Source organism: Niveispirillum sp. FG148 (assembly GCF_057809655.1).
The window spans coordinates 278,536-333,971 of sequence record NZ_JBMDKJ010000004.1; the positions used below are offsets into that span (position 1 = coordinate 278,536).

At 66.2% G+C, this 55,436-nt stretch carries 52 protein-coding genes (2 of these 52 only partly in view); 20 read left to right on the top strand and 32 right to left on the bottom strand.

What is annotated here, in order from left to right; translation table 11 throughout:
• Together purC and ACODTW_RS06700 are read right to left on the bottom strand one after the other, a co-directional pair.
• Positions 1-258 carry the 5' portion of a phosphoribosylaminoimidazolesuccinocarboxamide synthase gene (gene purC / locus ACODTW_RS06695; protein WP_292910787.1) on the bottom strand. 507 nt of this gene lie to the left of the window's left edge, so only the first 258 of its 765 coding nucleotides appear in the window; it begins with the start codon at positions 256-258; the stop codon falls past the left edge of the window.
• A 147-nt stretch (positions 259-405) separates the two neighbouring features.
• Positions 406-1,158: an NRDE family protein gene (locus tag ACODTW_RS06700; protein WP_488945181.1), complete on the bottom strand. Its 753-nt coding sequence runs from the start codon at positions 1,156-1,158 to the stop codon at positions 406-408.
• A 139-nt stretch (positions 1,159-1,297) separates the two neighbouring features.
• Between ACODTW_RS06700 and ACODTW_RS06705 the strand changes: the two genes are divergently transcribed.
• Positions 1,298-1,618, top strand: coding sequence for a DUF1476 domain-containing protein (locus tag ACODTW_RS06705; protein ID WP_488945182.1), 321 nt, complete (start codon positions 1,298-1,300; stop codon positions 1,616-1,618).
• A 172-nt stretch (positions 1,619-1,790) separates the two neighbouring features.
• Here ACODTW_RS06705 and rpmG read toward each other — a convergent pair whose 3' ends face one another.
• From rpmG to ACODTW_RS06730, 5 genes are all read right to left on the bottom strand, one after another.
• On the bottom strand, positions 1,791-1,958 hold the full coding sequence (gene rpmG, locus ACODTW_RS06710) for a 50S ribosomal protein L33 (RefSeq protein ID WP_029012212.1): 168 nt from the start codon (positions 1,956-1,958) through the stop codon (positions 1,791-1,793).
• Positions 1,959-2,102: 144 nt separating this feature from the next.
• Positions 2,103-3,653 carry a S41 family peptidase gene (locus tag ACODTW_RS06715; RefSeq protein WP_488945183.1) on the bottom strand — a complete coding sequence of 517 codons (1,551 nt, stop codon included), beginning with the start codon at positions 3,651-3,653 and terminating at the stop codon, positions 2,103-2,105.
• Positions 3,654-3,786: 133 nt separating this feature from the next.
• A complete protein-coding gene (rnr, locus tag ACODTW_RS06720; RefSeq protein WP_488945184.1) occupies positions 3,787-6,081 on the bottom strand; it encodes a ribonuclease R in 2,295 nt (764 codons plus the stop codon).
• Positions 6,082-6,417: 336 nt separating this feature from the next.
• A complete protein-coding gene (locus ACODTW_RS06725; protein WP_488945185.1) occupies positions 6,418-7,080 on the bottom strand; it encodes a sulfite oxidase-like oxidoreductase in 663 nt (220 codons plus the stop codon).
• A 91-nt stretch (positions 7,081-7,171) separates the two neighbouring features.
• Entirely contained in the window at positions 7,172-7,543 is a 372-nt protein-coding gene (locus ACODTW_RS06730; protein WP_488945186.1) for a hypothetical protein, read from the bottom strand.
• 205 nt (positions 7,544-7,748) lie between these two features.
• Here ACODTW_RS06730 and ACODTW_RS06735 point away from each other — a divergent pair, with 205 nt between their 5' ends.
• From ACODTW_RS06735 to ACODTW_RS06760, 6 genes are all read left to right on the top strand, one after another.
• On the top strand, positions 7,749-10,025 hold the full coding sequence (locus ACODTW_RS06735; RefSeq protein WP_488945187.1) for a mechanosensitive ion channel domain-containing protein: 2,277 nt from the start codon (positions 7,749-7,751) through the stop codon (positions 10,023-10,025).
• A gap of 11 nt (positions 10,026-10,036) precedes the next feature.
• Positions 10,037-10,678 (top strand): LysE family translocator, encoded by a 642-nt coding sequence (locus tag ACODTW_RS06740; RefSeq protein WP_488945188.1) that lies wholly within the window; start codon positions 10,037-10,039, stop codon positions 10,676-10,678.
• A 179-nt stretch (positions 10,679-10,857) separates the two neighbouring features.
• Positions 10,858-13,872, top strand: a complete 3,015-nt coding sequence (locus ACODTW_RS06745) for a ligand-binding sensor domain-containing diguanylate cyclase (RefSeq protein ID WP_488945189.1) — start codon at positions 10,858-10,860, stop codon at positions 13,870-13,872.
• A gap of 129 nt (positions 13,873-14,001) precedes the next feature.
• Positions 14,002-14,709, top strand: coding sequence for a carbonic anhydrase (locus ACODTW_RS06750; RefSeq protein ID WP_488945190.1), 708 nt, complete (start codon positions 14,002-14,004; stop codon positions 14,707-14,709).
• Between the two features lie 32 nt (positions 14,710-14,741).
• Entirely contained in the window at positions 14,742-15,383 is a 642-nt protein-coding gene (locus ACODTW_RS06755) for a LolA family protein (protein WP_488945191.1), read from the top strand.
• Between the two features lie 14 nt (positions 15,384-15,397).
• Positions 15,398-16,174, top strand: a complete 777-nt coding sequence (locus ACODTW_RS06760; RefSeq protein ID WP_488945192.1) for a gamma-glutamyl-gamma-aminobutyrate hydrolase family protein — start codon at positions 15,398-15,400, stop codon at positions 16,172-16,174.
• Between the two features lie 78 nt (positions 16,175-16,252).
• Here ACODTW_RS06760 and ACODTW_RS06765 read toward each other — a convergent pair whose 3' ends face one another.
• Positions 16,253-17,644, bottom strand: coding sequence for a PAS domain-containing sensor histidine kinase (locus ACODTW_RS06765; RefSeq protein WP_488945193.1), 1,392 nt, complete (start codon positions 17,642-17,644; stop codon positions 16,253-16,255).
• Positions 17,645-17,901: 257 nt separating this feature from the next.
• Here ACODTW_RS06765 and ACODTW_RS06770 point away from each other — a divergent pair, with 257 nt between their 5' ends.
• The gene (locus ACODTW_RS06770; protein ID WP_488945194.1) at positions 17,902-18,939 is read left to right on the top strand and encodes an NAD(P)/FAD-dependent oxidoreductase; all 1,038 of its coding nucleotides are present in this window, start codon (positions 17,902-17,904) and stop codon (positions 18,937-18,939) included.
• Positions 18,939-19,157, top strand: coding sequence for a DUF1289 domain-containing protein (locus tag ACODTW_RS06775; RefSeq protein WP_488945195.1), 219 nt, complete (start codon positions 18,939-18,941; stop codon positions 19,155-19,157). The genes ACODTW_RS06770 and ACODTW_RS06775 overlap by 1 nt, the downstream gene beginning before the upstream one ends.
• Before the next feature lie 7 nt (positions 19,158-19,164).
• On the opposite strand, the gene ACODTW_RS06780 is transcribed toward ACODTW_RS06775, so the two are convergent.
• Positions 19,165-19,842: an HAD family hydrolase gene (locus ACODTW_RS06780; protein WP_488945196.1), complete on the bottom strand. Its 678-nt coding sequence runs from the start codon at positions 19,840-19,842 to the stop codon at positions 19,165-19,167.
• A 10-nt stretch (positions 19,843-19,852) separates the two neighbouring features.
• Positions 19,853-21,424, bottom strand: coding sequence for a diguanylate cyclase (locus ACODTW_RS06785; RefSeq protein WP_488945197.1), 1,572 nt, complete (start codon positions 21,422-21,424; stop codon positions 19,853-19,855).
• Between the two features lie 288 nt (positions 21,425-21,712).
• On the opposite strand from ACODTW_RS06785, the gene ACODTW_RS06790 reads away from it, so the two are divergent.
• A complete protein-coding gene (locus ACODTW_RS06790; RefSeq protein WP_488945198.1) occupies positions 21,713-23,950 on the top strand; it encodes a S9 family peptidase in 2,238 nt (745 codons plus the stop codon).
• Positions 23,947-24,441 carry a PH domain-containing protein gene (locus tag ACODTW_RS06795; RefSeq protein WP_488945199.1) on the top strand — a complete coding sequence of 165 codons (495 nt, stop codon included), beginning with the start codon at positions 23,947-23,949 and terminating at the stop codon, positions 24,439-24,441. Before ACODTW_RS06790 ends, ACODTW_RS06795 begins: the two co-directional genes overlap by 4 nt.
• Positions 24,442-24,445: 4 nt before the next feature.
• Here ACODTW_RS06795 and ACODTW_RS06800 read toward each other — a convergent pair whose 3' ends face one another.
• Positions 24,446-24,886, bottom strand: a complete 441-nt coding sequence (locus ACODTW_RS06800; protein ID WP_488945200.1) for a VOC family protein — start codon at positions 24,884-24,886, stop codon at positions 24,446-24,448.
• A 173-nt stretch (positions 24,887-25,059) separates the two neighbouring features.
• On the opposite strand from ACODTW_RS06800, the gene ACODTW_RS06805 reads away from it, so the two are divergent.
• Positions 25,060-26,457 carry an NAD(P)H-dependent flavin oxidoreductase gene (locus ACODTW_RS06805; protein WP_488945201.1) on the top strand — a complete coding sequence of 466 codons (1,398 nt, stop codon included), beginning with the start codon at positions 25,060-25,062 and terminating at the stop codon, positions 26,455-26,457.
• Positions 26,458-26,499: 42 nt separating this feature from the next.
• Here the strand turns inward: ACODTW_RS06805 and ACODTW_RS06810 are convergent, their stop codons facing one another.
• The 4 genes from ACODTW_RS06810 to ACODTW_RS06825 are packed head-to-tail and all read right to left on the bottom strand — an operon-like array spanning position 26,500 to position 29,874.
• Positions 26,500-27,369, bottom strand: a complete 870-nt coding sequence (locus ACODTW_RS06810; RefSeq protein WP_488945202.1) for a hypothetical protein — start codon at positions 27,367-27,369, stop codon at positions 26,500-26,502.
• Positions 27,369-28,451 (bottom strand): glycosyltransferase family 4 protein, encoded by a 1,083-nt coding sequence (locus ACODTW_RS06815; RefSeq protein WP_488945203.1) that lies wholly within the window; start codon positions 28,449-28,451, stop codon positions 27,369-27,371. The genes ACODTW_RS06810 and ACODTW_RS06815 overlap by 1 nt, the downstream gene beginning before the upstream one ends.
• Complete coding sequence (locus tag ACODTW_RS06820; RefSeq protein ID WP_488945204.1) at positions 28,448-28,861, bottom strand: 6-pyruvoyl trahydropterin synthase family protein; 414 nt, start codon at positions 28,859-28,861, stop codon at positions 28,448-28,450. The genes ACODTW_RS06815 and ACODTW_RS06820 overlap by 4 nt, the downstream gene beginning before the upstream one ends.
• A complete protein-coding gene (locus tag ACODTW_RS06825; RefSeq protein ID WP_488945205.1) occupies positions 28,849-29,874 on the bottom strand; it encodes a zinc-dependent alcohol dehydrogenase in 1,026 nt (341 codons plus the stop codon). The genes ACODTW_RS06820 and ACODTW_RS06825 overlap by 13 nt, the downstream gene beginning before the upstream one ends.
• Before the next feature lie 137 nt (positions 29,875-30,011).
• On the opposite strand from ACODTW_RS06825, the gene ACODTW_RS06830 reads away from it, so the two are divergent.
• The 3 genes from ACODTW_RS06830 (at position 30,012) to ACODTW_RS06840 (ending at position 33,260) form a co-directional block, all read left to right on the top strand.
• Complete coding sequence (locus tag ACODTW_RS06830) at positions 30,012-30,779, top strand: CDP-alcohol phosphatidyltransferase family protein (RefSeq protein ID WP_488945206.1); 768 nt, start codon at positions 30,012-30,014, stop codon at positions 30,777-30,779.
• 1 nt (position 30,780) lies between these two features.
• Positions 30,781-31,923: a GTP cyclohydrolase II gene (gene ribA / locus ACODTW_RS06835; protein ID WP_488945241.1), complete on the top strand. Its 1,143-nt coding sequence runs from the start codon at positions 30,781-30,783 to the stop codon at positions 31,921-31,923.
• 89 nt (positions 31,924-32,012) lie between these two features.
• Positions 32,013-33,260 (top strand): hypothetical protein, encoded by a 1,248-nt coding sequence (locus ACODTW_RS06840; protein WP_488945207.1) that lies wholly within the window; start codon positions 32,013-32,015, stop codon positions 33,258-33,260.
• 216 nt (positions 33,261-33,476) lie between these two features.
• On the opposite strand, the gene ACODTW_RS06845 is transcribed toward ACODTW_RS06840, so the two are convergent.
• The 3 genes from ACODTW_RS06845 to ACODTW_RS06855 form a co-directional block, all read right to left on the bottom strand.
• Positions 33,477-33,923, bottom strand: coding sequence for a PilZ domain-containing protein (locus ACODTW_RS06845; RefSeq protein ID WP_488945208.1), 447 nt, complete (start codon positions 33,921-33,923; stop codon positions 33,477-33,479).
• A 96-nt stretch (positions 33,924-34,019) separates the two neighbouring features.
• Positions 34,020-36,620: an ABC transporter permease gene (locus ACODTW_RS06850; protein WP_488945209.1), complete on the bottom strand. Its 2,601-nt coding sequence runs from the start codon at positions 36,618-36,620 to the stop codon at positions 34,020-34,022.
• Positions 36,621-36,622: 2 nt separating this feature from the next.
• Positions 36,623-37,351, bottom strand: coding sequence for an ABC transporter ATP-binding protein (locus tag ACODTW_RS06855; protein WP_488945210.1), 729 nt, complete (start codon positions 37,349-37,351; stop codon positions 36,623-36,625).
• Between ACODTW_RS06855 and ACODTW_RS06860 the strand changes: the two genes are divergently transcribed.
• Entirely contained in the window at positions 37,350-38,054 is a 705-nt protein-coding gene (locus tag ACODTW_RS06860; RefSeq protein WP_488945211.1) for an arylesterase, read from the top strand. The genes ACODTW_RS06855 and ACODTW_RS06860 overlap by 2 nt on opposite strands.
• 2 nt (positions 38,055-38,056) lie before the next feature.
• Positions 38,057-39,187: an FIST signal transduction protein gene (locus ACODTW_RS06865; RefSeq protein ID WP_488945212.1), complete on the top strand. Its 1,131-nt coding sequence runs from the start codon at positions 38,057-38,059 to the stop codon at positions 39,185-39,187.
• 9 nt (positions 39,188-39,196) lie between these two features.
• Here ACODTW_RS06865 and ACODTW_RS06870 read toward each other — a convergent pair whose 3' ends face one another.
• From ACODTW_RS06870 to ACODTW_RS06880, 3 genes are all read right to left on the bottom strand, one after another.
• Complete coding sequence (locus tag ACODTW_RS06870) at positions 39,197-39,952, bottom strand: SDR family NAD(P)-dependent oxidoreductase (RefSeq protein WP_488945213.1); 756 nt, start codon at positions 39,950-39,952, stop codon at positions 39,197-39,199.
• Between the two features lie 92 nt (positions 39,953-40,044).
• The gene (locus ACODTW_RS06875; RefSeq protein ID WP_488945214.1) at positions 40,045-41,025 is read right to left on the bottom strand and encodes a GNAT family N-acetyltransferase; all 981 of its coding nucleotides are present in this window, start codon (positions 41,023-41,025) and stop codon (positions 40,045-40,047) included.
• A gap of 10 nt (positions 41,026-41,035) precedes the next feature.
• Complete coding sequence (locus ACODTW_RS06880; protein WP_488945215.1) at positions 41,036-41,605, bottom strand: helix-turn-helix domain-containing protein; 570 nt, start codon at positions 41,603-41,605, stop codon at positions 41,036-41,038.
• Between the two features lie 106 nt (positions 41,606-41,711).
• Between ACODTW_RS06880 and ACODTW_RS06885 the strand changes: the two genes are divergently transcribed.
• On the top strand, positions 41,712-42,362 hold the full coding sequence (locus ACODTW_RS06885; RefSeq protein WP_488945216.1) for an AraC family transcriptional regulator: 651 nt from the start codon (positions 41,712-41,714) through the stop codon (positions 42,360-42,362).
• On the opposite strand, the gene ACODTW_RS06890 is transcribed toward ACODTW_RS06885, so the two are convergent.
• The 5 genes from ACODTW_RS06890 to aceA form a co-directional block, all read right to left on the bottom strand.
• Positions 42,314-42,709, bottom strand: a complete 396-nt coding sequence (locus tag ACODTW_RS06890; RefSeq protein WP_488945217.1) for a VOC family protein — start codon at positions 42,707-42,709, stop codon at positions 42,314-42,316. The two genes, ACODTW_RS06885 and ACODTW_RS06890, sit on opposite strands and share 49 nt — an antisense overlap.
• A 92-nt stretch (positions 42,710-42,801) precedes the next feature.
• The gene (locus tag ACODTW_RS06895) at positions 42,802-43,128 is read right to left on the bottom strand and encodes a type II toxin-antitoxin system RelE/ParE family toxin (protein ID WP_488945218.1); all 327 of its coding nucleotides are present in this window, start codon (positions 43,126-43,128) and stop codon (positions 42,802-42,804) included.
• Positions 43,125-43,385 carry a type II toxin-antitoxin system ParD family antitoxin gene (locus ACODTW_RS06900; protein WP_488945219.1) on the bottom strand — a complete coding sequence of 87 codons (261 nt, stop codon included), beginning with the start codon at positions 43,383-43,385 and terminating at the stop codon, positions 43,125-43,127. The genes ACODTW_RS06895 and ACODTW_RS06900 overlap by 4 nt, the downstream gene beginning before the upstream one ends.
• 64 nt (positions 43,386-43,449) lie before the next feature.
• Positions 43,450-43,599 (bottom strand): hypothetical protein, encoded by a 150-nt coding sequence (locus ACODTW_RS06905; RefSeq protein ID WP_488945220.1) that lies wholly within the window; start codon positions 43,597-43,599, stop codon positions 43,450-43,452.
• Positions 43,600-44,068: 469 nt separating this feature from the next.
• Positions 44,069-45,355, bottom strand: a complete 1,287-nt coding sequence (gene aceA / locus ACODTW_RS06910) for an isocitrate lyase (protein WP_488945221.1) — start codon at positions 45,353-45,355, stop codon at positions 44,069-44,071.
• Positions 45,356-45,607: 252 nt separating this feature from the next.
• Here aceA and ACODTW_RS06915 point away from each other — a divergent pair, with 252 nt between their 5' ends.
• Complete coding sequence (locus ACODTW_RS06915; protein WP_488945222.1) at positions 45,608-46,006, top strand: hypothetical protein; 399 nt, start codon at positions 45,608-45,610, stop codon at positions 46,004-46,006.
• Entirely contained in the window at positions 46,007-47,449 is a 1,443-nt protein-coding gene (locus tag ACODTW_RS06920) for a helix-turn-helix domain-containing protein (RefSeq protein ID WP_488945223.1), read from the top strand. It begins immediately after the preceding gene.
• Between the two features lie 115 nt (positions 47,450-47,564).
• On the opposite strand, the gene ispG is transcribed toward ACODTW_RS06920, so the two are convergent.
• From ispG to ACODTW_RS06950, 6 genes are all read right to left on the bottom strand, one after another.
• Positions 47,565-48,686, bottom strand: coding sequence for a flavodoxin-dependent (E)-4-hydroxy-3-methylbut-2-enyl-diphosphate synthase (gene ispG, locus ACODTW_RS06925; protein ID WP_488945224.1), 1,122 nt, complete (start codon positions 48,684-48,686; stop codon positions 47,565-47,567).
• Between the two features lie 27 nt (positions 48,687-48,713).
• Positions 48,714-49,925, bottom strand: coding sequence for a helix-turn-helix domain-containing protein (locus ACODTW_RS06930; protein WP_488945225.1), 1,212 nt, complete (start codon positions 49,923-49,925; stop codon positions 48,714-48,716).
• A 177-nt stretch (positions 49,926-50,102) separates the two neighbouring features.
• Positions 50,103-51,518, bottom strand: a complete 1,416-nt coding sequence (locus ACODTW_RS06935) for a hypothetical protein (RefSeq protein ID WP_488945226.1) — start codon at positions 51,516-51,518, stop codon at positions 50,103-50,105.
• A gap of 275 nt (positions 51,519-51,793) precedes the next feature.
• A complete protein-coding gene (gene ptsP / locus ACODTW_RS06940) occupies positions 51,794-54,097 on the bottom strand; it encodes a phosphoenolpyruvate--protein phosphotransferase (protein WP_488945242.1) in 2,304 nt (767 codons plus the stop codon).
• 153 nt (positions 54,098-54,250) lie between these two features.
• Entirely contained in the window at positions 54,251-54,940 is a 690-nt protein-coding gene (locus ACODTW_RS06945) for a hypothetical protein (protein WP_488945227.1), read from the bottom strand.
• Positions 54,937-55,436, bottom strand: the 3' portion of a protein-coding gene (locus ACODTW_RS06950; protein WP_488945228.1) for a YcbK family protein. 79 nt of this gene lie beyond the right edge of the window; 500 of the gene's 579 nt are visible here — the last part of the coding sequence; the start codon falls outside the window, past its right edge — the gene reads right to left on this strand; it ends in the stop codon at positions 54,937-54,939. The genes ACODTW_RS06945 and ACODTW_RS06950 overlap by 4 nt, the downstream gene beginning before the upstream one ends.

Consider the following 55,436-nt stretch of genomic DNA (forward strand, 5'->3'; position numbering starts at 1 on the left):
GATCTCCACTTCGCGCACCAGCTGCTCACGCATGTTCAGGCGGCGCACGAAATGGTTGGGGATGCCGATCTCGCCCAGCTTCTGCATCAGATATTCGCTGATGCGGTTGTTCAGGACGCCCTTGCCCGTGATCGTGCCCTTCTTCTGGGCGTTGAACGCGGTAGCATCGTCCTTGAAATACTGGACCAGGGTGCCAGGCTCGGGGCCTTCATACAGAATCTTGGCCTTGCCTTCGTAGATGCGCCGGCGTCGCGTCATGGGTCTGGTGTCCAGCAATCGTTCCAGCCAAAGGGAGACGGACCCGCGTGACAGATGTCAGCGGGTCCGATGCCACCCTATAGCAAGCAACGCCGTTCGGCACAATGAAACCAGCGATGCGGGCGGGTCAGTGCTGGGTGGCAGGGATCAGAGGGCGACGGGATGCCATTGCGTCTGGTCCGGCCGGCCATCGGCAAACAGGAAGACGGGCGGGGTGCCATGCCGTGCCATCGACGGCAGGGCCACTAGGGCGGAACTGCCCGTGCCATAGCCCCAGTCGGTGACAATGCACATGGCCCCGCGCGGGCCGGCATCCCCGTCCCAGATGCGACAGCCCAGCAATTCCTGCCAGCCCTTCCAGTCGCCTTGGTCCGGGTCGGGCACCGCGGCTGCCTGGAACAGCGGACGGAAGAAGTGGGTGCGCGGATGGTCGGTGGCGTTCAGGTCGGTGCTGGCCATGATCGACAGGCCCACGGGCACGGGCGTGGTGCGGATGCGCCCGCCCTCCCCGTCCAGGGACAGGACGAAGGCGTCGCGATTGTCGGCCAGCAGCAGGTTGAAGGGACGGTAGGCGCGCCCGTCCAGATGCGACAGGGTTTCGGCCGCATCGGCCGCGTCGGCATGGTCCAGCGCGTCCAGCACCAGCTCGCCCCGCGTTCGCTTGCCGTCGGCCGGGCCCAATGTGCCTTCGCGGTTCAGAATGGTGGCGACGACGCCATGATCGTTGATCCCGAACCAGGAACCGCCGGCCGCATCATCCAGTCCGGCCACGATCTCCGGCCGGTCGGGCCAGTGACGGGCCGGCGCTTTCCATGGCCGCCCCAGCATCTCGTCGCGATTGCCGGCCAGCAGCAGGGGCCAGTCATGGCCCGGCCGGCGCAGGATGATCACAGTGCACATGCAGGCTCTACCCTTCAAATCCGGTCTTTTGATACCATACCTTAGACATGGGATTGCGCCGGGTGATGGCGGATGTCACATAGCGGGTATATAGTTGCTGCCCCAAGAGTGAATAAGCCCCGCTTGCAGAGGATAAGAAATGACCACGTTCGACGAACGCGAACAGGCATTCGAGAACAAGTTCAAGCATGACGAGGAACTGCTGTTCAGGATTAATGCCCGTCGCGCCAAGCTGATCGGCCTGTGGGCCGCGGAGCAGCTGGGGCTCTCCGGTGAAGATGCGGCCGCCTATGCCAAACAGGTCGTCTCTGCCGATTTCGAAGAGCCGGGCCACAAGGACATTGTCCGCAAGATTCTGGGTGATTTCGCCACGCGCGGCCTTGGCATCTCCGAACATCGGGTAGCGAAGGAAATGGACTCCATGCTGGACGTCGCCCGTCAGCAGCTCATGGCCGAATAGGAACCAGGCCACCGGGCGGCGGCGGCCTGTATGGTCCCCGCCCGGCCTCCTGTGTGCCCCTAACGGCCAAGACACAAGAAAAACCCCGCCGGTCGGAACCGGCGGGGTTTTTCTTTGCTTCAATCCACCCCGGATGGGGGCGGAACCAGAGAGGATCATCCCGGACGGGAGATCACTTCATCTTGGATTCCTTGAAGGCGACGTGCTTGCGAGCAACCGGATCATACTTGTTGAATTCCAGCTTCTCGGTCGTCTTACGGGGGTTCTTCTTCTTGACGTAGAAATAACCCGTGTCGGCGGTGCTCACCAACTTGATCAGCACGGTGTTCTGCTTAGCCATGATAAATCCTACCTGCGTCTAACTTGCGGCCACCGCAAGGACGCGCGGCCGATCCATAAAACTCACCCCCGACGGAAGAGGTCCCCCCCGTCGGCACAGCGGCGGAATCTACGCATCCGCCCCCGTCTGTCAAGGATAAAGACCCTACCTCTCCGCAACGTTGATGTGACGGGAAGCGAGGGCTTGCCGATACAGCACGGGATCGTCCAGCAGGGCGCGGGCCAGCTTTTCGGTATTGGCCGTCGCCTGGGCCGGGTCGGCGGCCTTTGCGGGACAGATGGCGCGCAGTTGCGCCAGCGAATCCGCGTCATCCGGCGCGGTCATGCGATAGCGGGCCAGCGCTGTCTGCTGCCCGCTGTCGGCGCGCACAGCCTCGGCCAGCAGACCGGTGACATTGCTGCCGGGCTTGCCCGTGCACAGGCTGGGCTGCACGCCCTGGCCGTCGAAACTGTATCCGCTGGGCGCATAGATGCGACTCCAGGTGATGAACAGCTCCGCCCCGTTGGGCAGTTGCGTCACATGCTGGACGCTGCCCTTGCCATAGGAAGAGGTGCCGACCAGCAGGGCGCGACCGGCATCCTGCAGCGCGGCCGCCACGATCTCTCCGGAAGAGGCCGTCTGACCATCGATCATCACCACCAGCGGCAGATCGGGGAAAGCGGTCGCCGGCTTCTGCGCCTCGAACCACTGGACAGAGCTGGGATTGCGGCCGCGTGTGGTGATGATGCGGCCCTGCGGCACGAAAAGGTTCACCACGCCCACGGCCTGGACCATGACCCCGCCGGGATTGCCGCGCAGGTCCAGGACGGCGCCGCGCACCGGCCCCTTGTCCAGATAGCGCTGGATGGCCTGACGGACATTGTCCTGGGTGGCGTTGTTGAACCGCTCGATCTTCAGGGTGACGATGCCGTCGGCAAAAGCGGACTGGACCGAATTGGGCACCAGATGACGGCGGCGTACGGAGACGATTCGCGCCTGCGGCTCGCTGGTGCCCAGCCGCATTTCCACCCAGCTGCCCTCCGGCCCCTGGATCAGCGCCGACAGCTTCTCATAAGGCAAGCCGGTGGCGCGGATTCCCGCCACTTCAAAGATTCGATCGCCAGCCTTCACCCCGGCCGCGGCGGCGGGACCATCGGGTACCAGGTCGGCCACTTCGAAATGCCCGTCGCGCTCGCGGATGCCGACGCCGATTCCATCATATCCTTCGCGCTGCGTGCGCTCATTCTGCGCGCGATTCGGCTCGGCGTAGCGGGAATAGGGGTCCAGGTCCACCATCATGCCGTCAAACATGTCGCGCCAGACCTGTTCGCGATTCCTGGCGGCGATGGCGGGGGCGGCGGCCGTGATGGCCCGCAACATCTCTGCCGTCACCTGGGCCCAGCGTTCGGGCACGCTGTCGGTGGGCAGTGCGATGCGGGCCAGTTCCACCCCGTCACGCTGCAGGATGTAGGTTCCCTCCACCTCCATCAGGGCCAGCGAGCGGTCGGCCGAGGCCACGCGGCGCAGCCCGTCGGCCACAAGGGCCGGCATGGACACGGGCTTCAGCGCATTGTCGGTGATGGGGCGGAAGGCGACGGAGAACAGATGTTCGGTGGTCAGGTTGGGTGTCGGCGGCAAGGTCTGCTGTTCGGCCAGCGCGGCGGGCACCGCCAGCAGGCCCATCATCAGCAGCATCGACCGAAGCCGTGACACCATGCGCATTTCCCCCGCCCGCGGGGGCCATCTCTGGCGCGGCCCCTCACCCTTTCACTGTGCCGCAGGGCGCGGGACACGTAAAGGCTGTCGGTTGGTGCAATGGGTTAGTTGGGCACCCGAACGATCCCGCCTCCTATCGCCGTCGGCGCGGCGGGCGGGGGGCGTCGATGCTGGGCGGCGGTGCCTCATCTTCCCGCTCCCGCCGGCGTTCCGGCCGGCCGCGCCGACTGGCCCCGGTTCCCGATCCGCGACCGCCCGGCATCTCGCTGCCATCCTGGTTCAACAGGCGGAAGACCATGGACCCGGTAATGGCATCGGCCTCGATCAGACGGATTTTCACCCGCTCACCCAGCCTGAACACCCGGCGGTGACGGCGGCCCAACAGGCAATGATGCACCTCGTCATGGTCATAGAAATCGTCGGGCAGGGTGGAGACGGGCACGATCCCGTCCGCGCCCGTTTCGTCCAGGCTGACGAACAGGCCGAAATTCGACACGCCGCTGATCTTGCCGCTGAAGGTGGCGCCCACGCGATCGGCCAGATAGGCCGCGACATAGCGGTCCAGGGCGTCGCGCTCCGCGTCGGCGGCGCGGCGTTCGGTGCCGGAAATCTGCTCCCCGATCTTGTCCAGCCGGCCCATCTCCTCGTCCGTCAGCCCGCCATCACCCAGATGGTAGGCGCGGACCAGCGCGCGATGCACGATCAGGTCGGCATAGCGGCGGATGGGGCTGGTGAAATGGGCATAGCGCTCCAGGGCCAGCCCGAAATGGCCGATATTGTCGGGCTGGTACACCGCCTGCGCCTGGGAGCGCAGGATGACGGTGCTGATCAGTTCCGATTCGGGCGTGTCCTTGGCCTTGTCCAGGATGTTGGTGAAGGCGGCGGGCCGCATCACGGTGCCCTTGGCCAGATTATACCCCATGCTCTTCAGGAACTCGCGCAGCGGTTCCAGCTTGTCCAGCGCCGGCTCGGCATGCACGCGGTAGAGCAGGGGCGTGTCGCGCGCCTCCAGCGCCTCGGCCGCCGCGACATTGGCGGCGATCATGAATTCCTCAATCAGGCGATGGCTGTCCAGACGGGCGCGCACGCCGATGGACGCGACCTTGCCATCCTCCCCGATCACCACCTTGCGTTCGGGCAGGTCCAGTTCCAGCGTGCCGCGCCGCGACCGGGCATGGGCCAGCACTTCATAGGCGCCGTACAACGGACGGATGACGGGGTCCAGCAGCGGGCCCGTCATCTCGTCTGGCGCACCGTCGAAGGCTTCCTGCACCTGCTCATAGATCAGGCGCGCGGCCGAGCGCATCAGCCCGCGCACGAAACGGTGGCGCTTCAGCCGGCCCGCCGCGTCGATCCACATATGCACGGCCAGACAGGCGCGGTTGACGCCGGGCTTCAGGCTGCACAGCTCGTTCGACAGCGCCTCGGGCAGCATGGGCACGACGCGGTCGGGGAAATAGCAGCTGTTGCCCCGATCCAGCGCCGATTTGTCCAGCGGGCTGCCCGGCGTGACATAGGCCGACACATCGGCGATGGCGACGATCAGGTGCCAGCCACCGGGATTGTTGGGGTCCGCATCCGGTTCCGCGAACACGGCATCGTCGAAATCGCGGGCATCGGCCCCGTCGATGGTGACCAGCGGGATGTCGCGCAGGTCGGTGCGCCCGGCCAGGGTGGGTTCCTGCGCGGCTTCGGCCTGTTCGATGGCGGCGGGGGGGAAATGCACGGGGATGCCATGCTGGTGGATGGCGATCAGGCTGATGGCCCTGGGCTGGTCGATACCGCCCAGCACCTCCACCACACGGGCCTGCTTCAGCCCATGGCGGGAAGACGGCAATATCTCCGCCACCACCAGATCGCCGGGGCTGGCATCCATGGTGTTCTGCGGCAGGATGATGAATTCCGCCTTGGCCCGCCGGTCGGCCGGGCGCAGGCGGCCGCCATCGGGGCCCAGCTCATAGACGCCGACCATCTGGGCGGTCTGGTCGCCGCCCAGCTTCTTGATGGTGCGGCCTTCATAGAAATCGTCGCGGATGCGGGCCAGCCGGGCCAGAACCCGGTCGCCCTCGCCCAGGGTGGGATGGCCGCGCCGTTCCGGCTTCATGACGATGCGTGGCGGCTCGCTGTCCGGGTCGGACCAGTTCAGGGGCCGGGCAATGACCTCCCCATCCATATCCACACCGGTGACGATGACTACGCCCACCGGCGGCAGGCTGGCCGGCGGGGCCAGACGGCGGCGCCCGCCCTTTTCGATCGCCCCGTCCCCTTCCAGATCGCGCAGCAGTTCCTTCAGCGCGACGCGATGGTCGCCGCTGATATGGAAGGCGCGCGCAATCTCCCGCTTGCCCACCGGGTACGGGCTTTCCCGGATGAATTCCAGGACCTGTTCCTTGGTGGGGAAGGGGGCTTCTTTCTTGGGGTTCTTCAAGGGGACGACTTCCGCGCGATCAAGATGGGGAGAGGGCAAAAAAATAGGCGAAACGCTGAAAGGTTCCTTCAAGAGGAATCAGCGTTCCGCCTATTCTATTCCTCGTGGTGTAACAGGGGGCGGATTGGCCACCCCCCGCCACACAGGAGCGAGAAGGATGCTTACCGAAACTAAGCAACCCCGTTCCATAGAACTGGTGTTCAAAGGCTTCGGCATCAGCCTGCGCCTGATGATCCGGTTCTAAGGGGAAGCCGGGGTGTTAGCAGCACCCCGGCAACCTTTCCAAATATAAGCCCGGCGGCCCGTTCTGGCAACGCGCCGAATCGGCTACCCGCCTCAGCTATAGCGCTGTTCGGTCCAGGGGTCGCCTTCGTTATGGTAACCGCGTTCTTCCCAGAAGCCGGGCTGATCCGCGGCCACGAATTCGATGCGGTTCACCCACTTGGCCGATTTCCAGAAATAGAATTTCGGGATGATGACGCGCACCGGCCCGCCATGTTCGGTCGTGATCGGCTTGCCTTCCCAGCTATGGGCCAGCAGCACATCGGCATCGTCGAACACTGACAGGGCCACGTTCGTCGTGTAGCCATCATAGGAATGGAAGACGATGTGCTGGGCTTCCGGCAGCGGCTTCACGACATCCAGGATGTGTTTGGCCGACACCCCTTCCCAATGGTTGTCATAGCGTGACCAGGCCGTGACGCAATGGATGTCGGACACGTCGGTGAAGGGCGGCTGGCTTTTGAACTGGGCCCAGCCCCAGGTGGTGGGATGGGCCACCAGCCCGTCGATGGTCAGTTCCCACTGGTCCAGCGACACTTCCGGCTGGATGCCCAGATCCAGTACGGGCCAGTTCTTCACCTCCCGCTGGCCCGGGGGCAGGCGGTTGGCGCGCGGGGCGGATGCCCCGGTCATCAGGCGGCCTTCGGCAGCCCATTTCTGCTTACTGTCGACCAGCTTGGCATTGGGCGGATTGTCGGGCGTGTCGGCGGGAGACATGGGATCTGTCCGTTGCTTGGTTGGATTGCTTTGCCCCTTACATAGCGCGGGGCGGGGCCGGGGGCGAGGGGGGATGCCGCAAGGAACGGTGTCAATCCGCGCAGGGTTGCTCCTCCACCGCCTCCACATGCGGGGATATATCTTCCACGGGGAAATATTCCCCACGCGTCCGCACCATCAGACAGCGCGCACCCTTGCGGTAATTGAAGATACAGGGCACCAGCCCCGTCAGTCCGCAATATTGTACCTCCGCCACGCCATCCCGGCGCAGGTCGGCGGCGACGCTGTCATTGTCGGCTGTTTCAGGATACGGATGGGGCAGGAGGCGCGGTTGCCATTTACGACCCAGAAGCTCCTTGCGCAGGTCCAGGATGCTCATGCCGACAACCTTTTCCGGGTCGGGATCCGCCGGGGCGGCCAGGGCGGATGACGCCGCCGTCAGCACCATCAGAAGCCCCACCATCCATCCCCGATCCACCATGACCCACCTCAGCCTCGACCATCGGCGGATCGTGACCGGACAGGACGCCCGTCGCAATGGTTTTGCCAAGGCCCATGGAATGGCACGCCAGGATTGCTATGTTGGGACTTGAGCGTTGATGAAACCTGCATGCTTTCTGGGGGCACGTCCCCGGTTCCCATTCCTTGGAAGAAGGTCTGTCCCGCCAATGCGGACCAAGATGATCCGGCTGATCCTGTCCTGCCTGCTGATCGCACTGTCGCTGTCGGTCGTGCGCCCTGTCGCCGCGCAGGAAGCCGCAGCCCCGGCGCAGACAGCGCCTGCCGCGGATACGGCCGCCCTGATCGATACGCTGGAGGACCCGGTCAGGCGCGACGCGTTCCTGGCGCAGTTGAAGGCGATGCAGGCCGCGCAGCAGAAGGTCGCGGCCGCGGATGAGCCGGAAGCCATGGGCAGCCGCCTCCTGTCCACCCTGTCGGATCGGATCGACGAATTCAGCCATCAGCTGGCCTCGGCGGGCAGGGCGGTGATCGACGCGCCGCATGCGCTGCGCTGGCTGCAACAGCAGATGTCCGATCCGGGGCGCCGCGATGCCTGGGCCGAACTGGGCCTGCATCTGGCCGCCATCATCGGCGGTGGTTACGCCGCCCGCTTCCTGCTGTTCTGGCTGCTGGCCCGGCCGCGTGCGGCGCTGGGAAGCCGTCCACCGGCGGGGGCGGTAACGAAGCTGCTGCTGCTGTTGGCGCGGCTGCTGCTGGACCTGATCCCCATGGCGGCCTTCGCCCTGGCTGGATTCGGGCTGCTGACCAACACGGACGCGCCCAAGGTGGTGCGGCTTGCTTCGCTCACCATCCTGAATGCCAGCCTGATCGTGCAGGGCGTGCTGGTGGCGGCCCATGTGCTGCTGTCGCCCTCCACCCCCAACCTGCGGCTGGCGCGGGTGGGGAACGAAACAGCGCATTATCTGCTGATCTGGGTCCGGCGCATTACGGTCATCGGCGTCTATGGCTATTTCATCGGGGAGGCGATGCGGGTGCTGGGCCTTCCGGCCACGCCGCATGCGGCCTGGCTGAAACTGGTCGGGCTGGTGGTGACCACCATGATCATCGTGCTGATCTTGCAGAACCGTAAGCCCGTGGCCCAGGTCATGCGCGGGGCCGCACAGCCCGAACCCAATGATCGGGACGAGGCGCTGCGCGCCGTGCTGGCCGGAGAGGCGGAGGATGACCCCACCGCTGCCTCGCCGGAAGCGCCTGTCCGCCGGCAGGTGGCCCTGTGGATGGTGCGCCAGCGGTTGGCCGATGTCTGGCACATCCTGACCATCCTTTATATCGGGGCCGTCTATCTGATCTGGGCCCTGTCGATCGCGGGCGGATTCGATTTCGTGCTGCGGGCCACGCTGGTCACGGGCGCCATCCTGATCGGATCGCGCCTGCTGTCCGAGGGGCTGGACCGGCTGGTGGAACGGGGCCTGTCGGTACCGGATGACCTGCGGCTGGCCTATCCGGGGCTGGAGGAACGGACCAACCGCTATCTGCCCTTCCTGCGCCGGCTGGCGCAGGCGACCCTGGCCCTGTTCACGGTGCTGCTGCTGCTTCAGGCCTGGGGGGCGGATGCCCTGGCCTGGCTGGGCAGCGATCTGGGCCAGCGTATCGGGGCGTCTGCCGTCACCATCCTGATCGTGCTGCTGCTGGCGCTGCTGACCTGGGAAATGGTCAATGGCGCCATCCAGCGCTATCTGACAGCAACGGACGAGAATGGTCTGGCCGTGCAGCGCAGTGGGCGCATGCGCACACTGCTGCCGCTCCTGCGCAATGCGATGACCATCGTGCTGGGCGTCCTGGTCGGGCTGATCGTGCTGTCGGAGATGGGGGTGAATATCGCGCCGCTGCTGGCGGGTGCCGGGGTCATTGGTCTGGCCGTCGGTTTCGGCGCCCAGACTCTGGTCAAGGATGTCATCACCGGTCTGTTCATCCTGATGGAGGATACGATCAGCGTTGGCGATGTTGTCACCGTTGCCGATCTGTCGGGCGGGGTGGAGGCGATGTCGATCCGGTCCATCCGTCTGCGCGGCTATGACGGTGCCGTCCACACCATCCCCTTCAGCTCCGTTACCACGGTCACCAACAGCACCAAGGAATTCAGCTATTACGTGCTGAACGTGACCGTGGATTACGGCGTTGATACGGACCGGGTTGTGGAGGTGCTGAAGGAGTTGGGCGCGGGGATGCAGGCGGAACCGGATTATGGCCGCAACATGCTGGGTCCGGTGGAAATTGCCGGCTTGGACGCTTTCCAGGACAGCGCCGTGCTGATCAAGGGGCGTATCCGCACCCGTGCCGGTCAGCAATGGATCGTGGGGCGTGAGTTCAACCGGCGCATGAAGAAGCGTTTCGATGCGGAAGGGATCACCATTCCCTTCCCGCAGCAGGTGCTGCATATCAATGCGGGCAATCCGGCCGCCGCCCCCTTGGTCGGGCAATGATCGGGCTTTCCATGATTTCCTACCAGACTCTGGCCATCTTCCTGACCACCTGCTTCTTCCTGTCGGCCACGCCCGGTCCCAACATGCTGTCGGCCTTGTCCATGGGGATGCGTCACGGGCTGTCGGGGGCCGCCTGGGGTGGGTTGGGCATGTGCCTGTCGCTGGGGCTGCTGGCCGGCCTGTCGGCGCTGGGTGTGGGCGTCCTGCTGAAGGCCTCGCCGCTGGCCTTCATAATTTTCAAATGGGTGGGCGTGGCCTATCTGGCCTGGCTGGGTGTGCAGGCCTGGCGTGCGCCGGTGGAACCGGACAGCGCGATGGCCGACGCTTCGGCCGACACCGGTTCTGCCCGGTTTGGACAGTTCGGCCTGCTGGGCCAGGGGCTGCTGATCACGCTGTCCAATCCCAAGGCCCTGGTATTCATGGCGGCCTTCTTTCCGCAATTCATCGATCCCGACCGTCCCATGGCACCGCAATTGACCATCCTGGTCGTCACCATGCTGGTGATCGAATTCGGCTGGATCATGACCTATGCGGTGGGCGGCAAGGGGCTGGCACTGCGCCTGTCGGGCCCTGTCGCGCGGCGCTGGCTGAACCGTTTGACCGGGGCCCTGCTGATCGGGGCCGGTGTGCTGCTGGCTATGGCATCAATCTGACACGCGCCTGCATATATACAGACGGATAAGGGAACCTTTGCGTGTGTGACAGCCCTTTGCCGGGCAACACCTACACGGCATAGTAGCCGCCTTGCGAGTTGATCTTGATGTTGCCGATGCCGCTGCGGTTCCTTTTGCGCCTTGCTGTCGCCTCCCGGCTTATGCTGGGTGTGGCTGCCATGGCCGGGATCATCGGGGTGCAGCCGGCCCCGGCCGTGGCAGACGAAATTGGCTGGGGAGCGTTTCCCGCCCTGGCCTTTTCCGAACTGACGACCGAAGACGGTCTTCCCCACGACGTCATCACCGCTGTCGCCCAGGATAGTGCAGGGCTGCTGTGGATCGGTACCCAGGCCGGGCTGGCCCGGTTTGACGGCTACCGGCTGCGTGTCTGGGAAGCCGATGCCGAACAGCCCGGCAGCCTGCCCGACAATTATGTGCGCGTCATGCTGCCCCTGTCCGGTGGCGCCATGCTGCTGGGCACGGGGGCTGCGGGCGTCGTCCTCTATGATCCCGCCAGCAACAGCTTCCGGCGCATCATCTCTCCCGACGGTGATCCGGGGCGGGTTCTGGCCATCGCCCCGGCCCTGGACGGGCGTGGCGATGCCGCCTGGATCGCTGCCGATGGCGGTCTGTTCCGGTGGGATGCGTCTGCGTCGACCCTGACCCGGCTGGAGGTGTCGCTGGACGATGGCGGTGCGGTCAATCCCCGCCTGTTCGCGGTTCACCAGGACAAGAATGGCGATCTGTGGCTGGGTGGCGTTTCCGGCCTGCTGCACCGAAAGGCCGGCCAGTCCCGCTTCACCCGCGTGCAGGCGGACGGGGAGGCCGGAATTGTGCTGGCGTCAGAGATCTGGGCCATCACGCGGGACAGTGCGGGCCGGCTGTGGGTCGGATCGGGCGACAGTGGCGTCATCTGGCTGGACCCTGCCGACGGCCGTCCCCGGGCGTGGCCGCGCCTTACCGGCCCCGACGGATTGGCGGGGCGTCGTACGATCCGCGGGGTGACGGAGGTGCCGGGTGGCGATCTGTGGATCGCCACGGACGGTGCCGGCCTGCTGATCCTGGATCCGCGCACGGGCGGGGTACGGCAGGAACGGCACGACCCCGTACTGGCGACCAGCCTGAACAGCGACCGCCTGCGCGCGGCGGCGGTGGATCGGGCCGGCAATATCTGGGTGCCGACCAATCAGGGGCTGGAACGCCATGATCCGTTCGCCGCCCGGGTGCGCATCATCCCTTCTTCCCCGCTGAAGCCGTTGAGCCTGACCAGCGCCGAGGTTCTGTCCACACTGTTTGATGGGCCCGGGCGCGTCTGGGTCGGGCAATCGGACGGGAATATCGACGTGCTGGACCTGCCCGGCCAGCAGCTCCACCGCCTGCACCTGCCCACGCCGCACAATGGTCGCGATGTACAGGCGCTGCTGCGCCTGCCCGATGGCACGGTGCTGGCGGCCGGGCGCGGGGTGGCCGCCATCGACCCCGTCACATTCGACATCCGGCCATCGGCCGTGCCGTGCGCCGATGGCCATATCATCATGACCATGCTGCTGGATGGCCCCGACATCCTGCTGGGTTCCTATGACGGGCTGATGCGCTATTCCCCGGCGACGGGGGCCTGCACCACCTATCGGCACATACCGGGCGATCCGGCCAGCCTGTTGAACGATCATGTGCGGGCCCTGCTGCGCCTGCCGGACGGGCGGATACTGGCGGGCACGGGCGGCGGGCTGTCCGTGCTGGGCCGGTCCGGATCTTTCCGCAGCTTCCAGCCTGTTCCGGGCGATCCGGACAGCCTTAGCCATGGTTTCATCACCGGTCTTGCCGCGGACACGCACGGAAGGCTGTGGCTGTCCACCGCCGGCGGTGGTCTGGTGGCGACGGATGTGGAGGATCTGGCCGGCACGCCCCGTTTCCGCGCCATGCGCCGGCGCAACGGCCTGCCGCACGACAATCTCGACGGGGTCGCGATTGACGCCAAGGGGCGCGTCTGGTTTACGACGCCGTCCCGTGTGGGCATGCTGGACCCGATCACGGGCCGTGTCACCCAGATGGGCGAACGCGACGGCGCCACCCTGAAATACTACGTTCTGCGCCCGTCCATGGCCGGTCCCGATGGCAGCCTGCTGCTGGGTGGGCTGGGCGGGCTTGCCATCCTGGATACTGACGGGTTGCCCGCGCGCCCTCCCATGCCGGAACTGCACTTGACGGGCCTGTCCATCAATCATGCAGAGCAGCCGGCCAGCGCCCTGCCGGCCCATGGCCAGGGACTGCACCTGTCGGCGCTGCAGCGCACCTTGGCACTGGAATTCGCCCTGCTGGATTACCGTGCCGGCAGCGACCTGCGCTACCGCCATCGACTTGTCGGGTTCGACAATGGCTGGCTGGACAGTCCCAGCCGTGCGCCGGGTGCAGGCTATACCAACCTGCCGGCGGGACAGTACGAGCTGCAGGTGCAGGCCTTGCAGACGGGCGTGGAGGGGCCGGTGGCCGAGCTGGTCTTGCCGGTTACGGTGGAACCGTTCTGGTATGAAACCTTGTCGGCGCGCATCGGCGCCGCGATCCTGGCCCTGCTGGCTGTCGGCGGCATCGTGCAGGCCCGTACCCAGGTGCTGCGCCGGCAGCGCCGGCAACTGGAACAGGAGGTGGCGGCCCGGACGCGCGATCTGGTCGCCGCGAATGCCCGCCTTGACGTGCTTGCCAGTACCGACCCGCTGACCGGCCTTCTGAACCGGCGGCGCTTTCTGGAAATGGCCCAGGCCGAACAGGCCCGCGCGCAGCGCTATGGGCGGCCGGTCACGTTACTGCTGGTCGATCTGGATCATTTCAAGCGGGTGAATGACACCTATGGCCACCGGATGGGCGATGCCGTGCTGCGCACGGCGGCCGGTGTGATGACCGCATCGCGCCGGGCCAGTGACCTGGCGGCCCGCTTCGGCGGTGAGGAGCTGGTTCTGCTGCTGCCTGAAACCGATCTTGCCGGGGCTGTCGGGTTGGCGGAACGGCTGCGCATCGCCCTGGCCGGCGCGCAAACGCGTCTGGACGGCGTCGATGTGCATATCACCGCCAGCATCGGTGTCGCGTCGCTGCGCGCCGGTGAAAGCCTGGACAACCTGCTGCACCGCGCCGATCAGGCGCTGTACAGCGCCAAACGCGCCGGGCGTGACCGCGTGATGGTGGCAGCCGGACAGAGCTGACCCCGCATCACCGCAGGGGGCCCATGACATGGAAATGTCACGCCGGTCTGGACAGGCGGGATATGTGCCGTCATGGTGCGGGCGCTAACTAGCGGTCTACCGACATTCCGTTCATGCGGGGGCGACACCATGCTGAAGGATCTGATCGACGGCTTTCGCGAGTTCCGGCGCACCAATTTCAAGCAGCAGCGCGGCCTTTTCCGGACATTGGCCTGGGCCGGGCAGAAGCCCAAGGCGGCGCTGATCACCTGCTGCGATAGCCGTGTCGACCCGACCTTGATTTTCGCGGCGCAGCCGGGTGACCTGTTTGTCATCCGGAATGTTGCCAATCTGGTTCCGCCCTATAAGCCGACCCAGGATTACCACGGCACCAGTGCTGCGCTGGAATTCGCGGTGCGGGAACTGGAGGTGCAACTGCTCGTGGTGATGGGCCACACGCAGTGCGGCGGCGTCGCCGCCCTGCCGCAGGACCGCAGCGACGAGAAGTCGGACTTCATCGGCCACTGGGTGTCGATCGCGCAACCGGCCCTGGCGCAGGCCCGCCGGGGAATGTCGGGGGATGCACAGCCCGATCTGGCCGAACTGGAACGTGCCGTCGTGCGGCTGTCGCTGGAAAATCTGCGCAGTTTCCCCTGGATCGCGGAGGCGGAGGCGCAGGGCAAGCTGCTGCTGTGCGGCATGCTGTTCGATGTGGCAGAGGCGGAACTGCATGTGCTGGACAATGCTAGCGGGCAGTTCCAACCCGTGTCCCCGCCGCGACCCCGCTTCCATGCGCCGCTGTCGGCGACGACGGCTGCCGCCGTCGGCAGCCGGGATGATGGCGCTGCGCACACATAATCCGGCCATGATCGGCGGTTAGAAGAACGCCTATGCGCAAGATCGTCCTGGCCCTGCTGGCCGCCCTCTTCCTTACCGTTCCCGTCGCCGTCGCCGCGCCGAAGGGCAAGGCGCCTCCACCGCTGTCGGCGGAAGAGCAGGCGCGCCTGCCGGCGATAGAGACCTATCTGAACGGCATCCGGACCCTGAAATCGAAGTTCATCCAGAGCAGCGATGACGGCGCCGCCCTGGCGACCGGCACGTTCCAGCTGATGCGGCCCGGCCGCATGCGCATCGATTACGATCCGCCCAACGGCAATTTCATCGTGGCCGATGGGTCCTTCGTCTATTTCTGGGATGCCGAGGTCAAGGAGCAGCAGAATTCCCCTATCGGCAGCACGCTGGCCGATTTCCTGCTGCGCGAAGATATCCACCTGTCCGGCGACGTGACCGTCATCGGCATGGACAGCCAGGACGGGCTGCTGGAAGTGACGCTGGCCCAGGCCAAGGATCCGGGCCTGGGCAGCCTGACGCTGGTATTCGAGGAAAAGCCCTTTTCCTTGCGCAAGTGGCGTGTGCTGGATGCGCAGGGCCGGACGACGGAGGTGGCCTTGCAGGGCCCGCAATTCGGCGTCAGTCTGGACAAGGACCAGTTCTATTTCCGCGATCCCGGCCGCCGCCGCGACCGCGACTGACCGGAGTTGCCCCCATGACCGCATCGACATCCGCCGCCCGCAAACCGCTGGTCGGGCTTCCTTGCGATGCGCGTGAACTGGGGCCGCATCCGTTCCATGTCGTGGGCGACAAATATATCCGCGCCGTCAGCCATGGGGCCCATTGCCAGCCCGTGCTGATCCCGGCGCTGGGCGACTGGTGGGATGCGGACGGGCTGCTGGACCGGCTGGACGGCCTGTTCTTCACGGGCAGCCCCAGCAACCTGCATCCAGGCCATTACGGGCTGCCCGACGACATGATCACCCCGCCGCTGGACCCGGCGCGCGATGCCACGACCCTGCCGTTGCTGAAGGCAGCACTGGTCCGCGGCATTCCCGTCTTCGCCGTCTGCCGCGGTTTTCAGGAACTGAATGTGGCGCTGGGCGGTACGCTGTACCCGCGCGTGCAGGAGGTGCCGGGCCGCATGGATCACCGGGAGCCGAAGGAGGCTGCGGTGGAGGTGCAATATGCGCCCGTCCACCCCGTCATTCTGACGCAGGGTGGTGAATTCGCCCGCATCACCGGGGTGCGTGAGATGATGGTCAATTCGCTGCACCAGCAGGGGATCGACCGCCTGGCCGACAGCCTGAGCGTGGAAGCAGTGGCGCCCGACGGGCAGATCGAAGGCGTGCGCTATACCGGCGGGCCGGGCTTCGCGCTGGCGGTACAATGGCATCCGGAATGGCGCTTTTGGGAGAACCCGCCCTATGCGGCCCTGCTGTCGGCCTTCGGGGACGCGGTACGTGCCCACGCGGCGGCCCGCGCGGCGTAGCCAAGCCTACGGATGTAGGCGCCGGCGATTGAGGCGCGGTAACTCTTGACCATCGGTCAGGAGTTACCGCCACTGGTATCAGTTCTGCACCGCAGCCCGCAGCAGGGTCAGCGGCACCGACTGCACCCGGTCGGGCGGCAGGGTGATGGTGACAAGGGTGCCGACATCGACGGTGCTTTCCAGCCTTGCGGTACCGCCATGCAGCTCGGCCAGGGCCCTGACCAGCGGCAGGCCCAGGCCCACACCGCCGGCATTGCGTGAATGGCTGCCCTCGATCTGGCGGAATGGCTCCATGGCGGTGGCCATGTCCTTCTCGCTCATCCCGATGCCCGTATCCTGTACGAAGATGGACATGGACCCGTCCGCCTCTGCCCGCGCACCACAGGTGACGCGGCCGCCCGGCGGGGTGAATTTCACGGCATTGGACAGAAGGTTGGACAGGATCTGCTTCAACGCCACCTCGTCCCCGCGGACGGGCGGCAGGTCGGTGTCGATGGCGGTTTCCAGCAGCACCTCCCCCTTGTCGGCCCGTTCGGCCACCAGACGCAGGCTGGACCGGATCAGGCGCGGGATATCGACCAGCCGTTCCGCCAGTTCCTTGCGGCCCGCCTGGATCTTGGACAGGTCCAGGATGTCATTGATCAGGGCCAGCAGGGTTTGTCCGCTGTCATGGATATCGTGGGCATATTCGCGATAGGCGCGGTTGGTCAGCGGTCCCATGGCTTCGGTGGCGATGATCTCCGAAAAGCCGATGATGGCGTTCAGCGGGGTCCGCAGTTCATGGCTCATGTTGGTCAGGAATTCGGACTTGGCGCGGTTGGCCATTTCCGCTGCCGCCACGGCCCTCTCCATGGCGGCGCGATCCTGACGCCATTGGGTGATGTCCCGCACGCTGCCCTGGAAGGCGATGGCGCGGCCATCGGCATTGCGGATGATGCCTGCGCTGATGGCGACCCACAGGGTGCGGCCGTCCCGCCGATACAGCTCGACCGGCACACTGCCCACTTCTTCCTGTCCCAGCAGGGCCTGGGTGATGGTTTCCCGGTTTTCCTGGTCGACATAAAGCTGCTTGGACACATCCTGGATTTCGGTCAGCAACTGCACTTCGCTGTCATATCCCAGCAAGGCCAGCAGGGCGGGATTGGCGGACAGGAAGCGGCCGCCGATATCCAGGGTGAACATCCCCTCCATCGCCGACTCATAGATGTCCCGATATTTGCGGGCGTCGGCCGTCGCGTGTTCCGCATTCCGTTTCTGCCGGTCCAGTTCGGCGGTCAGGTCGGCATTGCGCTGGGTCAGGGTGGCCATCTGCCACATCTGGTCGCGCCAGCGCTGCCGGATGGCGTGCGCCGCCACCAGCACCAGCAGCAGGGCCGCCAGCAGCGTCAGGCCGAGCGGCACAGGATGGCTGTCCGCCAGTCCCGCCGGCAGAACCATGTCGGGTTTCGACAGGGCCAGGAAAGCGGCCACAATAAATCCTGCCGCGAGTGGCAGGGCCAACCACGGGATCAGAGCGGTCCGTCGCGCCGCGGCGCCGACCGGAACAGGCCGTTCTGCGTGGTTCCGATTGTCCATCGCCTGCCTGCGGCCATCTTTAATAGTCATTGCTAGCATTTTTCCGATCCGGTGTCATGCCGCGCATGCGGTCGGGTGGATGAAGGGGGGCTGGACATCGGCAGCCATCGCGCCATCTGCTGCATCGATCGATGCCCTGTCCGGAAGACCCCATGTCCGATATCCCCGAAAAGATCGCTGTCATCGGTGCCGGCCTGTCCGGTTTGTCCGCCGCTCTGTCGCTGGTCGCGGCCGGTCACCAGGTTCGGGTCTTCGACAAGGGGCGGGGGCCGGGGGGGCGGCTGTCGACGCGCCGGGCCGGCGACTGGCGCTTCGATCATGGCGGGCAGTTCATGACGGCGCGGGACGATGGATTCCGCGCGGTCATGGCAGAACTGGTTGCCGCTGGCCGGGCCGCCCCATGGATGGCACGCGTCATCCGCCTGCATCCCGATGGAAGGCAGGAACCGCATGATGTTGAACGGTTCGTCGGCACACCCGGCATGAACAGCATCGTCCAGGGTCTGGCTGCCCTGTTGCCCGAAGCCGCGCGTCCACAGTTCGGGGTGCGCGTCACCGCCATTACCGGTACGCCCGGCCGCTGGTCCCTGGCCGTGGAGGATGGGGCAGATATCGGTCCCTTCGCGCAGCTGGTTCTGGCCCTGCCGGCACCGCAGGCCGCGGACCTGCTGCGCCCCGTAGCGCCGGCATTGGCGGAGCGGGCAGCCCATGCCACCATGGCGCCCTGCTGGGCCCTGATGCTGGGCTTCGCCGATCCGGTGGGGCTGCCGGGCTGGGATGCGGCCTTCATTGCCGATGCGGGCGGGCCTGACCGTCCCTTGTCCTGGATTGCCCATGACGGGGGCAAGCCGGGCCGGGCGGGCAATGCTGCCTTCGTTGCCCATGGTGCCCCTGCCTGGTCGCAGATGCATCTGGAAGCGGATGCGGCCTCGGTTGAAGCGATGCTGCTGCCGGCCTTCCGTGCGGTGACGGGGATTGTCGACGAACCGTCTTTCCTGGCGGCCCATCGCTGGCGTTATGCCCTGCCCACAGCCCCGCTGGCCGACGGATTCCTGCTTGACGCGGACCTGGGTCTGGGGGCCTGTGGCGACTGGTGTCTGGAAGCGCGCGCCGAGGCGGCGTTCGTCAGCGGGCGGCGGCTGGCGGTCGCCATGGGGACAGCGGCGTCGGGTCGAATGGGGAAGGCGTGATGGTGGAAGTCGTGGTGCCGGATCCGGACGATTATGTCCCCAGCCCCTGCCTGCGCAAATGTGACCTGGACCGGCGGCGGGAATTCTGCCTGGGCTGCAAGCGGTCGTTGCAGGAGATCATGCGGTGGGGCGTCATGACGCCCGATGAACGTCGCGCCGTCTGGGTCCGCCTGGGCCGCCCCCTGCCACCGCCGGGAGAGCACCGCGACCCCTGGTGACCATCGGTCAAACGGTCAGCAGCCGGCGGACGTCATGCAGGTCGTCGGCGACATGCAGGGCCAGCATCCGCATTTCCGCCGTGGCGGGCAGCAGGTCGGGCACCATCACCGCCATCATGCCCGCCCCATGGGCCGACCGGATGCCGTTATGGCTGTCCTCCAGCGCCAGGCAATGCGCGGGATCGACGCCCAGCCGGGCGGCAGCCGTGAGGTAAGGTTCCGGATGCGGCTTGCCACGCTGGACATCGTCGCGGGTGACGATGCTGGCGAAACGGTGGTGGATGCCGACATGGCGCAGATGTTCGTCCGCCTTCTCCCGGCCGGTGGAGGTGGCGACGGCCTTGGGCAGGTCCAACCCTTCCAGATGGTCCAGCAATTCCACCACGCCCGCCATCATCTCCACGCCGCGCCGCAACTGCTCCATGCGCGCCATGAAGGCCGTGCGGAAGCGGGTGAACCCATCCTCCCCGCCGAAATAGTCGCGCAGCATGGCGTGGGTCTCGGGCCAGGGCGTGCCGATGATACCGGCATAGAAATCATCCGCCATGGGCTGACCGACCGCCTCTGCGGCCCCCAGCGTGGCCGTGCGCACATGGCGCTCGGTATCGATCAGCAGCCCGTCCATGTCGAAGATGACGGCATGGATGGGGCGGGGGAAGGCGGCAACAGACAGGGACAGGGGCATTTTCCGGCTTTCAGGGCACCTTGAGGCCGGACACTTCCACCCGGTTGCGGCCGCGCTGCTTGGCCAGGTACAGCGCCTGATCGGCACGGTCCAGGATGGCGGCCAGCGTTTCCTCGATGCCGCCATACCATTCGGCCACGCCCAGGCTGGCCGTCAGCGGGATTTCCGTGCCTTCATGCAGGACGGGCGTGGCCCCGATAGCGCAGCGGATGCGTTCGGCCACCTGCGTGGCGGCGGCCAGCTCCGTTTCCGGCAGCAGAATCACCAGTTCCTCACCGCCATAGCGGGCCAGACTGTCGGCCCCGCGCAGCGCGGCGGCCGTACGGTCGGCGGCGGCCCGGATGGCGGTGTCGCCGGCAGCATGGCCGAAATTGTCATTGATGCGCTTGAACTGGTCCAGATCGATCAGCAGCAGGGAGAAGGGCCGGCGGTAGCGCACGGACCGATCCCGCTCCGTCGTCGCGATCTCCATGAAGCGGCGGCGGTTCAGGATGCCCGTCAGACTGTCGGTGCTGGCCAGCCGCTCCAGCTTGGCATTGGCCTCCATCAGCTCCGCCGTGCGGTCGGCGACGCGATGTTCCAGGGTCTGGGTCAATGCGCGCAGGTCGATGTTGGCCTGACTCAACCGTTCATAAAGCACGATATTGACTAGACCAGCCGCGAACTTGGCCGCCAGAACGCCCAGCATCTCCCCGTCCGCCGGCACCAGCGTGCGGTCACATTCCAGCAGGGCCAGGAAGATGGTGCCGTCCGGCCCCGGCATGTGCAGCGTCGCACGGTTGCCGTCCACGCCCGTCCGCCGCATGGCCAGCGCCGCCACCAGCCGGGCATAGAGCGTGCTGTCCGGATCCGGCGGTACGGGGGGGCAGAAATGGCCCGTGCCGGCCAGCGGCCGGAAGCGGTTGCCGCCGGGCAGCCAGCCGTCCATGTCGTCCACGACATAGACGACGCCCGATGCGTTGGCCCCCAGGATGGGGCCCGCCTGTTCAAGCATGGTCTGGGTATAGGCTTCCATCCCCATGTCGGGGCGCAGCCGGTCGTCCAGCGCCACCATGCGGCGCAGGCCACGGCGGTTCGCCTCGATCACGGTGATGCTGTCATAGGCGCGCAGTGCCGCGATCACGGTCGTGAACAGCTTCTGTGACGTCAGCTCCGTCTTGGCCTTGTAGTCATTGACGTCGTAATCGACGATGACACGTTCTTCCGGCGCCTGGCCGGGCTGACCGGTGCGCAGGATGATGCGCACGGCCTTGTCGCCCAGATCGTCGCGGATCGCGCGGACCAGACGCAGGCCGGCATCGTCGGTTTCCATCACCACGTCCAGCAGGACCAGCGCGATATCCGCCTCTGCCGCCAGCATGGTCTGGGCCTGGGCCGCCGAATAGGCGGACAGCAACTCCAGCGGCCGGTCGCGGAACCGCACCTTGCGCAGGGCATAGCGGGTAACGGAATGCACCTCTTCGTCATCATCGACGATCAGGATGCGCCAAGGCGGTCCGTCGGGTGGACGGTTCTGCGACGGTGCAACCGTGACGCCTTTCAGCGTCCCGTCTTCCGCGAACAGGAAATCGTCCTCGTCCACTCTGTCGCCCCATCGACGTTCAGTGCCGGTATCCGGTGCCGGTCGCCCCCCAGCACCCGTTCAAACGCAATACGCAAAGACAAACAGATATACGCCCATCCTCTCCGTTCACCGTGTTGCCACAGCGGAACGGTCCGGACAGGCAAAATCATCACCTTGTCAGTATAGACAGTTTCGGTCGCGGGTGCCCACAGCAAAAGGTACAACCGTTTGAAATCTTCGGTGGCGACGGGGGCGGCCCCGCCCTATCTTCGTCTCCAGATCAGAAATCAATTCGGGGAGTAACGCATGTCATCCGGCAATGCCATGGGTCGGGGGCCGCGCCGGCCCGCCATCTTGTTACTGTTCGTCGCGCTGGTCGGTGCAACCACACTGGCCTATGTGACCATGCCCGATACCCAGACCCCGAAGCCATCGAAGCCCCAGGAGGCCGTCGCCTTGCCCCCCTTGCGCCAAAGCCTGTTTCCCGCTGCCCCTGTCGCCAAGCAGATGCCGGTGGAGCATGTGCGCCACGGCGACACCTATGTCGACCCCTATGACTGGCTGCGTGACCGTGATTACCCCAAGGTCGACGATGTCGAGGTGCTGGATTACCTGAAGGCGGAGAATGCCTATACCGATCAGGTGATGGGCAAGGAAGAGGAAGGCCTGCGCGCAGCCCTGTTCGCCGAGCTGAGGGGCCGGGTGAAGGAGGATGACACGGGCGTTCCCTATCCCAAGGGCGGCTATATCTACCAGTCGCGCTTCTCCGCCGGCCAGGACCATCCCGTCTTCGTGCGCCGTGCGAAGGGAGAACCGGAGGGTGCGGAAAAGCCCATCCTGGACGTCAATGAACTGGCCAAGGGCAAGGAATTCTATGATGTCGAGGCGCTGGAGCCCAGTCCCGACGGCCGCTACCTAGCCTACAGCTTCGACGATAACGGGTCGGAGAATTTCACCATCGTCGTGAAAGACCTGACCACGGGTCAGCTGGTCGGCGATCCCATCCCCGGCACCTCGGGCTCCGTCGTCTGGGCGGCCGACAACAAGACCCTGTTCTATGTGCTGAAGGATGGAAGCCAGCGGCCCAAGCAGGTGATGCGCAACAGTCTGGGGGCCAAGCCGGACGCCGCCGCCCTGGTTTATGAGGAAGCGGACCCGTCCTGGTGGGTCGGGATCAGTGAAAGCCAGTCCGGCCGCTTCATCGAGATCGGGTCCGGCACGCTGGTGGCGTCCGAAACCCTGCTGATCCCGTCCGACAATCCCACGGCCAAGCCCAAACCCGTCATCCCCCGTCGCGACAACCATCTTTACTCCGTGGCCGACCAGGGCGACAGCCTGTGGATCCTGTCTAACGACAAGCACCTGAATTTCCGCCTGCTGAAGGCGCCCTTGAAGGACTGGTCGGAAAAAAACTGGACGGAGGTGATGGCCGGCAGCGACCGTCAGTACCTGACCGGCCTGCTGGCGCTGAAGGACTGGCTGGTCGTGTTCGGCCGGCAGGATGGCACGCAGCAGGTCTGGGTGCTGGACAAGGCAGGGGCCAGCCACACCATCGCGTTTCCCGACGCAGCCTTTGCCGTCTCCCCCGTCAGTAACGAGGAATATGAGACCGGGACGCTGCGGGTGCGGTATCATTCACTGGTCACGCCGCCGACCACCTTCGACTATGACCTGGCCGCCCGCACGCTGACCACGCGCAAGGTGCAGGAGATCCCCAGCGGCTATGATGCGTCGCTCTACACCTCCGAACGGCTGATGGCCCCGGCGCGCGACGGCACTCCCATCCCCGTTTCCATCGTCTATCGCAAGGACGTGAAAAAGGATGGCAAGGCGCCGCTGCATCTCTATGGCTATGGTTCCTATTCCATCGCCACGGAGCCGGGCTTCTCCGCCAACCGCATCGGCCTGCTGGATCGCGGCTTCGTCTATGCCATCGCCCATATCCGCGGGGGCGAGGAGATGGGCCGCCCCTGGCACGATGCCGGCCGCCTGACCAACAAGCCCAACACCTTCAACGATTTCCTGGACGCGGCGCAGTTCCTGGTGGCCCAGGGCTTTACCAGCCCTGGACAGATCAGCATTGAAGGCGGGTCGGCCGGCGGCACCCTGATGGGGGCCGTGCTGAACATGGCGCCCGACGGCATGTTTGCCGGGGCCGTGGCCCATGTGCCCTTCGTCGATGTGCTGAATACGCTGTTCGACGATACGCTGCCGCTGACCACGGGCGATTACCCGGAATGGGGCAATCCCAACCTGCCGGAAATCTATCAGGTCATGAAGACCTACAGCCCCTATGACAATGTCACCAAGCGGCCTTATCCGCCGCTTCTGATCACGGCGGGGCTGAATGATTACCGCGTCACCTATTGGGAACCGGCCAAGTGGGCGGCCCGGCTGCGCACCCACAAGACCGACGACAATGTCCTGCTGCTGAAGACGGAGATGAGTGCCGGCCATGGCGGCTCCACCGGCCGCTTCGACAAGCTGAAGGAGGTGGCGTTGAGCCAGGCCTTCATCCTGCGCGCGCACGGGATGTCGAAATGAGTGATGCCAAGCCGGGCCGCTATCCCCCTGACGCGTTGAAGGCCGATGGCCTGCGCGCTGTCGTCGGGCTGGCGGTCATGCTGGGCCTGCTGGGGCTGGCCGGGATGCAGGCGCATCCGCTGGTGGCCCTGCCGCTGCTGGCGGGCGCGGGGCTGTTCCTCTGGCTGGGGCTGCGTACGCTGTGGCGGGGTGGGGCCCGCTTCGGGGTAACGGATCAGGGGCTGCGGCTGCAGGATGGGTTTTTCACCATCCTGGTCCCCTGGGACCGGATCACCGGGGTCCGCCTGCGTTATTATTCAACGAAGAAGGACCGGTCCGGCGGCTGGATGCAGTTGACCCTGCGTGTCGGCCGGCGGGGATACAGTATCGAAAGCCAGTTGACGGGATTCGATGCCATTGCCGCCCGGGTGGCGACGATGGTGGTAGAGCGCGGCCTGCCCGTGGACCCGTTAACCCGGGAGAATTTCCTGTCCCTGGGCCATTACATGTGACGGATCATGCCGACGGCGGTACCCACGGATCATAGGTCCCGAAATGCCAGAGGTGCCCTTCCGGATCGCGCAGCGTGAAGGCGCGGGAACCGTAATTGGTGTCGATGATGCCGCCTTCCAGGGTCTTTTCCCCCGCTGCCGTGGCGCGGGCGTAAAGCGCATCCAGATCGGTGATGATGAAGCAGTTCAGGGCAGCACCCGACCCGTCCGGCCCTGGCGCCCGGAACCCATATTGGTCTTCGCGGTCGCTGGACAGCATGATCATGCCCTTGCCCAGGGTCAGTTGGGCATGGACAATGTCGTCCCCTTCACCCGGCACGACCAGATGTTCGGCAAAACCCACCACCCGGACCAGCCAGCCGATGGCGGCCTTTGCGTCCTTGTAGCGCAGGCACGGCGTGACCTGACCTTCGCGTTCCAGCTGTTTTCCCAACGCTTCCGCCATTTCTGGTTCCCCCGATGCCTGTGATTTCCGACCTTCCCTTACGTCAACATAATGCAACGGCATAGGCTACCCCTCTTTCGCTCCGATATCTTTTCCTATATGCACCCGTGAGAACCTGTGCCGGCAACCGGCGACGGGACGATGGTGGTTGGTGTTGTTGCGGAGGAAGTACGGTGAAGGCGCTGAAGCCCCTGTTCATGTCCGGCAAGGAAGTGCTGCCCCTGGTGGAAGGTGGGAAAGGCATCGCCGTGTCGACGGGACAAAGTGCGGGTGCCTGGGCGGCTGCCGGCGGCATCGGCACCTTTTCCGGGGTCAATGCCGACACCTATGACGAAAACGGCAACCCGGTTCCCCAGGTCTACCGTACCCGCACCCGTCGCGAACGGCATGAAGAGCTGATCGCCTATGGCATCCAGGGCGGCATCACGCAGGCGCGCATCGCGCACGAGATGTCGAACGGCAATGGCCGGCTGCATGTCAATGTGCTGTGGGAAATGGGCGGGGCCGAACATATCCTGGAAGGCATCCTGGAAGGGGCCAAGGGCCTGGTCCATGGCGTGACCTGCGGTGCCGGCATGCCCTACCGCGTGGCGGAAATCGCCGTGCGCTATGGCGTGCATTACTACCCGATCGTCAGCTCCGCCCGCGCCTTCCGCGCCCTGTGGCTGCGTTCCTACAATAAGCATCCCGGCAATCTGGGCGGCGTGGTCTATGAGGACCCGTGGCTGGCCGGCGGCCATAACGGCCTGTCCAACAGCGAAGACCCGCAGAAGCCGGAAGATCCCTATCCGCGCGTCGCGGCCCTGCGCCAGATGATGAACAGCTTCGGCCTGACCCAGACGCCCATCGTCATGGCGGGCGGCGTCTGGTGGCTGGAGGAATGGGACCATTGGCTGGACAATCCGGAAATCGGCCCCATCGCTTTCCAGTTCGGCACGCGCCCGCTGCTGACCAAGGAAAGCCCGATTTCGGATGCCTGGAAGCAGAAGCTGCTGACCTTGCAGGCCGGTGATGTCTATCTGAACCGCTTCTCCCCCACCGGCTTCTATTCGTCGGCCGTGCGCAACCCGTTCCTGGAGAAGCTGCGCCTGCGGTCCGAACGGCAGGTTGCCTTTGCCAGCGAGCCGGTGGGCGAGCTGACGGAGGAATTCGCCATCGGTCCGCGCGGCCGCCCCGTCTATCTGACCAAGTGCGACAAGGCCCATGCCGAAGGCTGGATGGCCCAGGGCTTCACCCAGGCGCTGAAGACGCCGGATACGACGCTGGTCTTCGTCACGCCCGACGATGCCCGCGCCATCCTGAAGGATCAGGTGGATTGCATGGGCTGCCTGTCGGCCTGCGCCTTCTCCAACTGGTCGCAGAACGAGGAGGGGACGACGGGCCGTCGTGCCGATCCGCGCTCCTTCTGCATCCAGAAGACGCTGCAGAACATCAGCCATTCGGATGATTGCGAACATCAGCTGATGTTCGCCGGCCACAATGCCTATCGCTTCGCCCAGGACCCCTGGTACGCCAATGGCTTCGTGCCGACGGTCAAGGAACTGGTCGACCGCATCATGACGGGCAAGTAAGGGCTCACGCGGGGGGGAGCATCCCCCCCCCGTTCTCCGCTTTTACCGCCGGGCCAGCAGGTCCTGATGTCCCACCGTCAGACGGGCGCCCATTTCGCTGGCCAGATTGCGGCGGCGTTCGGCCCAGGCCCGGATGCGGGCACCGCTGCCCGGTTCCTGCTCGCCCGCCGCGCGGGCATAGCCTTCGACCAGGGCCAGATGGGCCGCGATCTGCTTGGGACCGATCTTCCAGTCGGCCGCGGCCGTTTCCACCTTGTATCCAACATCGGTCAGCGCGCGGGTCATGGCGGCCGGCGCGGCCGGTCCCAGTGCGGGGCCCCCAAGCCCCTTGGCCCGGCCCATATGGGTGTGGAACAGGCCCAGCACGAAGCCATCATCCTCGTCCGTGACAGAGAATTCCACCCGCCCGTCCACCGTCAGCGTGGACAGAAGCGGTGGATAGCCGCAACTGGCCAGTTCCTTGACAAAACGATCCAGCCAGGGCTGGGAAACCAGATCGAAAAGCGCCTTGGCCGTGACCCCGTCATACTGGTTCAGGCCCAGTTCGGCCGGGTCCTGGGTCAGATCGAAGCTGCGCATCTCCACCCGCACGGCCATGTCATCGCAGGTGATCATATAGGCGCGGCGCTGTTCCTTGTGTTCCCAGCCATTGCGGTCGGCCCAGCGCCCGATCTCTCCCGGCGCCTTGGACAGCAGCTTGCGGTCCTTCTCGATCAGGGTCCAATCCTGCTCCCCGCGCCCCAGCTTCATGGCCAATTGCCGGACATTGCTGCCCGTTCCGGCGCCCAGATCGATAATCATCGGATGCTGCGGCAGGATGCGGCCAAAGGACCAGGCCAGCCCCACGGCGCGCGCCGCCTCGTCCAGCGGTTCACGCAGTCGCAGCCATTCGGGTTCGAAATCCAGGTTCATCACTGTTCCGATATGGTTAACGGTGCCAGCATGCCGGACAGGGCGTCGCGTATCAATGCGATACTCTGTTGCCAGCTTGGCAAGGTGGCGCCCGCCTGTCTGGCTGCCTGACCGGCCGCCCTTCTGGTGGCCGCGTCGGACAGCAGCCAGCGCAGGGCCACGGCCAGGGCCGCTGCGTCACCCACGGGCACGACACCGCCGGCTTCCGGTGGCACCACCTCGCCCAAGGCGCCGGCATCGGTAACAATGGTGGGCAGTCCGCGCTTCAATGCCTCTGCCGCCACCATACCATATCCTTCATGGAAACTGGGCAGCACAAAAAGGTCGGCCGCCCGCCATTCCGACTCGAGCGCCGGGCCGGACAGTTCCCCGGTCAGCCGCACCCGGTCCGACAACCCGTGCGCGGAAATGGCTTCCGCGATGGCACCTGCCTGACCCGGATGGCGGGCATCACTGCCCACCAGCACCAGCCGCCAGGCAAGGTCGCGCAGGCCGGACAATGCTTCCACCAGCACCAGATGGCCCTTGCGCGGGGTCAGCGTGGCCACGCACAGGATGGCCGGTCCGGTCCCGGTCGGTCCGCTGCCGACGGATGGTGCGGCGGGGTCGGTGCCAGGGTTGGCGATGGTGATGCGTGCTTCCGGCACCGACAGGCCCATGACATTGGCCCGCGTGGCCCGGCTGGGCACGATGACGTGGCGCATGGGGGCCAGGGCGTCGCGTTCGATGCGAAACAGGGTGTCGGCCTGTTCGGCCGTCAGGCCGCTTTCCAGATGCAGCGGATGGTGGATCAGCGCGGCTATCCGCAGCCGATACTGGTCAACCCACAGGGCGTGCGCGGCAATGGGCAGGGCCAGACCGTCGACCAGGACGGGACAGCCGTCCGGAATGGCGGCGACAATATCGTCCGCGGCCTGACGCGACGGATCATCCACGAACGGGTGGGGGCCGGGCAGTTCATGGACGATGACCTGATCCCCCATGGCCCGCAACCCCGCCACCAGCCGGCGCAGATAGCCGTAACCACCCGTCAACTGGTTGATATCGCCGGGACAAAGAATATGCAGTGGCAAGCCGATCATGCAGCACCGGCGTGCAGCGGGGCATCATAGGCACCCCAGGCGACGTGGCTTTCCGACAGGCTGACGCGCAGGCTGTCCAGCGCCGGGCCGTCGGCGCCCAGGGCCCCGGCACGGATGCCGGCCGCAAGGCGGCGGTGGATGTCACCGGCCAGGAACTCCGTGGTCGTATTGCGGCCCCGATAGTCCGGCAACTCATCCAGGTTCTGATAATTCAGCGGCGCCAGAACCTGCTTCAGCAGATTGGTGGCGGCGCCGATATCGACGACCAGCCCCTCCGGCGACAATTGCCGGCGGCGGAATTCGGCATCCACCACGAAGGTGGCGCCATGCAGCCCCTGGGCGGGCCCGAAGATGCCGCCCACGAAGCTGTGGGCGATCATGATGTGGTCACGCACGGTCACGGAATACATGCACGGCCTTTCGCGGGGCTGGTCCGGTCGTAAGTCACAACGGGACAACCGAAGGGGAGGGCGGCCAGATCCGCCATGGCGGCAGGAAGGTCAGCAAAGGCGATGCGCGGCCCCAGCAGACAATCCAGCACCGGATCGCCCAGCAGCGACAGCGCCTTGTCCAGCCGTCGCGTCTGGGTCCAGCGCGGCCGGAAGGCCGGCGCCACCATGCCGACCTGCGAGGATATGATGCGCAGCCGGCCCGGATGGAAGGTCGACCCCAGCGGAACCGTCACCGGCCGGTCGCCATACCAGGATGCTTCCACCAGGGTCGCCTCCGTCCCGGCCAGACGCAGCGCCGTCGCCAACCCGTCGGATGTGGCGCTGGCATGGATGACCAGATCGCAGCCGCCCTCGGCCTGGTCCGGACTGACGAAGCCGGCCCCCAGCCTGTCGGCGATGGCTGCGCGGGCAGGATCGATATCGATCAGCGTAACATCGGCGCCCGGCATCCGCGCTGCCAGATAGGCTGCCAGCGCGCCAACAACACCGCCACCGACCACGGCGATGCGCTGTCCGGGGGCGGCCCCGCCATCCCAAAGGATGTTCAGCGCCGTCTCCATATTGGCGGCCAGCACGGCGCGTTCGGTGGACACATTGTCGGGAACCGGGCGGCACCCTTCGACGGGCACCACCGCCACGTCCTGATGCGGATGCAGGGAGAAGACGCGCCGGCCCAGCAGGTTGGACGGGCCATAATCGGCGATGCCGACCAGGGCATAGCCATATTTCACCGGCCCCGGAAACTCCCCCTCCTGAAAGGGGCAGCGCATGATGAAGTGCAGGTCTTCGGGCACGCCGCCCCGGAAAACCAGCGACTCGGTTCCCCGGCTGATGCCGCTGGCCAGGGCCCGGACGCGCACATCGCCGGCTGCCGGTTCCTGCACCTCCTGCTGGCACAGCGCGCCGCGGCCGGGGGCCAGGGTCCAGAAGGCGGTCGCCCGGTCCGGAAGGGCGGCATCGGCGAGGATCATCAGGCGCGATCTCCACAATGGGGCGTCGGCGGGGCTGGCAGCATACGAACGCCAGGAAGGCAAATAAAGTCCGGCCTGATGACGGGCCTGTGACGATCGGCCCTTGCCTTCGCCGCGGCGGCGCCAACCTATTCCCCATGCACCTTTCCCACGATCCCGCCTCTGCCGCCCCCACCTTGTCGCGCCCGGCCATCCTGGCCCAGCTGGGTCTGGCCGGATTGACGCTGTGGGTGGCGGCATCGGTGCTGGGCCCGGCCGTCGGGATGCCGCCAGGCTATCCTCTGGCCTGCCTTGTGGCGCTGCTGCCCTTTGCCTGGCTGGCGCTGACGGGGCTGGACCGGCATGGCCATTCCCGCTGGGGCTGGGCCAACCGGGTCACGCTGCTGCGCGGCGGGCTGCTGGCCCTGCTGGGCGGCATGATGCCATTTGCGCCGGAAGTCATGACCGGCTGGGGATGGGGGCCGGCCGTGATTGCCGTCACGGCGTTATCACTGGACGGGGTGGATGGTTGGGTGGCGCGTCGGGCGGGGCTTTCCAGCCCCTATGGCGCGCGTTTTGATATGGAAAGCGACACGCTGGCCATCCTGATCCTGTCGCTGCTGCTGTGGCGTCTGGGTCTTGTCGGCCCCTGGGTGCTGCTGTCGGGCCTGCTGCGGCCAGGCTTTGTGCTGGCGGCCCGATTCTGGCCCTGGCTGGCAGCACCCCTGCCCTACAGCCGGCGGCGGCGGGCGATCTGCATGGTGCAGGTGGCGGTTCTTGCCCTGGCCCTGGTTCCCGTTGCCAGCCCAATGCTGACCCGCTTTGCGGTAGGTGCAGCGCTTGGGCTTTTGCTTTTCTCTTTCGCGGTCGATACGGTTTGGCTGAAACGCTGCCGGGATCGATCCGGTGGACTGAAAAATGGATAACATGGTTCTGGAATACGCCGCCGATGATCACACCGCCCCGCTGGACCACACGGCCCAGCGGGCGGTGGACCGTGCCCTGTCGGAATTGCGGCGCGGCGAAGCGGTGGTCATCACCGGTGATGACGGGCGTGCCGTGCTGGCGCTTGCCGCGGAGGCAGTGACGACCCCGGCCCTGAACCAGCTGGCGCATCTGGCCGGCAGCACACCGTCCCTGATCCTGACGGGTCAGCGCGGGCGGGCGCTGGGCCTGGATGTGCCCGTTGACCAGCCTGTGCGTGTCACCCCGCCCGCGGGCCTGACGGCCGATCTGGTGCGCGACCTGTCCGACCCGACACATCCCGCGCGCGCCGGCCAGATGCCGCCGTCGGTCAGTCTGGGGGCTGGACCGGAAGCGGCGGCCACCATCCTGGCCAAGATCGCCCGCCTGCTGCCTGCCGCCATTGTCGCCGACCTGCCGGCCCCGCGCGGGACCGTGGATGGTGCCGGCTTTGCCCGCCGGCATGACCTGTTGCTGGTGCGGGCCGCCGATATCGTGGATTACCGCCGTCGCTCCGCCCGCAGTCTGGCCCGTGTGGCAGAGGCAGCTGTGCCGCTGGAGGATGCAGAGCGCACCCGCATCATCGCCTTCCGCCCCACCGATGGCGGGCCCGAACATCTGGCCATCGTCATCGGTGATCCGGCGTCGGGCCAGCCGGTGCTGGCGCGGCTGCATTCGGAATGTTTCACGGGTGACCTGCTGGGTTCGTTGCGGTGCGACTGCGGTCCGCAATTGCGGGGGGCGATCAAGGAGATCGCGGCGGTCGGCCAGGGTGTCCTGCTTTATCTGGCCCAGGAAGGGCGTGGCATCGGGCTGATGAACAAGCTGCGCGCCTATCGCCTGCAGGATGGCGGTCTGGATACGGTGGATGCCAATACGGTGCTGGGCTTTGATGCCGATGAACGCGTCTATCTGCCCGCCGCCAGCATGCTGCGCCAGCTGGGCTTCACCAAGGTGCGTCTGCTGACCAATAATCCCGACAAGATGGCCCAGCTTGCCCGCTGCGGCGTGGAAGTGGTGGAACGCGTTCCCCACATCTTCCCCGCCAACGGCCATAACGAGGCCTATCTGCGCACCAAGGCGGAAAAGTCCGGGCACCTGTTTTAGGAAGTCGTCCCGAAAGGCCTAGGCAAAAACCTCCCCTTCGTACTTGGCATGCGGCCTGCATTAAGGCTTGGCGAACGGGAGGAACCAGCATGCCGCCAAGCACCATCCATATGGACCATGTCCGCAGCCAGATCCGGCATCAGCAGGCAGCAGCGCTGGAACGCCCGACGGCGGACATCGCCGGTGACGGCACGTCCACGGCCAAGACGGCCAAGGATGGGGACGGGGAGGGCATGTCCTTCTGGGACGTGCTGGATGTGGTGAACCCGCTGCAGCACATTCCCGGCGTCAACAAGATCTACCAGGCCATCACCGGCGACACGATCAAGGCCCCGGCCAAAATTGCCGGGGCGGCCCTGTTTTTCGGCCCGATCGGCATTGCCGTCGCCGCTGCCGACGCGGTGGTGGAGAAGGTGACGGGCAAGGACACGCTGGACAATGTCGCCTCCGCCTTGGGGCTGGAGAAGGATGACGCGCCGGCGGAGGATGACCCGTTCACGGTGACCGCCCAGCGCCTGCCCCGCACCGCCGATGCCGCACCGGTGTCGGAGCCGGCACCTCCGGTAGCGGAAAAGATTGCCGTCCCGGCCTCGGCGGCCGGACAGCCTGTGGACCTGTCCAGCGGTCAGGCGGCCCTGCTGGAAAGCCTGATGGGTGGCGCCAGGACCGCCGCCCCCGCGGCGCACGCCAGCCCTGTGGCTCCAACTGCCCCGTCCGTCACCCGCAGCGTTCCCGCCGCCGCCACAGCCGGTTCCATTTCCGCCACCGCACCTGCCACGGGGGGCATCGCTACGGCACAGCAGCTGAAGGCCCTGGAGAGCACGCCGGGCGCGTCGGCGGCCGTGAGTGCTGCGCGTGGTCTGGGTGCGTCGGCGGTCATGGCCAGCCTGCCCACACCCGGTGCCGCCGGGGCTGGCGACAATGTCCTGGCCTCCATGGCCCAGGAGCAGGCAAAGGGGGCCCGTACGGGCAAGGGTCTGGCCGAATACCGGGCCGCCGCCATCTCCAGCGGCAGCATGGCCGCCCGCCCGATGATCCCGTCCAAGTCGGCGCAGATGGTGCAGAACGGTGCCGCCAACATGCCGGGCGCCAACTACACCACCAATCCCCTGCTGACCACCCGCACGGCCGGCACCACCGCCACCGCAGCGCACCAGGCAACGCCGCCCGCGCCCGCCCCGGAGCCGTCGGTAGACCCCGCAGTCCAGCAGCCGGCGGTCCTGGCACCGACCCCGGTGCCGAAGGAACAGATCGCCGATATGATGGCGCGGGCCATGAGCAAGTATGAGGCGCAGGCCCGCCACAAGACGGACACCGGTACCGCCACCATCCATTGATAAGTACGGCCAGAGCGGCTGCCGGATTCGCCCCCGGTCACCCGGTAGAGGCGTCCAATCTTTCTGTCATACCAAGGGGCATGGAACATGACCCTTGGAGGCCAGCGACCGCTGGCCCGCGGGCTCGTGCCCGCGTAAGCCAAGCCGCCGGATGGCGGCGCCCGGCGCATGAGGGAACATGGACTGACTCAAGAGCCATGTCCCATGGCTCTTGAGTCAGATGAATGTCAACCGGATGCGGCCGGGTTCCAGGCCGACGATGCGGGCGGGCCGATCCTCCAGCCAGCCCCGCACGGAAAAGCTGCCTGTGCTGTCCAGGTCGAGCCCTTCCGGGCCGGCACAGCTGAAACAGGCACCGGTTCGCGACAGATCCACCGTTTCCCCTTTGATGACGCGGTCGCCCATGGCCAGCAGGGCGGGGCTGCAGACTGGCACGCGGGGAAAGCGGCGTCGCTCGGTCGGCGGGCGACGGGATGTGGGGCGCGGTTGCTCGTCGCGACGGGCCAGCCATTCGGCCATATCGACCCAGCGCTGGCTTTCCGCCGGGTCGTCGGTATTCAGGGCCGCTTGCCAGCAGGCCAGCAACTTGGCGTTCAGGGCTTCATCGGGTAACAGGCCGGCACCGCCAGCCACCACCCCCGGTTCCAACTCTGCCACCTGCATTGACGCCTCTTCCGGTCAACCATCCGCCCACGCACACGCTGGAGACGTGTACCGTATACGGCAACGTCAATTTAGACCAGTCGGATTAAATTGTCGTCAATCAATCCGAAGGATAGGGGCTGCGGGCTGACCCAATGCCCGCCAGGTTCCAATGAAACCCAAGGTCAGGGTGATGGCGGTACAAAGAAGGGTTGTGACGAATACCGCCTGAGGCACGAAGGCGAACGGGAAATCCATCACCTTGGTCACCACGGCCCAGGCGACGACGGTGCCCAGGACTCCGGCCACGGCGGCGGTAATCAGGCCCAGAAGGCCATATTCCAGAAGGAAGGCCCGCAGAACCGTGGCCCGTGTCGCCCCCAGCACCTTCAGCACGACGCTGTCATAGACGCGGCGGCGGTGTCCGGCGGCGACGGCGCCGGCCAGGACCAGCGTACCCGACAGCAGCGTGACCGCCGCCGTCAGCCGCACGGCCGTACCGACATTGACCATGACGCCCGCCACCGTCTCCAGCGCGTCCTTCACCCGGACGGAGCTGATATTGCTGAACTTCACGGCGACATCGCGCTGGATGGCGGGTTCGGCCGCCGGATCGGAACGCACGGTCGCCAGATAGGTCTGGGGTGCGGCCTCCAGCACGCCGGGAGAAAAGACCAGGGTGAAATTGATGGTGATCGTGTCCCAGTCCAGTTCGCGGACCACGGCCACTTCCCCGTCAATGTCCCGCCCCAGCACATTGACGGTGATGACGGCCCCAGGCCCGATGCCGAAGCTTTCCGCGATCTCCTTCGATACGGCCAGCTTGGGCGGGCCCTGATAATCGGCGGGCCACCATTGCCCGGCCAGCACCTTGTCCGTGGCCGGATGGTCGGCGCGATAGGTGATGCCGCGGTCGCCATTCAGCACCCAGGAATATTCCTTGGTCTTCAGGGCCTTCTCCGCTTCCATCCCGTTCACGGCCACGATGCGGGCGCGCAGGTTGGGGACCAGGGCAAGATCGGTGGCGCTGGGCACGGCCAGGACCGTGTTGCGGAAATCCTCCACCTGATCGGGCTGGATATCGACGAAGAAGAAGGAGGGCGCGTTGGTCGGCAGCCGGTCCGATACCTCCTTCTGGAAATTGGCTTCGATCAGGGCGATGGCGACCAGCACGGTCAGGCCCAGACCCAGCGACAGGACCACGGCACTGGTCGGGTTGCCCGGCCGGTGGATATTGGCCAGCGCCAGGCGCAGCACGGGCCGGCGCGGTCGTCCCGCCCGCTTGGCCAGTGCCGTCACGCCCAGTCCGGCCAGCCAGAACAGGCCCAGCACGGCCAGGGCGCCGATGACGAAGGCGGCGGCAAAGCCCTTTTCCTCTGCCGTCACCACGGCCAGGGCCGCCAGCCCCAGGCCCGACAGGGCGATGCCGGCCAGATAGGCAGCGCGCGGCCTGCCCTTGGTCTTCTGCACCCGTTCGCGGAACAAGGACACGGCCGGCACCTCCCGCGCATGGCCCAGCGGCCACAGGGAAAAGGCCAGCGCCGTCAGGAAGCCGAATCCGGCCGCCACGGCCAGTGCGTCCGGATAGACGCCGATCCGTGCCGTGATGGGCAGCAGCCCTGCCAACGCCTTGCCCGTCAGCAGCGGGGCCGCCGTGCCCACGACCAGCCCGATGGCCACACCGACCCCGGCCAGGGCCATGATCTGGATAAGATAGGTCTTGAAGATCAGGGAACCGGGCGCGCCCACACATTTCAGCGTGGCGATGGTGTTGGTGCGCGTGTCCATATAGGCGCGCACGGCATTGCCCACGCCGACCCCGCCGACCAGCAGGGACGTCAGCCCGACCAGGGTCAGGAACAGCGCCAGCCTGTCGATGAAGCGGGCAAGCTGTGGTGCGGCGTTCAGATAGTCACGCAGGCGCCAGGGGGCGCTTTCCATTTCCGCCTTGGCCTGGTCCCGGAAATCCTTTGGCGTGATGTCGGGCCGCAGCTTCACCTGATAGGACCAGGTGATCAGGCTGCCGGGCTGGATCAGCTCCGTCTTCGCCAGCGCCGCGTCCGACAGCATCAGCCGGGGGCCCAGCGCGAAGCTGCCAGACCCGGCCTTGTCCGGCTCATGGGCGATCAGGCCGCGCACCTCCACATCCAGGCCACCGATGCTGACCGTCGATCCGACCTTCAGGTTCAGGCGGCCGGCCAGCGTATCCTCGATCACCGTGCCGAACCGGCCATCGCGTTCGGCCAGAAGGGATTGCACATCCACGGTCTGCGGCTGGCCGTCCGGTCCCTGGATCTCAAAGGAGCCATAAAGCGGGTAATTGGCGCTGACCGATTTCAGTTCCACCAGGGTGCTGTTGCCGCCATCGGCGGGGTCGCGGGCCATGGCGCGCATTTCGGCCGACGTCATCACCTCCCCGCGCGCGGCCAGGAAGGCCAACTGCTCGGGCGTGGCTTGACGGTACAGGATGCGGGCGGCGACATCGCCGCCCAGGATGGCGCGGCCGTCGCTGCGCATGGCATCCGCGATGCCGCTGGAAATGGACTGGACCGTGGCGATGGCGCCGACGCCGATGGCCAGGCAGGCGATGAAGATGCGGAAGCCCGACAGGCCGCCGCGCAATTCCCGCCGCGCCAGGGTCAGGGCCAGTTTCCATTGCGCCAGCCAGCCGGAAGGGGCGGCGGGCGCGGGGGAATCGTTCAGCACGGTCGCACTCATGATCAGCGCCCCGCTGCGGCCACGCGGGCATCGCCGCGCACATCATCCACGATCACTCCATCCACCAGCCGGATCACCCGGTCGCATTGCCGCGCCAGATTGGGATCGTGGGTGATCAGCACGATGGTGGTGCCCACCCGGTCGGCCATGGTGAACATCAGTTCGATGATGCGCTTGCCCGTCTCGCCATCCAGATTGCCCGTGGGTTCATCGGCCAGCAGCAGTGACGGTTCGGGTGCGAAGGCACGGGCCAGCGCCACGCGCTGTTGCTCCCCGCCTGACAATTGACCGGGATAATGGCTGAGGCGGTGGCCCAGTCCGACCGCCTCCAGCCCCTTGCGCGCCCGCTCGAACGCATCGGGGGCGCCAGCGAATTCCAGCGGAATGGCGACATTTTCCAGCGCATTCATGGTCGGGATCAGGTGAAAGGACTGGAAGACGATCCCCACTTCATCCCGGCGGAACCGGGCCAGATCATCCTCCCCCATCCGGGTCAGCTCGTGACCCTTCACCTGCACAGAGCCGGATGTGGGGGGCTGCAGCCCGCCCAGGATCATCATCATGGAGGATTTGCCGGACCCGCTGGGCCCGACCACCCCCACCTTTTCGCCGCGGCCGACATGCAGGTCAATTCCCTTCAGGATGTTGACGCTGCCCGCCTCGCTCTCCAGCTTAAGACGGACATCGCGCAACTGGACAACGGGATCGGCCGGAACAATGGGCATCGCCATGACGAATTCTCGCAGCAAGGGTGACCCGATGCGATATGGCCCCTTCCCGGGGGCTTTCAACCGAATCGCATCGCTGGTTCTGCTGCTTTTGTGCCTTCTGGCCCCATCCCTGGCGATGGCGCAGGTCACAGGGGCGCCGATAAAGATCATCGTGCTGGGTGACAGCCTGTCCGCCGGCTACAAGCTGCCGCTTGAGGCGGCCTTCACCAGCCAGCTGGAGACGGCCCTGAAGGGCAAAGGCTATGCGGTCAGCGTGCCCAATACCGGTGTATCGGGCGAGACGACATCGGGCGGCCTGTCGCGGCTGGACTGGGTGCTGGGCGACAAGCCGGGCCTGATGATCGTGGAACTGGGCGCCAATGACGGGCTGCGTGGCATCGACCCGAAGGTGACGCGGGACAATCTGGACAAGATACTGACGAAGCTGAAAGAAAAGGGCATTCCTGTCGTGCTTGCCGGCATGATGGCGCCGCGCAATCTGGGCCAGGATTATGGCAAGGTCTTCGACGCCATCTATCCCGAACTGGCGAAGAAGCATGGCGTGCCGCTCTACCCCTTCTTCCTGGACGGGGTGGCGATGGACCCGAAACTGAACCAGGAGGATGGGATGCACCCGACGGCCGACGGCGTTGCCATCATCGTCTCGCGCATCCTGCCCACCGTCACGGCGGCGCTGGACCGCATCAAGGCCGGAACCAGGTAAGCATGGAAGAGATGATGGATGACAGCCCCGCCTTCGCCAGCGCCGTAGGGCGGGGGGCGGAATGGTCCGGTGCCGCCAAGGACTGCCTGGACAATCTGACCCTGGTGCCGGGCGCCAATTTCGGCGTGCTGTATGTCAGCGACCATCTGGCCGATCAGATGGGCAGCATCACCACCCTGCTGCGCGGCGTTACCGGGATCGGCGATTGGGTCGGCACCGTGGGGCTGGGCGTCGTCGGCACAGGCGTGGAGATTTTCGACCAGCCCGCCATCTCTGTCCTGATCGGCCGGCTGCCGGACGGCGCAGTGCAGGTTCTGGGGCCGCTGACGGACGGGCTGGCCCCGCTGGATACCGTTGTTCCCTGGCTGCGCGACCATGCGCCCTTGCTGTTGCTGATGCATGGTGATCCGCAGCATGCGCGTCTGCCCACACTGTTGACCGACATTGCCGGACGCACGGGCGGTTTCATCGTCGGCGGGCTGACGGGGTCACGCGGGGAACAGGCCGTGCTGGCCGGGCATGTGGCACCGGCCGGGCTGGCCGGTGCCATGTTCGACGCTGTCGTGCCCGTGGCGACAGGGCTGACCCAGGGCTGCAGCCCCATCGGCCCCGTCCGCACCATCACGCGGGCTGACCAGCATGTGGTGATGGAAATCGACGGCGCCCCGGCCCTGGCCGCCCTGAAACAGGATATCGGCCCGGAACTGGCCGGCGACCTGCGCCGCATCGGCGGGCTGGTGATGGCCGGACTGCCCATCCGCGGCGATGACCGCGGCGACCGGCTGGTCCGTAATCTGACGGCCATCGACCTTGAACGCGGCTGGATCGCCATCGGGGAGAATGTGGGGGATGGTCAGCCCATCCAGTTCTGCCGCCGCGATGCCGACAGTGCGCGGGCCGATATGGTGCGCATGCTGGAAGGGCTGAAGCGCCGCCTGTCCGGCCCGCCCCGGGCCGGGGTCTATGTCACCTGTGTGGCCCGCGGCGCCCGGCAGTTCGGCCAGGACGGGGTGGAGACGGCACTGATCCGCGAGCATCTGGGGGACTTCCCGCTGACGGGCTTCTTCGCGGGCGGCGAGATATCCAACGCGCAGCTTTATGGCTACACGGGCGTGCTGACCCTGTTCCTGTAAGGAACGGGGTCACAGCATCACGGCACCGCCCGAAGGGCTGATGCACTGCCCCACCATGTGGCGGGCGTCTTCAGAAGCCAGGAACACATAGGCCGGCACCACATCGGCATATTGGCCCAGGCGCTGGCTGGGCAGGGTGCGGCGATAGGCTTCGGCGGCGGCCCGCGCCGTGCCCGTGGTCAGCTTCGGTTCCAGCGCCCCCGGCGCCACGCAGTTGGCCGTGACGTTGCGGGGGCCGATATCATGGACCAGGCTGCGGGTGAAGCCCAGCAGCGCGCCCGATGCCGCCCCGGTCAGCGTGCCGCCGGCGGCCCCGTGATAGGCGATGTCGGACACGGTGGTGATGATGCGGCCGTAATTCTGCGCGAACATCAGCGGCAGCAGCATGCGCGTGATCATGAAGGCCGAGCGCACATTGACCGACATGATCAGGTCGAACTGGTCGGCCGTGGTGTCGGCGAAGGGGATGCTGGGACGCAGCCCGGCATTGTTGACCAGAATGTCGATATGGCCCAGACCGGCGATACCGTTTTCCAGCACGCCATAGGCGCCGTTATTGTCGGTGATGTCGGCCTTCACGGCCAGGATGCGGCGGCCGGTGGTCTGGATGTCGCGGACCAGATCGCTGATGGCCGCACGGTCCCGTTCCTCCTCGTAATGCAGGACGAGGTCGGCACCTTCATGGGCGAAGGTCCGGGCGATGGTCATGCCAAGATCACTCGCCGCACCCGTGATCAGGGCCACCCGGTTTTGCAGCCGTCCCATGATCCTAAAACCTTTCACGCAAACCATCGCAAAATCGACATCCTGGCCAGCCGGTCGGGAAGCGTCAATCTATACGCTTATACGTTACCGGTTCACAAATCCTTGTCAAAGCAGGCAGACTCCGAACGGCCCGCATAGGGGCCATAATTGGTGGTAATCCGATAGCCATACCGGCGGTAGAAATTGACAGCCCGGTTATTCGCCCAGCGCGTTTCCAGCATCAGCCGCCGAAAGCCCATCTGCCGCGCCCCGTTCTCCAGAAAGGACAGCAAGGCCGCACCCACCCCGGTGGTGCCGGGCGCGGCATACATGCGCTTGACCTCTCCCACCCCGTCGGCCAGCGGCCGGACGGCGCCGCAGCCGACGGGGATGCCATGCAGCCGGGCCAGCGCGAACAGCGACCGGTCCGCCAGCAGCGCCCAGTCGGCGAATCCGGCCCGCCCGTCGCTGCCGAACCGGCGGCCTAGATCGGCCGACAGGGCGTCGATCAGGGGGATGACATCCGGATGGTCCGGGCTGGACCGTTCCACGGTCAGACCGGCAATGGGGGGCGGCAAACGCCGGTACAGGACGTGCGTGGCGTGGCTGGTGCCGTCACCGTTCAGCGCATAGTCCGGGATGACGCCGCAACTTTCCCAACCCAGGCGCTGATAAAGCCGTTCGGCATCGTCGCCCTGGCGTGTGTCCAGCACCAGAAGCCGCCGGCCCAGGCCCCGCGCCACCGCCTCCGCCCGTTTCAGCAGGGCGGCGGCGACGCCGCGGCGGCGGGCATCGGGATGCACCAGCATCTTGGCAATCTCCGCCCGGTGGCTGCCATTCACCTGGCCGGCAGGGATCAGGGTGACGGTGCCAATGGGGTGCCGATCCCCATCGCGGGCGATCAGCACGATCTTCTCCCCCGCGGCAACGGCGCCTGCCTGCGCCTGCCAGAAGCTGGCGGCAGTGTGCAGGTCCAGCGGCGGGATGAAACCGACGGCAGCGCCGTCCATGACACAGTCCCGCAGGATGCGGGCAAGGTCGGGGATTGCGGCCCGGAAGTCATCCGGGCCGGCGGTGATGATGTCAAAGTGCATGATTGGCCCCTCAGGGACGGGTGATGGCGATGATGTAGCGGGCGGGAACATCGCCCAGGCTGGCGAATCGTGAGGCGCCGTACAGCCGGAAGCGCAGGCAGTCGCCCGGTTCCAGCAGATAGGGTGTGCCATCCAGCCGGTATTCCAGACGGCCTTCCAGCAGCCAGATATGCTGTTCAAGCCCGTGCAGCGGCGGGCTTTCATAGGTGATGATGGTACCGGGCGGCAGCGTGCCCTGGATCAGCTCCGTTTCCAGCCCGGCCGCAGGCGGGGAGATCGACCGGCGCACAAAGCCCGTGGACGCATCGGTCCAGATCGGCTGGTCCGCGGCGCGGATCAGCAGGGCTGGTTCTGCCTCCACCTCCGCCAGCAGGCGGGACATGGGGCGGCCATGGGCGGCGCAGAGCCGGCCCAGCAAGCTGGCCGTCAGGCTGCTTTCCCCGCGCTCCAGCCGCGACAGCGTGGCCTTGGGAATGCCGCTGCGGGTCGCCAGCTCATCCAGCGTCCAGCCGGCATCGCGCCGCAGCTGGGCCAGCCGGGCGGCAAGGCGGATGTCGATCGTATCGATGTTCTGTTCCATATTTGAGATAAAATCCCAAAAAAGGAATCAGATCAAGTGGCTTTGGGGGGCCGCTTCCAACAGGCTATCATGGTCACTCCCTGCGGCCCCATGACGAACCTGCCCCATGCTGCTTGTCCGCTGGTCCCACCGCGTTGAAACGGATGGCGCCACCCTCGTCTATCCGGACGGTTGCCGCGATCTGCTGTCGATCACGGCGCCCGACGGACAGTCACAGGTCATGCTGACCGACTGGGACGATGGGCCACGCAGGGTGGATCTGGTGGCGGGAACAGCATTCATCGGCTACCGGCTGCGGCCGGGCGTACGGATCGATCCGGCGGACCTGCAGGCACTGGCAGGGCGGGCGGACGCGCTGGACAGGTACATTGCCGGAATGGCGGTGGCCGATCCGGACCTGGACCAGATCGTGGAGGCGCTGGCCCGTACGCCGGATTCGGGATCGGCCGTATCGCGACAGGCGGGCGTGTCACAGCGGACCTTGCAGCGGCATTTCCGCGACCGGGGCCTACCGTCGCCGGATTTCTGGCGGCTGCTGGGCCGGGCGCGGCGTGCCGGCGTCCTGCTGGGGACGGACCGGCCGCTGGCCGACATCGCCTATGAACTGGGCTACAGCGACCAGGCGCACATGACGCGGGAGATGGTGCGCTGGTTCGGCCGGACGCCGTCGCGGCTGCGGCGGGATCCGGCCCTGCTGTCGGTCCTGTCTCAGCCCGGATTGGGCAATTGGACGGGCGAACAGATTTCCACCAGATAGCCGTTGGGGTCGTTCACATAGGCCGTGACCTGTCCCCAGGGCTGTTCCTCGGCGGCCTGAACAAGGGTGGCACCGGCGGCAACGGCACGGTCCACGGCACTTGCCACGTCTGCCGTCTCGAAGGCCAGTTCGAAGCAGGGGCCACCGGCCACGGCCGGCTGCGGATTCTTGCCCAACTGGCGCATCAAGGCCGTGGCGGAGAAGGCCAGCTTGGTCTGACCCGTCAGCATTTCCCCATATTGCCCGCTTTCATGCAGAAAGCTCTGCTCCAGTCCGAAGGCGCGGGCGAAGAAATCCATCGTGGCGGGCACGTCATCGACATAAAGGATGGTGTAGCGAAAAATCATGGCAGGCTCCGTTGCTGTCCCCGTGCTTATGCCAGGGAACGGCCCTGCCTTTCTTGAAGAATGACGACAGCCGTCCGTCCTTGGGAAAGGTGTTAGCAGTCCTCGCCCTCGTCAGTCCCTGTCAGCAAGGCCGCAACGTCACGCCCGCCATAAAAGAAGCGGCCCACCTCGACATCGCCGGATGGCAGGATGAGGTAGGCGGTGATGATCCGACGTTCAAAACTGTGAAGACGCAGGCCGGGCCGTAGGTCGTCGCGGCGGCGGCCCGCTTCGGGGAAAGTGAGCAGAGTGCCCAGACTGGTTCGCAGCCGGCGGATATACCGGATGGCGGTCTCCGACCCGCTGGCCTCGGCGATGTAATCGTAAATCTGCCGAAGATCGCGCTCCGCGGCGGGGCGCAAGACAAGCTGGCGGCTCACACTCCAGCCTTCACCGCGGCGTGGCGGCGCTCGATCTCGTCAAAGGTGGCATCGGCTGATCGGCTGGGGCGCGGGTCGCTCCAGGCCTCATCCAGCGCCTGCCGCAGGGCATGCGTCCGCTCCTTGATTCCCAACTCATAATCCTCCAGCAGGCGCAATCCGGCGCGGACAACCTCGCTGGCGTTCTGGTAGCGGCCGCGCTCGATCTGGAGTTGGACGAAGGCTTCGAAATGGGGCCCAAGGCTCAAGCTGGCCATGACCTACCTCGATAACATTTATTGTCATTTAATGTTATCACCGCGTCACAGCTTCTGGAATATCTCAATCCTGCGGGCGGGGTGCCGGAAACGGGATGATCAGCGCGCTGTCACCCGACCGCACGGCGACCCATTCCACCGCCGCCGGTTGCAGGGGCCGGGGACTGGCGGGGGCAGGGTCCTGCTGCACCGGAATGAAAGACGATCCGTCCATGGCCTGTACCCCTTTGTTGACGATCGATTGAGCGCAGATGAAGACGGCACCGCCCCTCCCTGTCGCCGGGAGAAACGGTGCCGTCTTCACACTTCATGCCCCTGTGGGTGCCGCCGCCGGCATCCGCCAGCTTTGACCTGGGTCTGAAAGGGCCCCTGGCTGAAACGATCCGGGCGGGGTCGGCGATCCATCGCGCCGTCCGCCGGCTTTCCGCCGCCTCCTCCCATCCAGCGCGGAGGAAGGCGGAAAGGTTTCGGCTCTGGGGCCAAGAGCAGGGGAAAGGATGCAGCCCCTTTCCCCTGCGGACCCGCCACCCCGTTCAGGAAGGATGACGGATCAAGCTTTTGAAAATTCCCTCAAGCGCCGGGCGGGCGCATCCGCGCCCTTGGCTCCCGGCGCATGTGCGCCGCAGCGGCAGTCGCCGCCGGCATGGTCCCAGCCGAGGCTGGAACCATGCGTTGCCACGGGATCAATGGAACTGGTCGGTCTCGGTGCTGTCCTTCATGGCGGTCGTGGAGGACGTGCCGCCAGAGATGGCGACGGCCACGGCGTCGAAGTACCCGGTGCCCACTTCGCGCTGGTGCTTCACGGCGGTGAAGCCCTGCTCGGCGGCAGCGAATTCACGCTGCTGCATCTCGGAATAGGCGGCCATGCCGCGTTCCTTGTAGCCCTTGGCCAGTTCGAAGGTGGCCAGGTTCAGGCTGTGGAAGCCGGCCAGGGTGACGAACTGATACTTATAGCCCATGGCGCCCAGCTCGGCCTGGTACTTGGCGATGGTCGCCTCGTCCAGGTTGGCCTTCCAGTTGAAGGAGGGCGAGCAGTTATAGGCCAGCATCTTGCCGGGGAACTTCTTGTGCACGGCCTCGGCGAAGCGGCGGGCTTCGTCCAGGTTCGGCTTCGACGTTTCCCACCACATCAGGTCGGAATAGGGGGCGTATTCCAGGGCACGGGCGATGCAGTAATCGACGCCGACACCCTTCTTGATGCGGAAGAAGCCTTCCGGCGTGCGGTCATTGCGGTCGATGAAGGGGTGATCGCGCTCATCCACATCGCTGGTGATCAGCTGGGCCGACTCGGCGTCCGTGCGGGCCACGACCAGGGTGCTGGTGCCGCAGACATCGGCGGCCAGACGGCCGGCATTCAGCGTGCGGATGAACTGCTGGATCGGGATCAGCACCTTGCCGCCCAGATGGCCGCACTTCTTTTCCGAGGCCAGCTGGTCCTCGAAATGGACGGCGGCGGCGCCAGCCTCGATCATGCCCTTCATCAGTTCAAAGGCGTTCAGCGGGCCACCGAAGCCGGCCTCGGCGTCGGCGATGATCGGCGCGAACCAGTAGGTGTCGCCCTTGCCCTCAGCCGTCTGGATCTGGTCGGCGCGCTGGAAGGCATTGTTGATGCGCTTCACGACGGCCGGGACGGAATTGGCGGGGTACAGCGACTGGTCGGGATACATCTGACCGGCCAGGTTGGCATCGGCGGCGACCTGCCAGCCCGACAGATAGATGGCTTCCAGACCGGCCTTGACATGCTGCAGGGCCTGATTGCCCGTGAAGGCACCCAGCGTGTGGACGTAGGGGCGGGTGTGCAGCAGTTCCCACAGGCGGCGGGCGCCCATTTCGGCCAGCGTGTACTCGATCTTCACCGAGCCGGACAGACGGCGCACATCCTCGGCGGTGAAGTCACGCTTGATGCCGTCAAAGCGCTTGGCGTGGATCGCGGCGAGGTCGATGCTCTGGGCTTGGTCGAGGGGGGACATTTGACAACTCCTGGCCTGGTGGGGCTCTCAATAGGTTTCTGAACGGCTGCTTGATTTTTCTGCCCCTTGCTTCCCCGTTGCCGGGGCTGGTGTGCAGTGCAGCGCTGTTGGACCTGACCATGAACCGGCGACAGAAAATGATCAATATGGAGATTTTCGTAAAATAGTATTGCTGTCACAGTCTGTAATGCCCATTGCTGTGATGTTGTAAAGTTTGTAAATTGTCAAAGCATGGAAACGGGGGCGCCAACCATGAAGAGCATCGCGGAAAAGCTGGGCTTCAAGCCGGGGCGGGTGGGCTGGATGCTGGATGCGCCTGGAGAATTGGGCGAAATCATCGGACTGCCGATGGTGGCGCCAGCGGGGGATTGCGACCTGATCCTGGCTTTCGCGGTCGATCGGGCGGCGTTGGCGGCAGTGTCGGCGACGGTTCTGCCGATTTACAAGCGTGGCGGCAGCCTCTGGTTCGCCCATCCCAAGAAAAGCGGGGCGATCAAGAGCGATCTTTACCGCGATGCGGGATGGGAACCGGTGACCGCAGCCGGCCTGATCCCCGTCACCCAGATTGCCCTGGATGATGATTGGTCGGCGCTGCGCTTCCGGTATCGCGACGAGGTGCCGAAGATTACGCGTAAGGAAGGTTTGAGCTGAATGTCTGAAAAGAAGGCCATGCTGGGCCACAAGGTCCGCCGCCTGCGCCGTGACCTGAAGATGACCCAGGCGCAGATGGCGGAGGAGATTGGCGTCTCCCCCAGCTATCTGAACCTGATCGAGGCCAACCAGCGCCCCCTGACGGTGCCGCTGCTGCTGAAGATCGCGTCGGTCTATGGCATCGACATGGCCAGCTTCGCCGAAGATGACGAGACGCGGCTGGTGGCGTCCTTGCGAGAGGTGTTCGCCGATCCCCTGTTCGATGCCGGCGATATCAAAAGCCAGGACATGAAGGAGGTGGCGGCCGCCGCCCCCAATCTGGGCCATGCTGTCGTGGCGCTGTACCGTGCCTTCCGCGAGGCGCGGGAGGATCTGGGGGCGCTGGCGGAAAAGGTGGCCGACCGCGACAAGCTGCAGGTCATGGGCGCCCAGGCCTTCCCGCAGGAGGAAGTGTCGGAGTTTTTCCAGGGCGAGCAGAACCATTTCCCCGATCTGGAGATTGCCGCCGAAACCCTGTGGATTGATGGCGATCTGGACAGCGGCAACCTGTTCGCCACCCTGGCCGCGCATCTGCAGAAGAAACATGGGGTGCGCGTGCGCCTGATGCCGACCGACGTCATGGGCGGGGCCATCTGCCGCTATGACCGGCATTCCAGGCGCGTGCTGATCTCCGAAATGCTGGACCCGGCCGGTCGCACCTTCCAGTTGGCCAGCCAGGCGGCTTTGCTGGGGCAGGCGGCCCTCCTGGATACAGCCGTGGCGCGCGGGAATTTCAGCCATGAGGAGTCGCGGCGGCTGGCCCGGGTCGGTCTGGCGAATTATTTCGCTTCCGCAATAATGATGCCCTATGGCCGATTCCTGACGGCAGCCAAGGAAGTTCGGTACGATATCGAAATATTATCCCGCCGCTTCGTGGCCAGCTTTGAACAGGTCTGTCACCGGCTGACAGCCCTGCAACGGCCGGGGGCCAAGGGCGTGCCCTTCTTCTTTGCCCGTGTCGATCCGGCCGGCAACATGTCGAAACGGTTCAGCGCCGCGCCCGGCTTTCATTTCGCCCGATTCGGCGGGGCCTGTCCGCGCTGGCATGTGCATGATGCTTTCCGCCGGCCGGGGGAGATTCAGACGCAGCTGGCGCGCCTGCCGGACGGCACCACCTATTTCTCCGTCACCCGCACGGTGACCAAGCCGGGCGGCGGCTGGAAGCAGCCGGCGCGGCAGTTCGCCGTCGCCATCGGCTGCGACCTGGCCCATGCGGCGCAGCTTGTCTATGCCGACGGGGTGGACCTGTCGAACAACGAGGCCGCCACGCCCATCGGCGTCAATTGCCGCATCTGCCCGCGCCTGGACTGCACGCAGCGCGCCTTCCCGCCGCTGTCCCACCGGCTGGCCGTGGACGAACATATCCGCGGCGTGTCCAGCTATGTCTCCGTGGGGGCGTCGTAGGGACTCATGCCCCCTCAGTGGCCGGGCGCCGCCATCCGGCAGCTTGGCTACGCGGCACGGGCCGCGCGGCGGCAGTCGCCGCCGTAACAGCGGACATAATTTATGGCCGCTGTTATCACCCCTTCGCGGCCACCTCGGCGGCCTTGGCCTCCACCAGCTTGACCAGATGGTCGACAATGGCCTCGTCCTTCAGCCGGTGGGCCGGCAGGCCGCCCAGATAGACCTGATGCGTGCCCTTGCCGCCGCCGGTGAAGCCGATATCGGTCATGGTGGCTTCGCCCGGCCCGTTGACGACACAGCCGATGACGCTGACGGTCAGGGGCGTGGTGATATGGGCCAGCCGTTCCTCCAGCACCTCCACCGTCTTGATGACGTCGAACTGCTGGCGCGCGCAGGAGGGGCAGGAGATGACGGTGACGCCACGGCGACGCAGGCCCAGGCTTTTCAGCATCTCGTACCCGACCTTCACTTCCTCCACCGGATCGGCGGACAGCGACACGCGGATCGTGTCGCCGATGCCGGACCAGAGCAGCATGCCCAGCCCGATGGAGGATTTGACGGTGCCGGCGCGCAGGCCGCCCGCCTCCGTGATGCCGATATGCAGGGGATAGTCACAGGCGTCGGCCAGCCCCTGATATGCTGCCACGGCCAGGAAGACATCGGACGCCTTCACCGAAATCTTGAACTCCCGGAAATCATGGTCTTCCAGGATCTTGGCATGGGTCAGGGCACTTTCGACCAGGGCATCGGGGCAGGGCTCGCCATAGCGTTCCAGCAGTTCCCGCTCCAGGCTGCCGGCATTGACGCCGATGCGCATGGAACAGCCATGATCCTTGGCCGCCTGCACCACCTCCCGCACCCGCTCGGCCGAGCCGATATTGCCGGGATTGATGCGCAGGCAGGCGGCGCCGGCCTGTGCCGCCTCGATGGCGCGGCGGTAATGGAAATGGATGTCGGCGACGATGGGCACCTGGGCCGCGCGCACGATCTCCGCCAGGGCCGCCGTGCTCTCCTCGTCGGGGCAGGACACGCGGACGATGTCGGCGCCCGCCTCCTCCGCCCGGCGGATCTGCTCGATCGTGGCCTTGGCGTCGGCCGTGACCGTGTTGGTCATGGTCTGCACGGTAATCGGCGCATCGCCACCGACCAGCACCGACCCCACCCGCACCTGTCGGGACTTGCGGCGCTGAATCTGGCGCCAGGGGCGATGGGTGGCGGGGTCGTGATTGGGGCTCATGATCGACGGAAATCCTGGAAACAACGGTTAGCGGGCGGTCAACGCCTCGGGTGCCAGCGAAATGCTGCGCATAACCTGGGACTTGGCGCCCAGCGGGGCAAGGTCGCGGCCATCCAGCGCCACGACCAGGCCGCCGGCGTTGCCGGTATTCAGCACCATGCCCGGTACGTCGGGCGCACGGAACAGGTCGCCCCGGCGCAGCACGCGCGACGCCCAGAGCGTGCCCTTGCCGTCGCGCACCTCAATCCAGCTATCCTCGACGGCGCGGATGGTCACGCGCACCTTGCCATCGGACTGACCAAAGACGCGGCCCGTGGGCGGCACCTGTTCGGGGGCGGGCGGGGGCTGATTGCTGGCATTGGTGGGGGCGTCCGGCGCCACATCACCGGCGGCGACGGGTTCCACATCGGGCGTGGCGGGTTCAACAGCGGCTTCCTGCGTGGGCGGCGTTTGGCCCAGGTCGGGTAGCTGCGGCACCTCGCTTTCATCCTCTGTCGGGCCGTTGCCGGCGGCGACGGGGCTTGTATCCGTGGCGGGCAGCGGCGGGGCTGTGGGCGCTGCGACATTCACGGAACCGCTGGGGACGGAGGTCTGCCCGCCGCTGCTGCCCACTTCCGGTCCGGAGGGGGGAGAGGCTTCCACCAAGGCTTCCACCTGCCCCGGGGCCAGCACGGGTGCCGGGGTGGGGGCCGGTTCCTGCACGGTGCCGTCACCATAGATCAGCTTGGACAGCCGCTCCGGCAGGGCGGGCACAATGTCCCCGACCGAGCGGTTGGCGGCTGTCAGTGCGTACCAGCCCCCATAGACGCCGACGGTCAGCAGGGCAGCGACCAGCAGCACGGCCCCGCCGGGCACGCGGGTTTCATTCACCGGTTCGGGAAAATACAGCTCCGGCGCCGGTTCATGCCCGGCCGCATCCTGTTTGAACCGCAGCAGCACGGCCGTCGGGTCCAGCCCGACAATCTGTGCGTAGGAACGCAGGAAACCGGTGGAATAGGCATGGCCGGGCAGATCGCCCCAGCGGCCTTCCTCGATCGCTTCCAGGAAATTCAGGCGGATGCGCAAATTGGCGGCCAGGTCGGGCAGCGCATAGCCCAGCGCCTCACGCCGCGCCTTCAGCGCCTCCCCCACATGGCGGGGGCCGTGGTGGGGTTGGTGCTGCTGCTCGTGATGTGCGGCGTCCGCGCCGTGATGGCGCATGTCGCGCATATCCTGCTGTCGTCCGTTTTGATCGGCCATCGTTCCCTGCCGGCTGAAACCCGACCACCTGATCCCGCCCGGAGCGGCGGTCCAATCCGAAAAATGGGAGTAACCCATTGAGATGCCGGGATATTACCGCTCCGAATCTCCGTGCCCGAAGCGATGCCACTCTAGCAACCGGTGCCGGCCCATGCAACCCGCCCCGCCGCAGGGCGCCTATGGTGACGGCGGAGACTTTGCCTGGTCATTGGCGCGGTCCAGTGTGGACAGCAGTTCCGGCCCTGTCGTGGCGGTCAGATGCTGAATATCGGGCACCGTGAGCGTCTCATAAGGCAGGAAATGATGCCAGCCCCGGCCAGCGGCGCCGTCATAGACGAAGACGCGGGTGAGCCTTGCCAGTATCTCCCTCTGGCGTTGTGCGACCTGACCACGCCCGCGGTCCAGGTATCGGAGCACGAACCGGTTCAGCACCAGACAGGTGTCGGCGGGAGGTTGGTTGGTGGGAAGCATGACGCGAACCCGTGCGCACCCGATCCGCTCGGGATGGCTGATCAGGTCCTGATCAAGCTGCCATTGCGCCTGATAACTCCGGCGGTAGCCCAGATCCTGCTGCAGGGCGCCCGGCTGCAGGCTGGGGCGAAATTCCGCTGTCAGGTGCGGACGTTCAAACAGGGCAATCTGCACCAGGTTGGGCAAGGCCAGGGCGGTGACGGCGCCCAGCAGCCACCCTCGCCCCACCGGCCCCTTGGGCAACGCATTGCACAGCACCACGATCTGGGCGCTGACCGGGATGACCAGGTAGGAGACTTCGTCAGGCAGGGCGGCATAGCGCAGGGCCCACAGGCCCGCCGCCAGCAACAGAAACCACCGCTCCCCCTTGTCCAGCCCGGCTGGCCAGGACAGCCGCCGCCGCCACAGGGCGATGATGATGAAGGCCAGGAACGGCAGGCCAACCGCCGCGGCATAGCCAAGGATGGCCCGCAGGACGCGACGCGACCAGGGATCCGGCTGCAGGACCCGCATTCCGAAGTTGAAAATGCCGTTCAGCGCCCGCTCGCTGTAGACGCCGGCAAAGATGCCGGCCACGACGGCCAGGAACAGCAGACAAGCCAGGATCAGCCGCGCCGGCAGCCGCCGCGCCTGCAGGACGGCGGCAATGCCGAACGCAGCGAACAGGATGATGTTGTCCGGTCGGACGCCCGTGGCCAGGGCCCCCAGCAGCGCCAGGAGGAAAAGTTCCCGCGGGCCGGGCAAGCTGGTCACCGCCCGCCATTTCAGCACAGCCAGAATGAAAGCAAGCCCCAGGAACAGCGACATGCTGGTTTCCATCAGCTCACTGGCAGGCAGATGGATCGTGGGCACCACAGCTACGGCCAGGGCCGTCAATGCGGACCGGGTTTCCCCCTGCGATGGCAGGCAGAAACGATAAACCAGAATGATGGTTGCCAGATAAAAGGCCCCGGCCGGCAGGCGCGCGACCACGTCGCCGAAATTATTCAGCAAAGGGTAGGTGTAAAGCTCATACAGCGGAAAGCCCCAGGACCGGATGGGCGTGTAGCCAAGGGTCGACAGGTGCGATGCGTGCCGCACCACAAGGGGGGCGTCATTATCCTCTCCGATTCCGGGGGTCATCAGCCCCATCAGAATCAGGACGGCCCCCAGGACAAGCACGGCGAGCAATGGCCAATGGCGACGCCAGGAAAGGCCGATGGCGTGCGGAAAAGAAACCATGATGGCTTTGGTCTGTCTTGATGTTTGGGGGTGTCGCGGTATCGTCGGCTGTCATTGCTGCATAACCGCGATGGCGGCCTGTCGGCAACGGCCATTGGGCAACGGGAAAGCGGATCACCGGCGGCCCCGCGCCCTGCATCGGGCGGCGAACCGGCGGATGCCCAGGGTCTGCCCCACTATCCCAGCCTTACCCCGTGATCCGCCGCATAGGCCTTCAGATAGGGCCGTAGCGACCGCACGGGAAGATGGTACAGCCGGTCCATATAGGCCGACAGATCACCGACATGCAGGGACCGCAGCATGGCCTTGACCGGGAAGAAGGCAGGTGCCGACATGGACAGGTGGCGCATGCCGACCCCCAGCAGGGCCATGGCGTCCAGCGGCTTGCTGGCCATCTCCCCGCACAGTGACAGGGTCACGCCCGCCTCGCCGCATTTTTCCACCAGCATCTTCAGGACGCGCAGCAAGGCCGGCGACAGAAGATCGTAGCGGTTGTTCAGCATCGGGTTGCCACGGTCGCTGGCGAACAGATACTGCAACATGTCGTTGGACCCGACCGACATGAAGTCGACCAGCGGCAGCAGCGCGTCCAGCTGGAACAGCAGGGCCGGCACCTCCATCATCACCCCGACCTTCAGGGTGGTCGGGCCGGGCTGGCCGCTGTTGGCCAGACGCTTGACCTCCAGGTCCAGGATGCGGCGGGCCTGGATGAATTCCGCCACGGTGGCCACCATGGGGAACATGACGCGCAGGTCCCGCCCGGCAGCCGCCAGCAGCATGGCGCGCAACTGCTTGCGCAGCATGGAAGGCCGGTCCAGCCCGATGCGGATGGCACGCCAGCCCAGCGCCGGATTCTCCTCCCCCAGTTCGGGGAAGTAGGGCAGGGTCTTGTCGCCGCCGACATCCAGGGTGCGGAAATTGACGGGCTTGCCCGCCGCTTCGTCCAGAACCTTGCTGTAATTTTCCAGCTGCGTCGCCACATCGGGGTAGGACGGGCGGACCATGAAGGGAATTTCCGTGCGGTACAGCCCGACCCCGTCGGCGCCGGTTCCCGCCAGATGCGGCAGGTCGATCAGCAGCCCGCAATTCAGCATCAAGGTTACATGCTGTTCGTCCACGGTGATGGCCGGCAGATCGCGCAGCTTGGCATATTCGGCCTGCCGGCGCTGACGCGCGGCCATGCTGGCGGCGAACACGGCCTGGATATCATCGGCCGGTCGGACGAAGATCTGGCCGTTGTCGCCATCGACAATCAGGAAATCCAGCGGTTCCACGCGGCGCAGCACATCGGCAGCCTGCCCCACGACGGGGATGTCCAGGGCGCGCGCGACGATGGCGACATGGGAATAGGCCGACCCTTCCTCCATCACCAGCCCGCGCAGGCGGCGGCGGTCATAATCCAGCAGTTCCGCCGGGCCCAGATTGCGGGCGACCAGGATGAATTCGTCGGGCAGGGTACCGCCGATGGCCTCCACCGGCTTGCCGGCCAGATGCTGCAACAGGCGGTTGGTGATGTCGTTCAGATCCAGCAGCCGGTCACGGATATAAGGATCCGCGATTTGCGCCATGCGGGCGGAGTTGTCGTCCTGGACACGCTGGACGGCCGCCTCGGCCGTCAGGCCGGAACGGATGGCCTCCCGGATGCGGTTCAGCCAGCCGCGGTCGGCGGCGACCATGCGGTAGGTCTGCATGATCTCGGCATGTTCGCTGTCCGACTCGCCCACGGCAATCAGCATCTGATCGATGGCCGAATGCATGCTTTCCACGGCTTCTTTCAGCCGGGCCAGTTCTGCTTCCGGATCATCGGCCACCATCTGGCGGATGGTCAGCTGCGGCCGGTGCAGCACGGCCACGCCCATGGCCACGCCCCGGTTCAGGCTGGTCCCTTCCAGACGCGACGGCAGCAGCACCAGATCATTGACCAAGGACAGTTCGCGGCTGTCGACCAACTCGCCCGCCACGACCAGTTCCGCCACGATCATGGCGATGGTCTGCAGCGTCTCCACCTCCTGCTCGTCATAGTCGCGGCGATCCTTGTGCTGGATGGCCAGCACGCCGCGTACGCGGCCCCCGCGCAGAATGGGCACGGCCAGGAAGCCGTTGAACGGGTCTTCCCCCGTTTCCGGGCGATAGGCGAAATTGGGATGGCTGGGGGCATTGGCCAGCGCGATGGGCCGCGCATGCGCCGCCACGTCGCCGATCAGACCCTCGCCCACGCGCATGCGGGTCTTGTGGACGGCATCGGGGTTCAGACCGATGGTGGCGAACAGTTCCAGCACCTCGCCCGCGCGCATGACGTAGCAGGAACAGACGTCCGCCGACATCTCGTGCGCGATGGTCATGACGATCTTGTCCAGGCGCGATTGGGCCGTGCCGCTGCCGGCCATGACGTCGCGCAGGCGCGCCAGCAGGCGCCGCGCACCCGCCACCGGATCGGGGCTGCGCCCCGCCTCCGGCACGATCGTCGGTGTGCCGCTCATCATCGTCATCGCCAGACCAGTTCCATCCACGAAGGCGCCCAGCCCGGCCCCAGGTTTAGGCGACCGGACGCGATATCCCTACCACAGGAAGCGGCGGGCCACACGGGCCTTATGCGCCCGAAAATCGCCGGGAAAGAGATTATCCGGCCAGCCCTAAAGATCGGGGAGCTGCAGGGGCAGGTCCGCGCGGCAGTCGCCAGATGCCACCGCGTCGCGCAGGCCACCCGTCAGCACCGACAGCACCAGATCGCGGCTGGGCATGCGTGGCAGGTCGCCATCCGGGTCCAGCTTCAGTCCCGCGCGGATGGCGCGGGACTGCACGGCCTTGGCGATGGGCTCCTGTCCGGCATGGGTCGGGTCGCACTGGATCAGCGCCAGCCGCGGGGCCTCCGTTCCCTGCCGCATCAGGGCGAAGAAGGCGAACAGATAGCGCTCCTCCCCCGCCGTCCCGCCATCGGTCAGGGATCGGGCCAGGTCCTTGGCATGACGCGTTCCATGCAGCAGCCGTTCCAACCCCACCGTCGTCATGCGCCCCTGGGCCAGATAGGCGGCGCGGACCTCTCCGCCTGGCACGATGATCCGTTCCAGCGGGATATCCTCCACCTGCTGGAAGGCCAGGCTGCCGACGCGGCCGCCGGGGGCCGACAGGACATAGCGGAAGCCGATGCGCATCGCCTCCTCCGTCACGGTCAGCGTGTCGCCCGTGCCGGTGGGCAGGTCGCGCGGCATCACACCGGACGGCAGCGACTCGCCCGTCGGCAGGACGGGCACGCGTGCCGTCATCACCGGTTTGCATCCGGTCAAGGCCAGCAGGGCCAGGAACGGCAGTGCCCAGCGTCTCATCGTGTCTTCCAGGTGCGATTGGGGCCTGTGTCGATATGGGTATGACCGGTGGAAGGATAATAGGCGGCCCCGCCGCGCTGCATGGTTTTGGCGATTTCGCTCAGGGCGGGACCGGGCAGCAGCGGTACCTTGAAATCCATGGCCCGGCCTTGCAGGTGGTAGCTTTCACGGGCCGCGTTCGGGTTGTCGCGTACCAGATCGGCATTGGTACCGGCCGACCGGAACCCGTCCGTCACCTGCACCACGGTCGTCGGCGGCAGGCCCGTGCGGTACAGCAGGTCGAACATGAAATCCATCAGCAGCGGATCGATCTTTCCCACTCCCCCCGTGCGCCGGTCGCGCAGCAGGAAGTCGATCCGGCGCATGGCCTGCTGATCGTAGTCGTTATTGTGGAAATAGATCACATCCACCATCTCCCCGCTTTTCACATGCGCCAGCACGATGCGCCGGACATCGGGCAGGGGGGGCAGTGGCGGGAATTCCGGTTCCGGCGGGG

What these genes read in the sequence shown, in the direction of transcription:
- ACODTW_RS06850 (WP_488945209.1), bottom strand. Translation starts at nt 36,620, where the DNA reads ATGAGTGCGACCGTGCTGAACGATTCCCCCGCGCCCGCCGCCCCTTCC.
- aceA (WP_488945221.1), bottom strand. Translation starts at nt 45,355, where the DNA reads ATGTCCCCCCTCGACCAAGCCCAGAGCATCGACCTCGCCGCGATCCAC.
- ACODTW_RS06705 (WP_488945182.1), top strand. Translation starts at nt 1,298, where the DNA reads ATGACCACGTTCGACGAACGCGAACAGGCATTCGAGAACAAGTTCAAG.
- ACODTW_RS06800 (WP_488945200.1), bottom strand. Translation starts at nt 24,886, where the DNA reads ATGGCGGAAGCGTTGGGAAAACAGCTGGAACGCGAAGGTCAGGTCACG.
- ACODTW_RS06760 (WP_488945192.1), top strand. Translation starts at nt 15,398, where the DNA reads ATGACCGCATCGACATCCGCCGCCCGCAAACCGCTGGTCGGGCTTCCT.
- ACODTW_RS06935 (WP_488945226.1), bottom strand. Translation starts at nt 51,518, where the DNA reads ATGACCCCCGGAATCGGAGAGGATAATGACGCCCCCCTTGTGGTGCGG.
- ACODTW_RS06905 (WP_488945220.1), bottom strand. Translation starts at nt 43,599, where the DNA reads ATGGACGGATCGTCTTTCATTCCGGTGCAGCAGGACCCTGCCCCCGCC.
- ACODTW_RS06745 (WP_488945189.1), top strand. Translation starts at nt 10,858, where the DNA reads ATGGCCGGGATCATCGGGGTGCAGCCGGCCCCGGCCGTGGCAGACGAA.
- ACODTW_RS06715 (WP_488945183.1), bottom strand. Translation starts at nt 3,653, where the DNA reads ATGGTGTCACGGCTTCGGTCGATGCTGCTGATGATGGGCCTGCTGGCG.
- ACODTW_RS06840 (WP_488945207.1), top strand. Translation starts at nt 32,013, where the DNA reads ATGCCGCCAAGCACCATCCATATGGACCATGTCCGCAGCCAGATCCGG.
- ACODTW_RS06700 (WP_488945181.1), bottom strand. Translation starts at nt 1,158, where the DNA reads ATGTGCACTGTGATCATCCTGCGCCGGCCGGGCCATGACTGGCCCCTG.
- ACODTW_RS06810 (WP_488945202.1), bottom strand. Translation starts at nt 27,369, where the DNA reads ATGAACCTGGATTTCGAACCCGAATGGCTGCGACTGCGTGAACCGCTG.
- ACODTW_RS06725 (WP_488945185.1), bottom strand. Translation starts at nt 7,080, where the DNA reads ATGTCTCCCGCCGACACGCCCGACAATCCGCCCAATGCCAAGCTGGTC.
- ACODTW_RS06815 (WP_488945203.1), bottom strand. Translation starts at nt 28,451, where the DNA reads ATGATCGGCTTGCCACTGCATATTCTTTGTCCCGGCGATATCAACCAG.
- ACODTW_RS06885 (WP_488945216.1), top strand. Translation starts at nt 41,712, where the DNA reads ATGCTGCTTGTCCGCTGGTCCCACCGCGTTGAAACGGATGGCGCCACC.
- ACODTW_RS06830 (WP_488945206.1), top strand. Translation starts at nt 30,012, where the DNA reads ATGCACCTTTCCCACGATCCCGCCTCTGCCGCCCCCACCTTGTCGCGC.
- ACODTW_RS06755 (WP_488945191.1), top strand. Translation starts at nt 14,742, where the DNA reads ATGCGCAAGATCGTCCTGGCCCTGCTGGCCGCCCTCTTCCTTACCGTT.
- ACODTW_RS06845 (WP_488945208.1), bottom strand. Translation starts at nt 33,923, where the DNA reads ATGCAGGTGGCAGAGTTGGAACCGGGGGTGGTGGCTGGCGGTGCCGGC.
- ACODTW_RS06730 (WP_488945186.1), bottom strand. Translation starts at nt 7,543, where the DNA reads ATGGTGGGGCTTCTGATGGTGCTGACGGCGGCGTCATCCGCCCTGGCC.
- ribA (WP_488945241.1), top strand. Translation starts at nt 30,781, where the DNA reads ATGGTTCTGGAATACGCCGCCGATGATCACACCGCCCCGCTGGACCAC.
- ACODTW_RS06870 (WP_488945213.1), bottom strand. Translation starts at nt 39,952, where the DNA reads ATGGGACGGCTGCAAAACCGGGTGGCCCTGATCACGGGTGCGGCGAGT.
- ACODTW_RS06770 (WP_488945194.1), top strand. Translation starts at nt 17,902, where the DNA reads ATGTCCGATATCCCCGAAAAGATCGCTGTCATCGGTGCCGGCCTGTCC.
- ptsP (WP_488945242.1), bottom strand. Translation starts at nt 54,097, where the DNA reads ATGAGCGGCACACCGACGATCGTGCCGGAGGCGGGGCGCAGCCCCGAT.
- ACODTW_RS06825 (WP_488945205.1), bottom strand. Translation starts at nt 29,874, where the DNA reads ATGATCCTCGCCGATGCCGCCCTTCCGGACCGGGCGACCGCCTTCTGG.
- ACODTW_RS06860 (WP_488945211.1), top strand. Translation starts at nt 37,350, where the DNA reads ATGACGAATTCTCGCAGCAAGGGTGACCCGATGCGATATGGCCCCTTC.
- ACODTW_RS06930 (WP_488945225.1), bottom strand. Translation starts at nt 49,925, where the DNA reads ATGGCCGATCAAAACGGACGACAGCAGGATATGCGCGACATGCGCCAT.
- ACODTW_RS06790 (WP_488945198.1), top strand. Translation starts at nt 21,713, where the DNA reads ATGTCATCCGGCAATGCCATGGGTCGGGGGCCGCGCCGGCCCGCCATC.
- ACODTW_RS06875 (WP_488945214.1), bottom strand. Translation starts at nt 41,025, where the DNA reads ATGCACTTTGACATCATCACCGCCGGCCCGGATGACTTCCGGGCCGCA.
- rpmG (WP_029012212.1), bottom strand. Translation starts at nt 1,958, where the DNA reads ATGGCTAAGCAGAACACCGTGCTGATCAAGTTGGTGAGCACCGCCGAC.
- ACODTW_RS06920 (WP_488945223.1), top strand. Translation starts at nt 46,007, where the DNA reads ATGTCTGAAAAGAAGGCCATGCTGGGCCACAAGGTCCGCCGCCTGCGC.
- ACODTW_RS06780 (WP_488945196.1), bottom strand. Translation starts at nt 19,842, where the DNA reads ATGCCCCTGTCCCTGTCTGTTGCCGCCTTCCCCCGCCCCATCCATGCC.
- ispG (WP_488945224.1), bottom strand. Translation starts at nt 48,686, where the DNA reads ATGAGCCCCAATCACGACCCCGCCACCCATCGCCCCTGGCGCCAGATT.
- ACODTW_RS06900 (WP_488945219.1), bottom strand. Translation starts at nt 43,385, where the DNA reads ATGGCCAGCTTGAGCCTTGGGCCCCATTTCGAAGCCTTCGTCCAACTC.
- ACODTW_RS06775 (WP_488945195.1), top strand. Translation starts at nt 18,939, where the DNA reads ATGGTGGAAGTCGTGGTGCCGGATCCGGACGATTATGTCCCCAGCCCC.
- ACODTW_RS06890 (WP_488945217.1), bottom strand. Translation starts at nt 42,709, where the DNA reads ATGATTTTTCGCTACACCATCCTTTATGTCGATGACGTGCCCGCCACG.
- ACODTW_RS06865 (WP_488945212.1), top strand. Translation starts at nt 38,057, where the DNA reads ATGGAAGAGATGATGGATGACAGCCCCGCCTTCGCCAGCGCCGTAGGG.
- ACODTW_RS06750 (WP_488945190.1), top strand. Translation starts at nt 14,002, where the DNA reads ATGCTGAAGGATCTGATCGACGGCTTTCGCGAGTTCCGGCGCACCAAT.
- ACODTW_RS06880 (WP_488945215.1), bottom strand. Translation starts at nt 41,605, where the DNA reads ATGGAACAGAACATCGATACGATCGACATCCGCCTTGCCGCCCGGCTG.
- ACODTW_RS06915 (WP_488945222.1), top strand. Translation starts at nt 45,608, where the DNA reads ATGAAGAGCATCGCGGAAAAGCTGGGCTTCAAGCCGGGGCGGGTGGGC.
- ACODTW_RS06795 (WP_488945199.1), top strand. Translation starts at nt 23,947, where the DNA reads ATGAGTGATGCCAAGCCGGGCCGCTATCCCCCTGACGCGTTGAAGGCC.
- ACODTW_RS06740 (WP_488945188.1), top strand. Translation starts at nt 10,037, where the DNA reads ATGATTTCCTACCAGACTCTGGCCATCTTCCTGACCACCTGCTTCTTC.
- ACODTW_RS06945 (WP_488945227.1), bottom strand. Translation starts at nt 54,940, where the DNA reads ATGAGACGCTGGGCACTGCCGTTCCTGGCCCTGCTGGCCTTGACCGGA.
- ACODTW_RS06855 (WP_488945210.1), bottom strand. Translation starts at nt 37,351, where the DNA reads ATGGCGATGCCCATTGTTCCGGCCGATCCCGTTGTCCAGTTGCGCGAT.
- ACODTW_RS06820 (WP_488945204.1), bottom strand. Translation starts at nt 28,861, where the DNA reads ATGTATTCCGTGACCGTGCGTGACCACATCATGATCGCCCACAGCTTC.
- ACODTW_RS06735 (WP_488945187.1), top strand. Translation starts at nt 7,749, where the DNA reads ATGCGGACCAAGATGATCCGGCTGATCCTGTCCTGCCTGCTGATCGCA.